This window comes from Actinophytocola sp., from assembly GCF_036378875.1.
GTDB lineage: Bacteria > Actinomycetota > Actinomycetes > Mycobacteriales > Pseudonocardiaceae > Actinophytocola.
On the sequence record NZ_DASUVO010000052.1, the window covers coordinates 1 to 55,590 of the forward strand.

At 69.2% G+C, this 55,590-nt stretch carries 61 protein-coding genes and 1 pseudogene (1 of these 62 only partly in view); 21 read left to right on the forward strand and 41 right to left on the reverse strand.

Features of this window, described 5'->3' with window-relative positions:
* A partial coding sequence (locus VF106_RS14955) for a glycine--tRNA ligase (RefSeq protein ID WP_330840296.1) occupies positions 1-914 on the reverse strand: 914 nt, incomplete at its 3' end.
* A gap of 136 nt (positions 915-1,050) precedes the next feature.
* On the opposite strand from VF106_RS14955, the gene VF106_RS14960 reads away from it, so the two are divergent.
* From VF106_RS14960 to VF106_RS14970, 3 genes are all read left to right on the forward strand, one after another.
* Positions 1,051-1,323 (forward strand): DUF6703 family protein, encoded by a 273-nt coding sequence (locus VF106_RS14960; protein ID WP_330840458.1) that lies wholly within the window; start codon positions 1,051-1,053, stop codon positions 1,321-1,323.
* A 67-nt stretch (positions 1,324-1,390) separates the two neighbouring features.
* On the forward strand, positions 1,391-1,774 hold the full coding sequence (locus VF106_RS14965; protein ID WP_414638968.1) for an ArsR/SmtB family transcription factor: 384 nt from the start codon (positions 1,391-1,393) through the stop codon (positions 1,772-1,774).
* Positions 1,771-2,187 (forward strand): Fur family transcriptional regulator, encoded by a 417-nt coding sequence (locus VF106_RS14970; RefSeq protein WP_330840297.1) that lies wholly within the window; start codon positions 1,771-1,773, stop codon positions 2,185-2,187. The genes VF106_RS14965 and VF106_RS14970 overlap by 4 nt, the downstream gene beginning before the upstream one ends.
* Positions 2,188-2,497: 310 nt before the next feature.
* Here VF106_RS14970 and VF106_RS14975 read toward each other — a convergent pair whose 3' ends face one another.
* The 4 genes from VF106_RS14975 to VF106_RS14990 are packed head-to-tail and all read right to left on the reverse strand — an operon-like array spanning position 2,498 to position 7,006.
* Positions 2,498-3,862, reverse strand: a complete 1,365-nt coding sequence (locus VF106_RS14975; RefSeq protein ID WP_330840298.1) for a GH1 family beta-glucosidase — start codon at positions 3,860-3,862, stop codon at positions 2,498-2,500.
* Between the two features lie 2 nt (positions 3,863-3,864).
* The gene (locus VF106_RS14980) at positions 3,865-4,728 is read right to left on the reverse strand and encodes a carbohydrate ABC transporter permease (protein WP_330840299.1); all 864 of its coding nucleotides are present in this window, start codon (positions 4,726-4,728) and stop codon (positions 3,865-3,867) included.
* A complete protein-coding gene (locus VF106_RS14985) occupies positions 4,725-5,717 on the reverse strand; it encodes a carbohydrate ABC transporter permease (RefSeq protein WP_330840300.1) in 993 nt (330 codons plus the stop codon). The genes VF106_RS14980 and VF106_RS14985 overlap by 4 nt, the downstream gene beginning before the upstream one ends.
* Positions 5,717-7,006, reverse strand: a complete 1,290-nt coding sequence (locus VF106_RS14990) for an extracellular solute-binding protein (protein ID WP_414638969.1) — start codon at positions 7,004-7,006, stop codon at positions 5,717-5,719. Before VF106_RS14990 ends, VF106_RS14985 begins: the two co-directional genes overlap by 1 nt.
* A 142-nt stretch (positions 7,007-7,148) precedes the next feature.
* Here VF106_RS14990 and VF106_RS14995 point away from each other — a divergent pair, with 142 nt between their 5' ends.
* The gene (locus VF106_RS14995) at positions 7,149-8,168 is read left to right on the forward strand and encodes a LacI family DNA-binding transcriptional regulator (protein WP_330840301.1); all 1,020 of its coding nucleotides are present in this window, start codon (positions 7,149-7,151) and stop codon (positions 8,166-8,168) included.
* A gap of 754 nt (positions 8,169-8,922) precedes the next feature.
* Here VF106_RS14995 and VF106_RS15000 read toward each other — a convergent pair.
* From VF106_RS15000 to recO, 5 genes are read right to left on the reverse strand one after another with little or no spacing between them, the layout of a single operon-like run.
* Positions 8,923-9,633 (reverse strand): TIGR03943 family putative permease subunit, encoded by a 711-nt coding sequence (locus VF106_RS15000; RefSeq protein ID WP_330840302.1) that lies wholly within the window; start codon positions 9,631-9,633, stop codon positions 8,923-8,925.
* Entirely contained in the window at positions 9,630-10,646 is a 1,017-nt protein-coding gene (locus tag VF106_RS15005) for a permease (RefSeq protein WP_330840303.1), read from the reverse strand. The genes VF106_RS15000 and VF106_RS15005 overlap by 4 nt, the downstream gene beginning before the upstream one ends.
* Complete coding sequence (locus VF106_RS15010; protein ID WP_330840304.1) at positions 10,643-11,068, reverse strand: hypothetical protein; 426 nt, start codon at positions 11,066-11,068, stop codon at positions 10,643-10,645. The genes VF106_RS15005 and VF106_RS15010 overlap by 4 nt, the downstream gene beginning before the upstream one ends.
* Positions 11,065-11,880, reverse strand: coding sequence for an isoprenyl transferase (locus tag VF106_RS15015; RefSeq protein WP_330840305.1), 816 nt, complete (start codon positions 11,878-11,880; stop codon positions 11,065-11,067). Before VF106_RS15015 ends, VF106_RS15010 begins: the two co-directional genes overlap by 4 nt.
* Positions 11,881-11,890: 10 nt before the next feature.
* Positions 11,891-12,700: a DNA repair protein RecO gene (gene recO / locus VF106_RS15020; RefSeq protein ID WP_330840306.1), complete on the reverse strand. Its 810-nt coding sequence runs from the start codon at positions 12,698-12,700 to the stop codon at positions 11,891-11,893.
* 96 nt (positions 12,701-12,796) lie between these two features.
* Here recO and sigJ point away from each other — a divergent pair, with 96 nt between their 5' ends.
* Positions 12,797-13,705, forward strand: coding sequence for an RNA polymerase sigma factor SigJ (gene sigJ, locus VF106_RS15025; protein WP_330840307.1), 909 nt, complete (start codon positions 12,797-12,799; stop codon positions 13,703-13,705).
* A gap of 9 nt (positions 13,706-13,714) precedes the next feature.
* Here the strand turns inward: sigJ and era are convergent, their stop codons facing one another.
* The 14 genes and pseudogenes from era to VF106_RS15095 all read right to left on the reverse strand — a co-directional run bounded on the left by era (position 13,715) and on the right by VF106_RS15095 (position 26,788).
* A complete protein-coding gene (gene era, locus VF106_RS15030; protein ID WP_330840308.1) occupies positions 13,715-14,611 on the reverse strand; it encodes a GTPase Era in 897 nt (298 codons plus the stop codon).
* A gap of 20 nt (positions 14,612-14,631) precedes the next feature.
* Positions 14,632-14,946 carry a cytidine deaminase-like protein gene (locus VF106_RS15035; RefSeq protein WP_330840309.1) on the reverse strand — a complete coding sequence of 105 codons (315 nt, stop codon included), beginning with the start codon at positions 14,944-14,946 and terminating at the stop codon, positions 14,632-14,634.
* Positions 14,939-16,255, reverse strand: coding sequence for a hemolysin family protein (locus tag VF106_RS15040; RefSeq protein WP_330840310.1), 1,317 nt, complete (start codon positions 16,253-16,255; stop codon positions 14,939-14,941). The genes VF106_RS15035 and VF106_RS15040 overlap by 8 nt, the downstream gene beginning before the upstream one ends.
* 431 nt (positions 16,256-16,686) lie before the next feature.
* The gene (ybeY, locus tag VF106_RS15045; RefSeq protein WP_330840311.1) at positions 16,687-17,241 is read right to left on the reverse strand and encodes an rRNA maturation RNase YbeY; all 555 of its coding nucleotides are present in this window, start codon (positions 17,239-17,241) and stop codon (positions 16,687-16,689) included.
* Between the two features lie 79 nt (positions 17,242-17,320).
* Positions 17,321-18,397, reverse strand: coding sequence for a PhoH family protein (locus VF106_RS15050; protein WP_414638970.1), 1,077 nt, complete (start codon positions 18,395-18,397; stop codon positions 17,321-17,323).
* 106 nt (positions 18,398-18,503) lie between these two features.
* On the reverse strand, positions 18,504-18,860 hold the full coding sequence (locus tag VF106_RS15055; RefSeq protein WP_330840312.1) for a histidine triad nucleotide-binding protein: 357 nt from the start codon (positions 18,858-18,860) through the stop codon (positions 18,504-18,506).
* A gap of 9 nt (positions 18,861-18,869) precedes the next feature.
* Positions 18,870-19,826: a non-homologous end-joining DNA ligase gene (gene ligD, locus VF106_RS15060; protein WP_330840313.1), complete on the reverse strand. Its 957-nt coding sequence runs from the start codon at positions 19,824-19,826 to the stop codon at positions 18,870-18,872.
* Between the two features lie 192 nt (positions 19,827-20,018).
* Positions 20,019-20,762: a 16S rRNA (uracil(1498)-N(3))-methyltransferase gene (locus tag VF106_RS15065; RefSeq protein ID WP_330840314.1), complete on the reverse strand. Its 744-nt coding sequence runs from the start codon at positions 20,760-20,762 to the stop codon at positions 20,019-20,021.
* A gap of 18 nt (positions 20,763-20,780) precedes the next feature.
* Positions 20,781-21,926: a molecular chaperone DnaJ gene (gene dnaJ / locus VF106_RS15070; RefSeq protein WP_330840315.1), complete on the reverse strand. Its 1,146-nt coding sequence runs from the start codon at positions 21,924-21,926 to the stop codon at positions 20,781-20,783.
* Between the two features lie 67 nt (positions 21,927-21,993).
* Positions 21,994-23,019: a heat-inducible transcriptional repressor HrcA gene (gene hrcA / locus VF106_RS15075; RefSeq protein ID WP_330840316.1), complete on the reverse strand. Its 1,026-nt coding sequence runs from the start codon at positions 23,017-23,019 to the stop codon at positions 21,994-21,996.
* Positions 23,020-23,255: 236 nt separating this feature from the next.
* Positions 23,256-23,480 carry an excisionase family DNA-binding protein gene (locus tag VF106_RS15080; protein ID WP_330840317.1) on the reverse strand — a complete coding sequence of 75 codons (225 nt, stop codon included), beginning with the start codon at positions 23,478-23,480 and terminating at the stop codon, positions 23,256-23,258.
* A 39-nt stretch (positions 23,481-23,519) separates the two neighbouring features.
* On the reverse strand, positions 23,520-23,990 hold the full coding sequence (locus VF106_RS15085; RefSeq protein WP_330840318.1) for a hypothetical protein: 471 nt from the start codon (positions 23,988-23,990) through the stop codon (positions 23,520-23,522).
* 441 nt (positions 23,991-24,431) lie between these two features.
* Positions 24,432-24,999, reverse strand: a pseudogene (locus VF106_RS15090) (transposase).
* Between the two features lie 241 nt (positions 25,000-25,240).
* Complete coding sequence (locus tag VF106_RS15095; RefSeq protein ID WP_330840319.1) at positions 25,241-26,788, reverse strand: FAD-dependent monooxygenase; 1,548 nt, start codon at positions 26,786-26,788, stop codon at positions 25,241-25,243.
* Positions 26,789-26,890: 102 nt separating this feature from the next.
* Between VF106_RS15095 and VF106_RS15100 the strand changes: the two genes are divergently transcribed.
* From VF106_RS15100 to VF106_RS15110, 3 genes are read left to right on the forward strand one after another with little or no spacing between them, the layout of a single operon-like run.
* The gene (locus VF106_RS15100; RefSeq protein ID WP_330840320.1) at positions 26,891-27,589 is read left to right on the forward strand and encodes a TetR/AcrR family transcriptional regulator; all 699 of its coding nucleotides are present in this window, start codon (positions 26,891-26,893) and stop codon (positions 27,587-27,589) included.
* Positions 27,586-28,032 (forward strand): permease-like cell division protein FtsX, encoded by a 447-nt coding sequence (locus tag VF106_RS15105; protein WP_330840321.1) that lies wholly within the window; start codon positions 27,586-27,588, stop codon positions 28,030-28,032. Before VF106_RS15100 ends, VF106_RS15105 begins: the two co-directional genes overlap by 4 nt.
* 31 nt (positions 28,033-28,063) lie before the next feature.
* The gene (locus VF106_RS15110; protein WP_330840322.1) at positions 28,064-28,747 is read left to right on the forward strand and encodes a class I SAM-dependent methyltransferase; all 684 of its coding nucleotides are present in this window, start codon (positions 28,064-28,066) and stop codon (positions 28,745-28,747) included.
* Positions 28,748-28,760: 13 nt separating this feature from the next.
* On the opposite strand, the gene VF106_RS15115 is transcribed toward VF106_RS15110, so the two are convergent.
* On the reverse strand, positions 28,761-29,966 hold the full coding sequence (locus VF106_RS15115; protein WP_330840323.1) for a cytochrome P450: 1,206 nt from the start codon (positions 29,964-29,966) through the stop codon (positions 28,761-28,763).
* Positions 29,967-30,116: 150 nt separating this feature from the next.
* Between VF106_RS15115 and VF106_RS15120 the strand changes: the two genes are divergently transcribed.
* The 4 genes from VF106_RS15120 (at position 30,117) to VF106_RS15135 (ending at position 31,925) form a co-directional block, all read left to right on the forward strand.
* On the forward strand, positions 30,117-30,779 hold the full coding sequence (locus tag VF106_RS15120; protein WP_330840324.1) for a TetR/AcrR family transcriptional regulator: 663 nt from the start codon (positions 30,117-30,119) through the stop codon (positions 30,777-30,779).
* A 160-nt stretch (positions 30,780-30,939) separates the two neighbouring features.
* A complete protein-coding gene (locus VF106_RS15125) occupies positions 30,940-31,218 on the forward strand; it encodes a helix-turn-helix domain-containing protein (protein WP_330840325.1) in 279 nt (92 codons plus the stop codon).
* On the forward strand, positions 31,215-31,697 hold the full coding sequence (locus VF106_RS15130; protein WP_330840326.1) for an IS630 family transposase: 483 nt from the start codon (positions 31,215-31,217) through the stop codon (positions 31,695-31,697). Before VF106_RS15125 ends, VF106_RS15130 begins: the two co-directional genes overlap by 4 nt.
* Positions 31,698-31,766: 69 nt before the next feature.
* Positions 31,767-31,925 (forward strand): hypothetical protein, encoded by a 159-nt coding sequence (locus VF106_RS15135; protein ID WP_330840327.1) that lies wholly within the window; start codon positions 31,767-31,769, stop codon positions 31,923-31,925.
* On the opposite strand, the gene VF106_RS15140 is transcribed toward VF106_RS15135, so the two are convergent.
* From VF106_RS15140 to VF106_RS15160, 5 genes are all read right to left on the reverse strand, one after another.
* Entirely contained in the window at positions 31,915-32,271 is a 357-nt protein-coding gene (locus VF106_RS15140; RefSeq protein WP_330840328.1) for a hypothetical protein, read from the reverse strand. The genes VF106_RS15135 and VF106_RS15140 overlap by 11 nt on opposite strands.
* Positions 32,272-32,373: 102 nt before the next feature.
* Positions 32,374-32,499 (reverse strand): hypothetical protein, encoded by a 126-nt coding sequence (locus VF106_RS15145; RefSeq protein WP_414638971.1) that lies wholly within the window; start codon positions 32,497-32,499, stop codon positions 32,374-32,376.
* Between the two features lie 135 nt (positions 32,500-32,634).
* Positions 32,635-33,867, reverse strand: a complete 1,233-nt coding sequence (gene hemW / locus VF106_RS15150) for a radical SAM family heme chaperone HemW (RefSeq protein ID WP_330840329.1) — start codon at positions 33,865-33,867, stop codon at positions 32,635-32,637.
* 15 nt (positions 33,868-33,882) lie between these two features.
* Positions 33,883-34,578: a DoxX family protein gene (locus VF106_RS15155; RefSeq protein WP_330840330.1), complete on the reverse strand. Its 696-nt coding sequence runs from the start codon at positions 34,576-34,578 to the stop codon at positions 33,883-33,885.
* Positions 34,579-34,628: 50 nt separating this feature from the next.
* Complete coding sequence (locus VF106_RS15160; protein ID WP_330840331.1) at positions 34,629-35,528, reverse strand: NAD(P)-dependent oxidoreductase; 900 nt, start codon at positions 35,526-35,528, stop codon at positions 34,629-34,631.
* 87 nt (positions 35,529-35,615) lie between these two features.
* On the opposite strand from VF106_RS15160, the gene VF106_RS15165 reads away from it, so the two are divergent.
* The gene (locus tag VF106_RS15165; protein ID WP_330840332.1) at positions 35,616-36,785 is read left to right on the forward strand and encodes a PQQ-dependent sugar dehydrogenase; all 1,170 of its coding nucleotides are present in this window, start codon (positions 35,616-35,618) and stop codon (positions 36,783-36,785) included.
* Positions 36,786-36,912: 127 nt separating this feature from the next.
* Complete coding sequence (locus VF106_RS15170) at positions 36,913-37,302, forward strand: Ig domain-containing protein (protein WP_330840333.1); 390 nt, start codon at positions 36,913-36,915, stop codon at positions 37,300-37,302.
* 7 nt (positions 37,303-37,309) lie between these two features.
* On the opposite strand, the gene VF106_RS15175 is transcribed toward VF106_RS15170, so the two are convergent.
* Positions 37,310-38,119 (reverse strand): NAD(P)H-binding protein, encoded by an 810-nt coding sequence (locus VF106_RS15175; protein WP_330840334.1) that lies wholly within the window; start codon positions 38,117-38,119, stop codon positions 37,310-37,312.
* An 86-nt stretch (positions 38,120-38,205) separates the two neighbouring features.
* Here VF106_RS15175 and VF106_RS15180 point away from each other — a divergent pair, with 86 nt between their 5' ends.
* Positions 38,206-39,039 carry an AraC family transcriptional regulator gene (locus tag VF106_RS15180; protein ID WP_330840335.1) on the forward strand — a complete coding sequence of 278 codons (834 nt, stop codon included), beginning with the start codon at positions 38,206-38,208 and terminating at the stop codon, positions 39,037-39,039.
* Here the strand turns inward: VF106_RS15180 and VF106_RS15185 are convergent.
* Positions 39,020-39,595: a TetR/AcrR family transcriptional regulator gene (locus VF106_RS15185; protein ID WP_330840336.1), complete on the reverse strand. Its 576-nt coding sequence runs from the start codon at positions 39,593-39,595 to the stop codon at positions 39,020-39,022. The genes VF106_RS15180 and VF106_RS15185 overlap by 20 nt on opposite strands.
* A gap of 56 nt (positions 39,596-39,651) precedes the next feature.
* Here VF106_RS15185 and VF106_RS15190 point away from each other — a divergent pair, with 56 nt between their 5' ends.
* A complete protein-coding gene (locus VF106_RS15190) occupies positions 39,652-40,113 on the forward strand; it encodes a GNAT family N-acetyltransferase (RefSeq protein ID WP_330840337.1) in 462 nt (153 codons plus the stop codon).
* On the opposite strand, the gene VF106_RS15195 is transcribed toward VF106_RS15190, so the two are convergent.
* The gene (locus tag VF106_RS15195; protein WP_330840338.1) at positions 40,097-41,296 is read right to left on the reverse strand and encodes a lipase family protein; all 1,200 of its coding nucleotides are present in this window, start codon (positions 41,294-41,296) and stop codon (positions 40,097-40,099) included. The genes VF106_RS15190 and VF106_RS15195 overlap by 17 nt on opposite strands.
* A gap of 225 nt (positions 41,297-41,521) precedes the next feature.
* Here VF106_RS15195 and VF106_RS15200 point away from each other — a divergent pair, with 225 nt between their 5' ends.
* Positions 41,522-42,037, forward strand: a complete 516-nt coding sequence (locus VF106_RS15200; RefSeq protein WP_330840339.1) for a hypothetical protein — start codon at positions 41,522-41,524, stop codon at positions 42,035-42,037.
* Positions 42,038-42,072: 35 nt separating this feature from the next.
* Here VF106_RS15200 and VF106_RS15205 read toward each other — a convergent pair whose 3' ends face one another.
* The 4 genes from VF106_RS15205 to gatC are packed head-to-tail and all read right to left on the reverse strand — an operon-like array spanning position 42,073 to position 48,370.
* On the reverse strand, positions 42,073-45,030 hold the full coding sequence (locus VF106_RS15205; RefSeq protein WP_330840340.1) for an AfsR/SARP family transcriptional regulator: 2,958 nt from the start codon (positions 45,028-45,030) through the stop codon (positions 42,073-42,075).
* Between the two features lie 33 nt (positions 45,031-45,063).
* Positions 45,064-46,563 carry an Asp-tRNA(Asn)/Glu-tRNA(Gln) amidotransferase subunit GatB gene (gene gatB / locus VF106_RS15210; protein WP_330840341.1) on the reverse strand — a complete coding sequence of 500 codons (1,500 nt, stop codon included), beginning with the start codon at positions 46,561-46,563 and terminating at the stop codon, positions 45,064-45,066.
* Positions 46,560-48,074, reverse strand: coding sequence for an Asp-tRNA(Asn)/Glu-tRNA(Gln) amidotransferase subunit GatA (gatA, locus tag VF106_RS15215; RefSeq protein WP_330840342.1), 1,515 nt, complete (start codon positions 48,072-48,074; stop codon positions 46,560-46,562). The genes gatB and gatA overlap by 4 nt, the downstream gene beginning before the upstream one ends.
* Positions 48,071-48,370, reverse strand: a complete 300-nt coding sequence (gene gatC, locus VF106_RS15220) for an Asp-tRNA(Asn)/Glu-tRNA(Gln) amidotransferase subunit GatC (RefSeq protein ID WP_330840343.1) — start codon at positions 48,368-48,370, stop codon at positions 48,071-48,073. Before gatC ends, gatA begins: the two co-directional genes overlap by 4 nt.
* Before the next feature lie 208 nt (positions 48,371-48,578).
* Here gatC and VF106_RS15225 point away from each other — a divergent pair, with 208 nt between their 5' ends.
* A complete protein-coding gene (locus tag VF106_RS15225; protein ID WP_330840344.1) occupies positions 48,579-49,232 on the forward strand; it encodes an ACT domain-containing protein in 654 nt (217 codons plus the stop codon).
* A 93-nt stretch (positions 49,233-49,325) separates the two neighbouring features.
* On the opposite strand, the gene VF106_RS15230 is transcribed toward VF106_RS15225, so the two are convergent.
* The gene (locus VF106_RS15230) at positions 49,326-49,889 is read right to left on the reverse strand and encodes a class I SAM-dependent methyltransferase (protein ID WP_330840345.1); all 564 of its coding nucleotides are present in this window, start codon (positions 49,887-49,889) and stop codon (positions 49,326-49,328) included.
* A 55-nt stretch (positions 49,890-49,944) separates the two neighbouring features.
* Between VF106_RS15230 and VF106_RS15235 the strand changes: the two genes are divergently transcribed.
* The 3 genes from VF106_RS15235 to VF106_RS15245 are packed head-to-tail and all read left to right on the forward strand — an operon-like array spanning position 49,945 to position 52,479.
* A complete protein-coding gene (locus tag VF106_RS15235; RefSeq protein WP_330840346.1) occupies positions 49,945-50,706 on the forward strand; it encodes an AraC family transcriptional regulator in 762 nt (253 codons plus the stop codon).
* A 33-nt stretch (positions 50,707-50,739) separates the two neighbouring features.
* Entirely contained in the window at positions 50,740-51,318 is a 579-nt protein-coding gene (locus tag VF106_RS15240) for a TetR/AcrR family transcriptional regulator (protein ID WP_330840347.1), read from the forward strand.
* Positions 51,319-51,357: 39 nt separating this feature from the next.
* Positions 51,358-52,479: an MFS transporter gene (locus VF106_RS15245; RefSeq protein WP_330840348.1), complete on the forward strand. Its 1,122-nt coding sequence runs from the start codon at positions 51,358-51,360 to the stop codon at positions 52,477-52,479.
* Positions 52,480-52,498: 19 nt separating this feature from the next.
* Here the strand turns inward: VF106_RS15245 and VF106_RS15250 are convergent, their stop codons facing one another.
* The 3 genes in view from VF106_RS15250 to ligA are tightly spaced (each overlapping or abutting the next) and all read right to left on the reverse strand, a layout consistent with a single transcriptional unit that may run on beyond the window.
* Positions 52,499-53,050 carry an AAA family ATPase gene (locus tag VF106_RS15250; protein WP_330840349.1) on the reverse strand — a complete coding sequence of 184 codons (552 nt, stop codon included), beginning with the start codon at positions 53,048-53,050 and terminating at the stop codon, positions 52,499-52,501.
* Positions 53,043-53,552, reverse strand: a complete 510-nt coding sequence (locus tag VF106_RS15255) for a GNAT family N-acetyltransferase (RefSeq protein ID WP_330840350.1) — start codon at positions 53,550-53,552, stop codon at positions 53,043-53,045. The genes VF106_RS15250 and VF106_RS15255 overlap by 8 nt, the downstream gene beginning before the upstream one ends.
* A protein-coding gene (ligA, locus tag VF106_RS15260) for an NAD-dependent DNA ligase LigA (RefSeq protein WP_330840462.1) crosses the window boundary here: on the reverse strand, positions 53,545-55,590 show its 3' portion. The gene runs 66 nt beyond the window's last position; only the last 2,046 of its 2,112 coding nucleotides appear in the window; the start codon falls outside the window, past its right edge — the gene reads right to left on this strand; the stop codon is at positions 53,545-53,547. The genes VF106_RS15255 and ligA overlap by 8 nt, the downstream gene beginning before the upstream one ends.

Genomic DNA, 55,590 nt, shown 5'->3' on the forward strand with positions numbered 1-55,590 from the left:
AGGTCCTTGCCCGAGTGCTCGCTGTGCGTGCCCAGATCGAAGTCGGTGCGGTTGGCGATGCCCTCAAGCTCACCCCATTCGGATCCGGCGAACTGGAAGCGGTACTCGATGTCGACCGTCCGCTTGGAGTAGTGCGACAGCTTTTCCTGCGGGTGCTCGTAGAGCCGCAGGTTGTCGGGGTCGATCCCGAGGCCGGTGTACCAAGCGAGGCGGTCGTCGATCCAGCGCTGATGCCATTCCTCGTCGGTGCCGGGCTGGACGAAGAACTCCATCTCCATCTTCTCGAACTCGCGGGTGCGGAAGATGAAGTTGCCCGGCGTGATCTCGTTGCGGAACGACTTGCCGATCTGGCCGATGCCGAACGGCGGCTTGCGCCGGGACGTGGTGAGCACGTTGAGGAAGTTCACGAAGATGCCCTGCGCGGTCTCCGGCCGCAGGTAGTGCATGCCCTCGTCGGACTCCACCGGGCCGAGCTGGGTCTTCACCATCATCGTGAACTCGCGCGGCTCGGTGTACTCGCCGCGGACGCCGCAGTGGGGGCACGGCACGACCTTCAGGTTGCCGTCGGTGACGTTCAGGCCGGTCCGGGCCGCGTACTCCTCCACGAGCTGGTCCGCGCGGAAACGCTTGTGGCAGGAAAGACACTCGACCAAGGGGTCGTGGAAGGTCGCCACATGCCCGGATGCCTCCCACACCTGTCGAGGCAGGATGACCGAGGAGTCGATGCCGACGACGTCCTCGCGGCTCCGCACCATCGTGCGCCACCACTCGCGCTTGATGTTGTCCTTGAGCTCGACGCCGAGTGGGCCGTAGTCCCAGGCCGAGCGGGTACCGCCGTAGATCTCCCCGCACGGGTAGACGAAGCCCCTGCGCTTGCACAGGCTGACGACGGTGTCGACGAGATCGGCTGGCATGGTGCACTCCAACTGTGGCGCGCTCACGGCCATGGCGTTCAATGACGGGCGCGGTCGACAAAGGGTAGCTGGATTGCGACCAACACGACCGAGTGATTTCCTGGGTTACTGAGTGTGAGGAGGCTCCGTGCGCGAGATGCGCTCGACCAAGGCGAAGCTCATCGCCGGCGACGGTCCGCTGTCCCGGGTGCCGCCGCTGGCCGCGTTCGTCGTGGTGGCCGCCGTGTTCGTGGTCGGGGTCGTCGTGCGCGGGGTGCCGGGGGCGCTGCTGCTCGGCCTGCTCGCGGCGGGTGTGGCGGTGCTGCTGGCGGCCACGTGGGGTGTGCTGACGTCGTCACAGCGGTTCGGCCGGCTGCTCATCCTCGGCCTGCTGATCGCCGTGGCCGCGTCCGTTGTTCTGGTGAAATAGCCGCGACGCATAGGATGTTGAACACGGTAACCACTATCTGTTCCGTTAGCCGATCCCCGAGAGGACGATGTTCGTCGTGACCCCGGATGCCGGCTCGTCCCCGGAACTGACACTCCCCCACTCCGCCGACCGGCCGGCCGTGCGCCCCGCGGAGACGCGTCCGGTCCAGACCCTGAGCGCCGCCGGGGACCTGCTGCGCGCGCTCGCGGCACCCGTGCGGATCGCGATCGTGCTGGAGCTGCGCGAGCACGACCGTTGCGTCCATGAACTGGTCGAGACCCTCGGGGTGGCACAGCCGCTGATCAGCCAACACCTGCGCGTACTGAAGGCGGCCGGCGTCGTGCGGGGGGAACGTCACGGCCGCGAGGTGATCTACCGTCTTGTCGACGAGCACCTCTCGCACATCGTCGTCGACGCGGTGGCACACGTGGAGGAAGGGGCAGGCAAGTGACCAACGGCGAGCGCCAAGCCCCGACGGTCCCCGGCCGGCGGTCGACGAAGCAACGCGCCGCCGTGGCGAGCCTGTTAGAGCAACTGGACGACTTCCGGTCGGCGCAGGACCTGCACGAGGAGCTGCGCACCAGAGGCGAGGGCATCGGCCTCACCACGGTCTACCGCACCCTCCAGTCCTTGGCGGACGCGGGCGAGGTCGACGTGCTCCGCATCGACAGCGGCGAGGCCGTGTACCGCCGCTGCTCCCGCCACCACCATCACCACCTGGTCTGCCGCGCCTGCGGCCGCACGGTCGAGGTCGAGGGCCCCACGGTGGAGAAGTGGGCGGAGAAGATCGCGGCGGAGAACGGCTTCTCCGAAGTCAGCCACACGGTGGAGGTCTTCGGCACCTGCGCCGCCTGCACCCACTGACCCCGCGCGAGTCCAACCACAACGACCCGCGAGTCCAACCGCGCAGACCGGTGAGTTCAACAAATCGGCATACCCCTGCCCGGTATCGCGACCGTCCGGATTTGTTGAACTCACCGGTCCAGATTGTTGGACACGCGAGTCCCCAGCGTTGAACTCGCGGGTCTCCTGTGTTGGACACGCGGGTCGCTGGTGTTGGACACGCGGGTTGTTCACAGGCTGCGCTCGTGTGAGCGGGATTGTCGGTGTTCCGTGGGACAATGGATACCGGGGGCCGGAGGCCATTGGCGGCACCCCGGTCCCCGGTACGTTTTCAGCTCTCCGACAGGCCGTTGCGTTCAACCACGCCCGCGTACCAGAGGGCGCTGTCCTTGAGCGTGCGCTTCTGGGTTTCGAAGTCCACGTGCACCAGGCCGAACCGCTTGGCGTAGCCCCACGCCCACTCCAGGTTGTCCAGCAGCGTCCAGCAGAAGTACCCGCGCAGGTCGGCGCCCTGCTCGAGCGCCGCGTGCGAGGCTCGCAGGTGGCCGTCGAGGAACGCGATCCGGTCGGTGTCGCGGACGGTGCCGTCCTCCAGGACGTCCGGGTACGCGGCGCCGTTCTCCGTGACGTACAGCGGCAGCCCCGGGTACTCCCGGCTCAGCGACACGAGCAACTCGGTCAGCCCTTCCGGCTGCACTTCCCAGTCCATCTCGGTCTTCGGGTGGCCGGACTGCAGGAACCGGACGTCCGACGAACCAGGCCATTCCGTCGGGCCGTCGACCGGGTCGCCAGCCGACACCAGGTAGGCGCGGTAGTAGTTCACGCCGAGGTGGTCGATCGGTGCGGAGATCACCTTCAGGTCGCCGTCGCGGATCAGGTCCGGCAGGCCGAACGGCGCCATGTCGGTCAGCACGTCCACCGCGTACTCGCCCCGCATCACCGGGTCGAGGAAGATCCTGTTCTGCAGGCCGTCGATCCGGCGGGCCGCGTCGGCGTCGGCGGCGGAGCCGGTGGCGGGGCTCACCGGGAACAGGTTCAGCGTGATCCCGGCCGGTATGTTCGGCGCCTTCGAGCGGATCTCCGACATCGCGAGGCCGTGCGCGAGCAGAAGATGGTGCACGGCGGCGACCGCGGCCTTCGGGTCCTGCACGCCCGGCGCGTGGACACCGTTGCCATAGCCGAGGAACGCCGAGCACCACGGCTCGTTCAGCGTCAGCCAGCCGTCCACCCGATCACCGAGTCGACTGACCACAGTGGACACATACTCGGCGAACCGGCACGCGGTGTCCCGGTTCGCCCAGCCGCCCTTCTCCTCGAGCTCCTGCGGCAGATCCCAGTGGTAGAGCGTCGCCCACGGGCTGATCCCGCGCTCCAGCAGGCAGTCCACCAACCGGTCGTAGAACCCGAGGTTTGCCAGGCGGGGCCAGGCGACCGAGAACCGATACGCGCCCAAACCCAGCGAGGACATCAGTTCCACGTCCTGCTCGTAGCGCCGGTAGTGGTCCGCACCCGGTTCGCCCGTGTCACCGTTCGCCACGGCGCCCGGCCGGCGGCAGAACTCGTCCCAGATCGACTCGACCCGACCGTCCACAGTGGTCGAGCCTTCGACCTGGAACGAAGCGGTCGCCGCACCCCACACGAAGTCCGTGGGGAAGCGGAGCGCTACCGACTCTGACGTTTGCGGCACAACTGACATGGTCACCCCTTCACTGCGCCCTGCATGATCCCGGCCACGATCTGGCGGCCGAGTACGACGAACACGATCAAAATCGGGATGGTGGCCAGCGTCGTGCCGGCGAGCACCAGCGAGTAGTCGATGTAGTAGCCGCTCTGCAGCCGCTCCAGCGCGATCTGCACGGTCGGGTTGTCGGCGTTGAGCACGACCAGTGGCCACAGGAAGTCGTTCCATGAGGTCATGAACGTGAACATGCCGAGGAACGCCGCCGCCGGCCGCACCGCCGGCAGGCACACGTGCCAGTACACCCGGATCATCGAGCAGCCGTCCACCCTGGCGGCCTCGATCAGCTCGTACGGCACCACCTGCGCGGTGTACTGCCGCATCCAGAACACGCCGATCGCGGTCACCAGGTTGGGCACGATCACCGCCTGCAGCTCGCCCGCCCAGCCGTACTCGGCCATCGCCATGTAGAGCGGAATGATGCCGAGCTGCGTGGGCACCGCGAGCGTGGCGACCACGAACAGGAACAGCGCGTTGCGGCCGCGGAACCGCAGCTTGGCGAACGCGAACCCGGCGAGTGTGGAGAACAGCACGGTCGTGAACGTGACCGTCGCACCGACGACCAGGCTGTTGCCGAGCGCCTTCCAGAACGGCACGGTGTCGAACACGCGCGCCGCGTTGGCGAAGAAGTTGCCGCCGGGGATCAGTGGCGGGATCCGCTCGGTCAGCATGGAGCTGTCGCGCGAGGCGACCAGGAACGACCAGAAGAACGGGAAGGCCGAGCCGATCAGGAACGCGATCAGCAGGCCGTAGACCCAGAACGAGGCCCGCTTGTCGCCGGTCTGGGCGCGGCGGCTGATCGTGCGCATCGACAGCGCGGTCATCGGTCGTCCTCCACACCGGTCGACGCGATCCGCCTGGTCAGCAGGAAGTTCGCCACCGCGATGACGATGATCACCAGGAACAGCGCCCACGCGATCGCGGACGCGTAGCCGAGCCGCTGGGTCTCGAACGCGGTTTGGTACATGTACAGCGTCACCGTCTGGAACTGGTTGGACGCGCCGCCGTTGTTGGAACCGGGCATCGCATCGAAGAGCTTGGGCTCGGTGAAGATCTGCAGACCGCCGATGGTCGACGTGATGACCACGAAGATCAGCGTCGGCCGGAGCAGCGGCAGGGTGACGCTGAAGAACCGCCGCATGGCGCCGGCGCCGTCGATCAGCGCGGCCTCTTGGACCTCTTTGGGGATGGCCTTCATCGCGGCCAGCACGATCAGCGCGTTGTAGCCGGTCCACCGCCAGTTGACCATTGTGGCGATGGCCAGATGGGAGGCGAACCAGTTGGACTGCCAGTCGACCCGGTCAAGACCGAGCAGCTCGAGCATGCTGTTGATCAGGCCGTAGTTGGGGCCGAACAGGTTGGCGAAGATGATCCCCACCGCGACGAGGCTGACGACGTACGGCAGCAGGATCCCGACCCGCCACGCCGTCGGCATCCGCAGCCGGGCGTTCAGCAGCGCCGCGAGCCCGACCGCCACCACGACCTGCGGGCCGGAGGACAGCACGAAGATGCTGATCGTGTTGAACAGCGCGTTCCAGAACTGGCTGTCCGCCAACAGTTCCGCGTAGTTCTCGAACCCGATGTAGGTGCCCTCGAAGTCGAGCAGCTCCCGGTCGAACAGCGACAGGTACGACGTGTACAGCAGCGGGAACAGGCCGACAACGCCGAAGATGACGAAGAACGGCGCGATGTAGAGGTAGGGCGACCACTTCACGTCCGCCAGGCTGAGGCGCTGGCGCCACGTGAGCTTCGGCTTGCGCGGTGGGGCGGGCGCCACCCCCTGGTGTGACGCCCGCCGTGTGACCGTAGTCATCACTTGACGATCTTCTCGGCCGCTTCGACCGCCTGCTGCCAGCCCTCCTCCGGCGTCTTGCCCTGTTCAACGGCTTGCAACGCCGGGCTCATGGCGTTCTCCTGGATCTTGCCGTCACCAGGGCCCTTGTACTGGGCCTTGCTCACCTTCTGCGCCATGGTGGCGAACAGCTGGCCGGCCTTGACACCGAAGTAGTCGTTGGTGGGCTCAAGCAGCTCCGGGGCGGTGAGCGCGTCGACCTGGCTGGGGAAGTTGCCGGTCTTCTCGAACGCCTTGATCTGCTGCTCCGGCGCGGTCAGCCACGCGGCGAGTTTCGCGGCCTCCTCCGGGTGCTGGGACTGCTTGGGCACCGCGAGGAACGAGCCACCCCAGTTGCCGCCACCGTTCGGGAATGCGTCGGTGACCGCCCACTTGCCGGCGTTCTCCGGCCCCGCCTGCTCCTTGACCACGCCGAGCATCCAGGACGGGCACGTCTTCGTGGCGAAGGCGCCCTCCTTGAACCCGGTGTTCCACTCCGGACTGAACGCGACGAGCTTCGCGGTCTGGCCGCGGGCGCCGGCCGCGGTGACCTGGTCGAAGTTCGTCTTGATGTCCTTGTTGGACTCGATGGCGAGCTCGTCGTCCTTGGTCAGGTAGCCCTCGTCGAGCTGGTTCTGCATGGCGTTGAAGACCTGCGAGTCCGAGTCGAACCACGCCTTCTGCGACGCCTGCACGTACTGGTCACCCGCCGCGAAGTACGAGTCCCAGGTCGCGAAGTAGCCCTTGACCGACGCGTCGTCGGTCGCCATGCCGGCCGCCTCGAGCAGGTCCTTGCGGTAGCACATGGCGAGCGGGCCGATGTCGGTGCCGTAGCCGATCCAGGTGCCGTCCTTGGCGACGCCCTGCTGGTACTTCCAGTCGAGCCAGCGTTCCGGGGTGGCGTCCTTCGGACCGATCTCGGCCAGGTTGTTGAACAGCTGTGGCTTGTCGATCACGTCGGGGAGGTGGCCCTCCTCGATCGCGACCACGTCCTCCAGGCCTTCCCGCGCCGCCAGCTTGGTCAGCAGCTGCTGGTGGTAGGGGCCGCCCTGGCCGGTCTTGTTGTGCTTGATCTTGATGTTCGGGTTGAGGCTCTCGTACTCCTTGAGCAGATCCTCGTAGCCGAACTCCGTGAACGTTCCGATGCTGAGCTCGATCTGCCCCGACCCAGATCCACCCGAGTCATCGGAGGAGCCGCCACATGCGGTCAGGCCCACCGCTGCGGCAAAGGCGATCGCGCCGGCGAACACCCGTCGTTGGTTGCTTCGCACGTCTGTTGTCCCTTGCGTCGTCCTCGAAAATTCTGGGAGCGCTCCCAGCTTGGGGGTTCCGAGTGTGGTCTGTATTACGGGGAAGTGTCAAGGACTTTCCGGGAGCGCTCCCAGAAGTCGCCACTCCGTTACACTTCGGCCCATGCCGATCGACGGACGTCCGACCTTGGAGGACGTGGCCGCTTACGCGGGAGTTTCCCGCTCGACAGCCTCACGCGCGCTGAACGACGACGCCTACGTGAGCATGCGAGCGAAAGAGAAGGTGCTTGGCGCGGCGCGCGAACTGGGCTACTCCCCCAACCAGGCGGCGAGATCACTCGTGACGCGCCGAACGGGTGCGGTCGCGGTCGTGCTGTCCGAACCGGAGGCCAACGTCCTGGACGACCCGTACTTCGCGTCGGTCATGCACGGCGCGTTCCGCGAACTGTCCACGGTCGGCGCCCAGATGCTGCTGATGTTCGTCGACACCCGCGACGACGTGCCCCGCACGATCAAGTTCCTGGAGGGCGGCCACGCCGACGGCGCGCTGGTGTTCGCCCCGCACAAGGGCGACCCACTGCCGACGGCCCTGCGGCTGGCCAGGATCCCGGTCGTGTACGGCGGCCGCCCGGGCAACGGCAAGCGCGGCGCGCACGCGGTGGACTTCGACAACAAGGACGGCGCCCGGCTGGCGGTCGAGCACCTGTACAACTCGGGCCGCCGCCGGATCGGCACGGTGACGGGCATGCTCGACCACCCGGCCGCCGCGGACCGCCTGGAAGGGTGGCGGCACGCGCTGGAGGCCGTCGGCCTGGATCCGACGGACCTGTCCGAGGACGGCGACTTCACCATGGCGAGCGGCGAGTCGGCGACGGCCAAACTGCTGGCACGCTGCCCGGACCTGGACGCGGTGTTCGCCATGAGTGACCTGATGGCCGCCGGCGCGATGAAGGCCCTACGCGCCGCGGGCCGCCGCGTCCCGGACGACGTGGCCGTGATCGGCTTCGACGACCACCCGACACTCGCACCGGCGATGGAGCCACCGCTGACGTCCATCCACCAGGACCCGCGCCAGCAGGTCCGCCAAATGGTCCGCAAGCTGATGTCCCTACTGGGCGGCGAGGACGTCCGCCCAGAAACGACGGTGCTTCCCGTAACCCTGATGGTGCGCGACTCAGCCTGACCTGCCTATCCACAGCCCTCTCGGTTGTCCACAGGCAAGATCGATCCCGGGGTCCTTGTCACCCCCTGCTAGTAGACTGGCTTGCGGGGTGCCCCCGGGATCGGGCAGGGGGTCGGTAAAGTCGTTTGTGGTGTCACGTCGGGATTCCGAGCAGGTGAAGGTCACCGTCCACTTGCTGGGTCAACCGCCGCACTGTGGACTCCCCCGGCGCCAATACCGATCCTGGCGAGTATCGAAACAGGCGCCCAAGACCGCCAACACCTGATGCGGAACCTCAGCGATCCATCCCCGATCGCGGCGAACGACCGCGCCCCGGCCAGCACCGCCGCCGCGGCCAACGCCAGCAGCGAACCCGCAGTGCCGCACCCCGCCGAGCCCGCGGATCCAGCACCCGCGACAGGTATCCACGCAGGTCAGCCACTTGCTCAAAACAGATCACCGACTCGCTGTCCTCACCACCCACCGAAGCCAGTCGATCAAACACAGCAAGGAACAGGCAGGATCCCAGCACGGGCACGGCTCTCCAACGATCATGCGACATCAGCAATCACATGATCAACGAAACCGTGCCCGCGACATGAACTGGATGATCGACTTTGCCGACCCCTGCCGGGATCGGGTGGGGGCCGCCGTTCTGCTCTTTACGGGCGTGTTTTCGCAGCTCACACGGGGGCTGACGGGCGCGTGGGAGGCTACCTCGGGGTGGCCGCGGGTGGTTCGGCTGGGTTCACGGCGTTCGGCCGAAGCTTCGAACCTAGTGTTCGTACGGGTCCTCTGGTGCGAGGATCTCGCGCACCGAATGTGTGGTGACGGACGGGACGTACTCGTTCGCCCTGGTCGCTGAGCCGGGGCGGAGTGTGGCGTCGACCTCGATCCAGCTGTCGTTCGGCAGGTTCGACAGTTCCTTGCCCAGCAGCTTGATCTTGATCGGGAACGCGTCCGCCGCGCAGCAGGCGATCGCCAGTCGCGCCACGTAGGTGTCCTTGCCCTCATGCACGACGAAACCGACGAGGCGCGCCTTGCGGTTGTCGAGCGAGTGGCCGCTGTCCCATGCTGCCCGTGCCGAGAAGTCGCTCAACGGCAACGCGATCGGGTCGCCGGCTGGCAGCTTGGGGAACAGCTCGGAGCCCGCCCCCTCGGTCGACGGCGTCGTGTTGCCCGACGCGCGGGCCACCGAGTCCGCGCCAAGCGGCGGCGGGCCGATCAGGAACACCGCCAGCACGGGCAACACCAGAAGCCACGCGCTGCGTGCCGAATGGGTGTGGCCGTGCCCGTCGTCGTCGCGTGCGCCACGCAGCTCGCGGACGATCGAGACGACCGCGAGCAGGATCATCACGAGCCCGCCGGTGATCAGCAGCCACTGGTGGCTCGGCTTGACATAACGCAGGTACGTGCCGGTGAGCGAGATCTTCAGCAGCGCGCCACCGAGCAGCACCAGCAAAATGTTCTGGGTTTCACGCCTCACGGCAGCACCACGACTCCCACGACGACGGCACACAGGATGGCGACCACGAACGTCAGCGGCGCGAACCGCACCGCGAAACGCCGGCCCAGTGTGCCTGCCTGCAACGCGAACAGCTTGATGTCCACCGCGGGCCCCACCACCAGGAACACCAGACGGGGCAGGAGCGGCATGGTCGACAGCGAGGCCACCACGAACGCGTCGGCCTCGCTGCACAGCGCGAGGATCACCGCGAGCAGGGCCATCACGATGACGCCGAGCACGAGCTGCTCGCCGAGCGTGTTGATCCACGCGCGCGGCACGACGACGTTCAGCACGGCCGCCGTGAGCCCGCCGATCACAAGGAAGCCACCCGCGTCGACCAGGTCCTGCCGCGCGGTCTCGAAGAACACGGCCCAGCGTGCACGTGCCCCGTCGTGCTCGGGCAGCCGCTGCAGCGCGCGTTCGGCGAACCACTCCATCTTGCCGAACCGCGCCCACAGCCAGCCCATGACGATCGCCGTGCTCAGCGAGCCGAGCAGCCTGGCGAGCACCATGCGTGGCTCGCCGGGGAACGCGACCGCGGTGGCGACCAGCACGATCGGGTTCACGGCCGGCGCGGCCAGCAGGAAGGTCAGGGCGACCGACGCCGGCACCTCCTGCCGGATCAGCCGGCGGGCGACAGGGACCGCCGCGCACTCACAGCTCGGCAGCGCCACCCCCGCGACGCCGGCGACGGGCACGGCGAGCGCGGCCCGCTTGGGCAGGACCTTGCGGAGCAGGTCGGCGGACACGAAAGCGGCGATCGCCCCGCTGATCAGCACACCGATGACGAGGAACGGCAGCGCCTGAACGCAGACGGCGACGAAGATGGTCGCGCCGGTCTGGATCGCGGGCGCGTCGAGCTTGTCAGTGAACCACTGCTGGCCGACGAGTGCGAGCACGAGTACACCGCACAGGACCTCGAGCGAGGTGACGTGCCGCCGCGGAGGCGCCTCTCCGGCTTCGCCGGGTGCCTCACTCGTCTCCGTGGTCACTCGTTCTTCGCCTCTCCGATCAGCTCGTTACGCAGCTGGGATGCCGTCGACACCACCAGCATGAGGAGCGTGCCGAGCGCTGCCTCCCCGATACCGTCAGCGGGGAAGGCGTAACGCAAGGTCACGTCCATGCCGCGTCCAGTGTGGACTACGCCAAGAGTGCCGAACAAGCCCTCCCCCGCACGTTCAGCCGCGGACGCCGCGAGCTTCGGGTCGTCGGGCAGGTCCCACGCGACGACGCAGGTGAGGCTCAGGACGGTGAGCCCGTCAGCGAGCTGCATGGCCTGTACCGCGCAGGGGACGTCCACGTGCCGGAAGCTGAGGGCACCGTCGTCGTCGACGTGCACGTCGTGGAAGGTCTCGAGCGCGACGCGAGCCTTGGTCAGCAGGTCCGCTGTGCTCAACGCTTCCTGTTCGGTCATTTCTCTCCTCGTAGTGCTTCGGCGACCTCGTCACTGTCCTTCGCGCCGCCGAACCGCCGGTCCCGTCGCGCGTACTGCTCGCAGGCGCGCCAGAGGTCGCGCCGGTCGAAGTCCGGCCACAGGATGTCCTGGAAGACCAGCTCAGCGTAGGCGGACTGCCACAGCATGAAGTTGGAGGTGCGCTGCTCGCCGGACGGGCGGATGAACAGGTCCACGTCCGGCATCTCCGGCTGGTAGAGGTACCGGGCGATCGTGCGCTCGGTGACCTTCTCCGGGTTGAGCTGGCCCGCGGCGGCGAGCCGGGCGATCTCGCGGGCAGCGTCCCCGAGCTCGGCGCGGCCGCCGTAGTTGATGCACATCGCCAGGTTGAGGACGTCGTTGTGCTTGGTTCGCTCGGCGGCGACCTCCAGCTCGTGGATGACGCTGCGCCACAGCTTCGGCCGTCGCCCGGCCCAGCGGACCCGCACGCCCATGGCGTCCAGCTCGTCGGTGCGGTTGCGGATGACGTCGCGGGAGAAGCCCATGAGGAAGCGGACCTCCTCGGGGCTGCGTCGCCAGTTCTCGGTGGAGAACGCGTACAGGGACAGCCACTTCACACCAAGCTCGATGCACCCCTTGGCGACCTCGACGACCTGGGCCTCGCCGCGCTTGTGGCCCTCGATGCGGGTGAGACCGCGCTGGTTGGCCCAGCGCCCGTTGCCGTCCATGACGATCGCGATGTGCTGCGGCACGAACTGTGCTGGGATCGCCGGTGGCGTCGCTCCGGACGGGTGAGGGTCGGGTGGTCGTGGTCGGGTTCGGCGACGCAGCATGGAGCCGACACTACTGAGCGGAGCTTGCGGAGCGAGTGTCGCCATTGGCGGAGCTTGCGGAGCGAGTGTCGCCACTGGCGGGACCGGGCGCCCGGCGCTCGACCAGCGGGAGTGAGCGGAGCTGCCGTTCGAGGTGCCACTGCAGGAGCGCCGCGATGAGGCCGGAGCCCTCCCGGCGCGCGTTTCCCTCTGATCGCTCCGCGACCGGCCAGTCACCCACTTGCAGGGCGCTCATCAGCTCGAAGGTCCCCGGCGCGGGCGCCGCCGAGCCGGGTGGCCGGCATCGCGGGCACACCGCACCGCCGGCCTGGATCGAGAAGCTCTGGTGCGGCCCCGGCTGGTTACAGCGCGCGCACTCGTTGATGGCCGGCGACCACCCGGCGAACGCCATCGCCCGGATGAGGAAGGCGTCCAGCACCAGCGAGGGGTCACGCTGCCCGTCCGCGAGCGCCCGTAAGGCGCCGGCGACCAGCAGGTACAGCCGCAGGACGGGCTCGCCCTCCTCGGCGGACAACCGGTCGGCGGTCTCGAGGATCGCGCACCCGGCCGTGTACCGCTGGTAGTCCTTGACGATCCCCGCGCCGAACGCGTCGATGGTCTGCACCTGGGTAATCACGTCGAGCGTGCGCCCGGTGTAGAACTGCACGTCCACGTGCGCGAAGGGCTCGACCCGGGCCCCCAGGCGCGAGGTCGTCCGCCGCACCCCTTTGGCGACGGCGCGCACCTTGCCGTGCTTCTGGGTGACGAACGTGATGATGCGGTCGGCCTCCCCGAGCTTCTGCACCCGGAGCACGACCCCGGTGTCCCGGTACAGGCTCACGGCCGCAGCTTACCGACCCCCACCGACAGTCCCAGCACCTCACACTCCGGCGCCCTGTCTCGTCGAGACTGGGGACACGACGAAAAGGAGCCCGCGATGACCACCCCACCCGAGCCGGGCCTGAGCGCGGTCATGAACGAGCGGCGCCAGCTGATCAACCTCGCCTACCGGCTGCTCGGCTCGCTGACCGAGGCCGAGGACGTCGTACAGGAGACCTACACCCGCTGGTACGCCATGTCCCGGCAGCGGCAGGACGCCATCGACTCCCCCGGCGCCTGGCTGACCACGGTCGCGAGCCGGATCTGCCTGGACCAGCTCCGCTCGGCCCGTGTCCGCCGCGAACGCTACGTCGGCGAGTGGATCCCGGAGCCGCTGCCCGAACGGACGGAGTGGATCACCGGACGGTCCGAGGCCACCGCCGATCCCGCCGACCGGGTCACGCTCGACGAATCGATCAACATGGCGTTCCTCGTCGTCCTCGAGTCGATGACCCCGGCCGAGCGCGTCGCGTTCGTGTTGCACGACGTCTACCGCTACGCCTTCACCGAGGTGGCCGAGATCGTCGGCCGCACCCCGGCGGCCTGCCGCCAACTGGCCACCTCGGCCCGCCGTCGTATCCGCGAGGCACAGACCCCCACGGCGCCGGTCGCCCAGCGCGCGGACATCGTGAAGAACTTCAAACAGGCGTGGGAAGCCCAGGACATCGACGCCCTCATCGCCGTCCTCGACCCCGACGCCACGGCGGTCGGCGACGGCGGCGGCCTCGTCAACGCCCTGCTACACCCGCTCGAAGGCAGCGAGCAGATAGCGCGCTACCTCATCGATCTCGCTGTCAGAGCGCCCGACCTGACACTTCTGGAACGCACCGTCAACGGCGAGCCCGGTCTCGTGGTCCAGCACGACGGCGTCACGGCGGCCGTGTTCGCGTTCGACATCACCGGCGAGCGGATCAGGTACCTCTGGGGAGTGCGAAACCCCGAGAAACTCCGCCCCTGGACGACCTGACCCGCGGGGTCAGAAGCCAAGGCGGCGGAGCTGTTTCGGGTCGCGCTGCCAGTCCTTCGCGACCTTTACGTGCAGGTGCAGGTACACCTTGCTGCCCAGCAGCGCCTCGATCTGGCGCCGGGCCGTGGCGCCGACCTCGCGCAGCCGCTCCCCCTTGTGCCCCAGCACGATCCCCTTCTGGCTGTCCCGCTCCACGAACAGGTTCGCGTACACGTCCAGCATGTCGTCGCGGCCCTCGCGGTCCAGGATCTCCTCCACGGTCACCGCGATGGAGTGCGGCAGCTCGTCCCGCACGCCTTCCAGCGCCGCCTCCCGGATCAGCTCCGCGATCAGAATGGCCTCGGGCTCGTCGGTCAGCTCGCCGTCCGGGTACAGCTGCGGGCCTTCCGGCAGGCGGGACACGAGCACGTCCGCGAGCCCGTCCACCTGGAAACCGTCCACAGCGGACACCGGGATCAGGTCGGCGAACCCCATCACGTCCTGCAGGGCCACGAGCTGGTCGGCGACCTGGGCCTTGCTCGCGGTGTCGGTCTTCGTCACGATGCCGACAACAGGCGTGTGCCGCGCGAGCTTCGCCAGCTCGGCGGCGATGAACCGGTCGCCGGGGCCGATCTTCTCGTTGGCCGGCACACAGAACCCGATGACGTCCACTTCGGACCACGTGGCGCGGACGACGTCGTTGAGCCGCTGCCCGAGCAGCGTGCGGGGCCGGTGCAGACCGGGAGTGTCCACAATGATCAGTTGCGCGTCGGGGCGCTGGACGATGCCGCGGATGGCGTGCCTGGTCGTCTGCGGCTTGCTCGACGTGATGGCCACCTTGCTGCCGACGAGCGCGTTCGTCAGCGTCGACTTGCCGGTGTTCGGCCGGCCGACGAAACAGGCGAAGCCGGAGCGGTGCGTGGTCATCCGGTCATTCTCCGCCCGCGTCAGCGCAGCTCACCCTTCGGGTCGGCGACCAGCAGCGGCGCGGCCGGCGTCAGGTCGTCCACCACCGCACGGTCGACGTCGAGCAGGTCCGTCACGACCGCCGCCGCCTCCAAGCCGGACACCCCGCTCGACACCGCGGCCGCGACGGCGCCCTGGAGCGCGGTGAGCTGCAGCGACGGCAGGTCCACGGTGGTCGCGACGTAGGTGCGGCCCGTGTCGTCCCGCACGGCGGCGCCCTCCGGCGCGCCGGTGCGCGCCCGTGCCGACCTCGCCAGCGTGATCAGCTTCGCGTCCTCCGGGTCGAGGTCAGTCACTTTCGTTCCCTTCGTTCTCGGCCGCCGGCATGCCGCGGACGACCACGGACGTGATCCTCATGCGGCCCCGGCCGTCCTTGCCGCCTTCCGCACGCATGTTGAGCCCCGCGATCTCGGCCTCGGTGCCGGGCAGCGGGACTCGGCCCAGCTGTTGCGCCAGCAGCCCGCCGACCGTCTCGACGTCGGTGTCGTCCAACTCGACCCCGAACAACTCACCGAGGTCCTCGACGGGCAGCCGCGAACTGACCCGCACCGTGCCGTCGTCCAGGTGCTCCACCGGTGGGCGGTCGTCGGTGTCGGACTCGTCGGTGATCTCGCCGACGATCTCCTCCAGAATGTCCTCAATGGTCAGCAGACCGGCGGTGCCGCCGTACTCGTCGACCGCGATCGCCATGTGGTTGCGGGAAAGCTGCATCTCCCGCAGCAGGTCGTCGAGCCGCTTGCTGTCCGGCACGAACGTCGCCTCGGTCATCACCTCGCCGACGGAGTGCGGCTCACGCTGCCCGTTCCTCGGACTGTCCATTGTGGCCTTGACGAGGTCCTTGAGGTTCACCACCCCGACGATCTCGTCCACGCTCTCGCCGATCACCGGCAGTCGCGTGTAGCCGGTCCGCAGCGACAGCGCGAGCGCCTGGCGCGCGGACTTCGCCTGCTCGATCCACACCATCTCGGTGCGCGGCACCATCACCTCGCGCGCGATCGTGCCGCGCAGCTCGAACACCGAGTGGATCATCTCGCGCTCGCCCGCGTCGACGACGCCGCTCTCCTGCGCCATGTCGACGAGCTCACGCAACTCGACCTCGGACGAGAAGGGCCCCTCGCGAAAGCCACGTCCAGGGGTGATGGCGTTACCGACGACGATCAGCAACCGGGACAACGGCCCGAGCACCGTACCGAGCGCACGGACGGGCCCTGCGGCGATGAGTCCCACGGAGTACGGGTGCTGCCGCCCCAGCGTCCGAGGCCCGACCCCGACCAGCACGTACGACACGACGATCATGCTGAGCGCGGCGACCAGCCCGGCGACCGCGTTCGAGTCGATGAGGCTCATGAACGCGACGGTGACGAGCACGGTCGCGGCCAGCTCACAGCCGAGCCGCAGCAGGAGCAGCAGGTTGATGTGCCGGGGCCGCTCGGACACCACCGCGAGAAGCTGCTTCGCACCGGTACGACCGCCACGCACGAGCCCGTCGACCCGCGCCCGGGAGACGGCCGAGATCGCGGCGTCCGCACACGCGAACACCCCAGCGGCGATGACCAACAGCACCGCGATCACCAGCAGTCCCGCGGAACCGGCCGCGCCGTTCACGGCTGCCCCGCAGCGCTGTGGCGCGCCCGGTACGGGCCGCCGCCACACCCCAGCGCCCGACGACCCGCCCCGCAAGCGTGGCTCAAAGCTCCTCGGGCCACCCACCGATGCCCACCGCCGGCGAGGCAGCGCCGTGAGCGTTGACGGATCGCTCCGCAAGGCCCGTTCACCACGCCACCCCACCCGGATCGACACCGCGCAACACTCGAAGACTCGCCCCGCAAGCTTCACTCACGGCTCCGCCAGCCTCCCACCGATGCACACCCCCGGCCCGGCAGCGACGTGAACCTTGGTGCTTCGCTCCGCAAGCCCCGCTCACCACGCCACCTCACGCGCCCGGCAGGCCCGGCTCAAGGCTCCCCAGGGCCGGTGGCACCGTGAGTGTTGGTGGTTCGCTCCGCAAGCTCCGCTCACGATCGTCCCCCGACGGTCTATTCCTCTTCGGGCTTGGGGTCCGGCTCCGCCAGACCGGCGGCGCCGAGCAGCTTGTCGTCCTCGCGGCGCTGTGCGGCGCGGCGCTGCGCGGCGACCCGTTCGGACTTGAAGTCGGCGAGAATCCGCTTCTGAAGCGTGAACATCTCGCGTTCCTCGGCCGGCTCGGCGTGGTCGTAGCCGAGCAGGTGCAGCACACCGTGCACGGTCAGCAGGTGCAGCTCGTCCATCAGCGAGTGCCCGGCCTTGCGTGCCTGGTCGCGGGCGAACCGCGGGCACAGCACCAGGTCGCCGAGCAGTGTGGGGCCCGGGTCCGGCGCGTCCGGCCGGCGCGCCGACTCGAGCTCGTCCATCGGGAACGCCATGACGTCCGTCGGGCCCGGCAGGTCGAGGTAGCGCTCGTGCAGGTCGGCCATCTCGTCGAGGCCCACCAGCAGGACGGACAGCTCGGCGAGCCGGCTGACCCGCATGCGGTCGAGCGCGAACCGGGCGGCGGCGACGATCGACGGTTCGTCGACCGCCACACCCGACTCGTTGGCGATCTCAATGCTCACGACCGTCCCCCGCAGGCTCGGTCCGGCCACTCGCGGTCGCCATGTGACATCGATTCGTTCGCAGGCTCACTCATGGAAACTAGCGGCCCCGCCGCGCCTGTCCACGCGGCCCCGTCCGGCGCGCGTCCTGATCGTTGTCCTGGGTGGCCGCCCAGCGGTCGTAGGCGTCCACGATGTCACCGACCAGCTTGTGCCGCACGACGTCGTTGCTGGACAGCGTGGAGAAGTGCACGTCGTCCACGCCGCCGAGGATGCCCTGCACGACACGCAGACCGCTCTGGGTGCCGCCCGGCAGGTCGACCTGCGTGATGTCACCAGTGACCACGATCTTCGAACCGAAACCCAGGCGGGTCAGGAACATCTTCATCTGCTCCGGCGAGGTGTTCTGCGCCTCGTCGAGGATGATGAACGCGTCGTTCAAGGTCCGGCCACGCATATAGGCAAGCGGCGCGACCTCGATCGTGCCCGCCTGCATCAGGCGCGGGATCGACTCCGGGTCGACCATGTCGTGCAGCGCGTCGTACAGCGGCCGCAGGTACGGGTCGATCTTCTCGTAGAGCGTGCCGGGCAGGAAGCCGAGCCGCTCCCCCGCCTCGACAGCCGGGCGGGTGAGGATGATGCGGTTGACCTGCTTGGCCTGTAACGCCTGCACCGCCTTGGCCATGGCCAGGTAGGTCTTGCCTGTGCCTGCCGGGCCGATGCAGAACACGACCGTGTGCTGGTCGATCGCGTCAACGTAACGCTTCTGGTTGAGCGTCTTCGGCCGGATGGTGCGGCCACGCCGGGACACGATGTCGAGGCTCAGCACCTCGGCGGGCGACTCGGCGGCACCGGCGGACAGCATGGCGACGGTGCGCCGGACGGCGTCGGGACCGAGTTGCTGTCCGCGACTCGCGAGCGTCACCAGCTCGGCGAACACGCGCTCGGCGAACGCGACCTCGCTCGGGGCGCCGGAGAGGGTGACCTCGTTGCCCCGGACGTGGATGTCGGCGTCGAGCAGTTCCTCGGCGACCTTCAGGTTCTCGTCGCGGGACCCCAGAAGTGCGAGCGCGGCCTGGTCGGGAATGGTGAACCGGGACTGGGCCGGGTCAGCTGGATTGGGAGCAGAAGCGGGGGCAGCGGCTTGTCCCGCGCCACCTCGTGCGGTACCGGTCAATGCTGTCGGTCCTGCCTTCTGCGCCTTGCCGCGCCAACTCGTTTCTCAACTGTCGAGGTCGATGTTAGTCGCCCCCACCGACAGTTCGCATCGACGTTACCGGCGCTCAGCCGCCGGGGCGGCCGAAGTGCCCCAGCTGCTCGCCGCCAAGGACGTGCAGGTGCGCGTGGAAGACGGTGCGACCGGCGTGCTCACCGGTGTTGAACACGAGCCGGAAACCGGACTGGTCGATTCCCTCCTGCTTGGCGATCTCGACCCCGGTGGCGATGACGTCGGCGAGTTCCTTCGGGGCTTTGGCGAGCTCTTCCGCGTCCTCGTAGTGGGTGCGTGGCACCACCAGCACATGCACGCCGGCCTGCGGATTGATGTCCCGGAAGGCGTAGGTGGTATCGCTTTCCAGCACCTTCGAGGACGGGATCTCGCCGGCGATGATCTTGCAGAACAGGCAGTCGCTTTCGGGCATGCGCAGAGGTTAATCGGTCTTGTCGAGGTCCGGGATGTCCTGGGAGTCCCGGTCGGCCCACTCGAGGAGTGGTCGGAGGTCGAAGACGTTGTCGTCGATCGTGGCGTGCAGGTCGCCCAGCTCCGCGAACCGTTTCGGGACCGTTGCTATCGTGAACTCACGCGGGTCCACGTCGGGTACCTCGTCCCAGCGAATCGGGGTGGAGACCCGCGCCTCGGGCACCCCGATCACGGAATAAGCACACCTGATCGTGTGATCGCGCGCGTTCTGGTTGTAGTCGACGAAGACCGTGTTCGGGTCCCGGTCCTTGCGCCACCAGGCGAGGTCGACCAGGCCGTCGGCGCGGCGTTCCACCTCACGTGCGAAAGCATGTGCGGCCCGCCGCACGTCGGCGAAGCCCCAGTCCGGCTGGATCCGGACGTAGATGTGGAGCCCTTTGCCGCCCGAGGTCTTGGGAAAACCGACGGCACCGAGCTCGTCGAGCACCTCCCGCACGACATGGGCGACCTTGCGGACGGTGTCGAACGTGGCCCCTGGCATGGGATCGAGGTCGATTCGCCACTCGTCGGGCTTCTCGGTGTCGGCCCGCCGGGAGTTCCACGGGTGGAACTCGACGCAGGACATCTGGACGGCCCAGACGACGCTCGCCAGCTCGGTCACACACAGCTCGTCGGCGTGCCGCCCGTAGCGGGGAAAGTGCACCCGCACGGTCTCGACCCACGGCGGCGCGCCGCGAGGAAGCCGCTTCTGGTGCACCTTCTCGCCGTCGACCCCGTCCGGGAAGCGGTGCATCATGCAGGGCCGCTCGCGCAAGGCGTTGACGATGCCATCGCCGACGGCGAGGTAGTAACGCGCCAGGTCGAGCTTGGTTTCTCCACGAGCGGAGAAATAGACCCGGCCCGGGTTGCTTATTCGGACGGTCCGGTGGCCGACGTCGAGCTCCTCATGCGGAGCATTCGTACCCACGGCTGAAAGGTACTGCGAATCACGCGGCACCGTAGAAGAAAGGGGATGTCGCGTCGCGGTGAAGCCTGGGGGTCGCTCCACCGCGACGCGACGCCGCCGGACCGAGGGGGGAGGTGTCCGGCGGTAGATCTCAATCATCTCACCAATGCGGCAAGACGTGTTGCTGTGCAAAGAGTAGACCGTTGTGCACTCTCAGCGCCAGCGTGGCGTCAGGACTCCCAGTGCCGTGATGGCTACAGCGGCGGCGGTGGACGTTCGCAACACGGTGGGACCGAGCCTTACTACCTGCGCTCCTGCGGTACGCAGGGTCTCCGACTCGCTTTCGGAAATTCCTCCTTCCGGTCCGACGACGAGCAGGATGTCGCCGGCGCGCGGAAGTTCTACGTCACGTATACCAACGCTCGAGGCCGCGTCCAGAACCAGCGTGGTTGCGCTTTTCCTTACCAGCTCAGCGAGTTGGCGGGTGGTGACGGGATCGGTGACCTCGGGAACCCATGCGCGGCGGGATTGTTTGGCGGCCTCGCGGGCAGTGCTGCGCCACCGGGCGAGGGCTTTGGCGCCACGCGGGCCCTCATCCCATTTGGCGATGCTGCGACTGGCCCGCCACGGTGTGACGACGTCGACACCGGTCTCGGTCGCGAGTTCGACGGCGAGTTCGCCGCGGTCGCCTTTCACGAGTGCCTGTGCGAGCACGATTCTCGGCTGCGGCTGGGGCTCGTGCCAGGCTCGCGCTACCCGCAGCGCGAGGGAATCCTTACCTTGAACCGTTTCAACGACGCAGGTGGCCGCCGCTCCCCTGCCGTCGGCGAGCACCAGCTCCTCGCCGGGCTGGAGCCGGCGGACGGTCGCGGCGTGGTGGCCTTCGGCTCCGTCGAGCACCGCGTGGGTGCCCGACGGGACGGCGTCGACAAGGAAGACGGGTGCGGTGTCACTCACGGCGCACGCAGGCTCCGCTCACCGGTGGCGGGCGCGGAGCCGCGAGAACAGTCCACCGCCGCGGCCGTTGGTGGCCGCCACGATCTGGTCCTCCTCGCCGCGGATGCTGGCGAGTTCGCGGAGCAGTTCGGTCTGCCGCGCGTCGAGCTTGCCCGGGATCTCGACCTCGACGTGCACGTGCAGGTCGCCACGGCCGTCGACGCGGCCGGACGAGCGCAGTCGCGGCAGACCGTGCCCGGTGAGCAGCAGCTCGGTGCCCGGCTGGATGCCCGGGTCGAGCTCGAGTTCGACGGTGTCGTCGAGCGTCTCGAGCGGGAGGACCGCACCGAGCGCGGCGGTGGTCATCGGGATACGGATCGTGCAGTGCAGGTCGGCGCCGTTGCGTTCGAACGTGGGGTGCGGCTGCTCGACGACCTCGACGTACAGGTCGCCGGCGGGACCGCCGCCTGGCCCGACCTCGCCCTGGCCCGAGAGCCGAACCCGCATGCCGTCCGCGACACCCGGCGGCACCTTGGCGGTGATGGTGCGGCGGGCGCGGACACGACCGTCACCACCGCACTGCCGGCACGGGTCGGGGATGACCTCGCCCACGCCACGGCAGACGGGGCACGGCCGCGCGGTGACGACCTGCCCGAGGAACGAGCGCTGGACGGACTGGACCTCACCGCGGCCGCCACACGTGTCACAGACCTGCGCGGAGGAGCCGTCGGCGGCACCCGCACCACGGCAGGCGTCACACAGGACGGCGGTGTCGACGGTCAGCTCGCGGGTGACACCGGTGTTGCACTCCTCGAGCGTCAGCTCGATCCGGATCAGGGCGTCGGAGCCGGGCTGAACACGGCTGCGTGGCCCACGGCCACCGCCCATGCCCCCGCCGAAGAACGCGTCCATGATATCGCCGAGCCCGAACCCGGCGAACGGGTCGCGAGCGCCGCCACCAGCGCCGTTGCCGAGCGGGTCGCCGCCCATGTCGACGATCTTGCGCTTCTGCGGGTCGGAGAGGACCTCGTAGGCCGCGGTGACCTCGCGGAAGCGCTCCTGGGCCGCCTCGTCGGGGTTGACGTCGGGGTGCAGTTCGCGTGCGAGCTTTCGGTAGGCACGCTTGATCTCGTCGGACGTCGCGTCCTGACGCACCCCGAGAGTGCCGTAGTAGTCCCTCGCCACCGTGTTCCCGTCCTCCTGCCCCGGACCACCGGGGGTTCTCCCATGCTTGCTCTGCTTGTCCGGGCTCTCAACGCCCGGCCAGAATGTCTCCCACGTAGGTCGCGACCGCGCGCACCGCGGCGATCGTGCCCGGATAGTCCATCCTGGTCGGCCCGACCACGCCCATACCGCCGAGCAGCGTCTGGTGCGCGCCGTAACCGATCGAGACGACTGAGGTGCTGCGCATCTCGGCCGCCTCGTTCTCCTCCCCGATCCGCACCGTAATGGTGCCAGGCTGACGGGCGGCGGCGAACAGCTTGAGCACCACCACCTGCTCCTCGAGGGCTTCGAGGACCTGGCGCAGCGACCCGGGGAAGTCGGCCGCGTTGCGGGTGAGGTTGGCGGTGCCGCCGAGGACCAGCCGCTCCTCCGGGTGCTCCACCAGTGACTCGACCAGCACCGTGGCAAGCCGGGTCATGGCGTCCCGCAGGTCGGTCGGCGCGTCCTCGAGCAGCTCGCTGACCTTGGCGGCAGCCTCCGTCAACGGATGGTCAACGAGCGTGGTGTTCAGCATGTTCCGCAGCCGCGACACTGTGTCGGCTGTGATGACGTCCCCGAGGTCGACGGTCCGCTGCTCGACGCGGCCGTTGTCGGTGATCAGGACCAGCATGACCCGCGCGGGCGTGAGCTGGACCAGCTCGATGTGCCGCACCGTCGAGTGCGTCAGCGTCGGGTACTGAATGATCGCCACCTGCCGCGTGAGCTGCGCCAACAGGCGGACACTGCGCCGCAGCACGTCGTCGAGGTCGATCGCCCCGTCCAGGAAGGAGCGAATCGCCCGCCGCTCGGCGCCCGACAGCGGCTTGACCTCGGTCAACCGGTCGACGAACAGCCGGTACCCCTTGTCTGTTGGGATGCGCCCCGCACTGGTGTGCGGCTGCGCGATGTATCCCTCTTCCTCCAGCGAGGCCATGTCGTTACGCACCGTGGCGCTGGACACACCGAGGTTGTGCCGCTCGACGATCGCCTTGGAGGCGACCGGCTCCTGGCTCGAGACGTAGTCCGCCACGATCGCCCGCAGCACGGCGAACCGCCGCTCGTCTGTGCTCGCCACCTGGTCACCTCCCGTCTTCACCACAAGTTTACGGAGGTGCGCACAAGTACCGGTCGATCCGGTGCCGAATGTGACCGTTTACGGCTGCTCGGTTGAGCCGAGCAGGCTGACTCAAGCTGCGTGAGACTGGCTCAGGACGGTCCGGAGCACGTGGACCGTCCAGGGTCATTGTCGCAACGCTCCGCGCGACTGATGCCACCACCCCCATCGGGCTCCGTTCACTCGATCAGGCGACGTCAAGCATGACGCGACTCACGCTCGTCCCCAGCACAAGGCCTCAAGCACATACCTGTCGTACGGCGGTGCCGGCTGGGCTGCCCGAACGGGAGCTTGCCGTCATCCAAGAGCTTGATCATCGTCGGACGGCTGATGTCCAGCAGGTCGGCGGCCTCCAGGGTGGTCAGGCGTTGCGCCAGTGGAGCCACTGTGATCGCTCGTCCGGCCCGTATCGCGGTGATCACCTGTCTCCAATCGCGACTGGGGATGACGTTGCCTCCTGTTCAACTCCCCGCGTACGTTCGGCAGCCGAGGGCCTTCCCTATTCGGCGAAGGCTGCCGCGTAAGCCCACCTTCAGTGCGCCTCCCAGCCAGAACTGGAAGCGGACAGCCGCACGGTCCTGGTGGTTGCCCAGTGCGACGTTGATTGCTCGGTAGATCAGCAGCGTGCCCTTCGGGTGTGCGGTGAACCTGTACTCGGCCCGGAACTTGTAGCCGCCCTGGAAGGCGAAGTACCCACGCTCCACCTCCACCTCGACCGTCCCGCCCGGACGAGGGCCGTAGCGGATGGTGAACTCCGTGGGACCGCCACGTAGGACGGCGCTCCCCAGCAATCTCCCCGCGCCCGGGACGACGTTCAGCAATGGGGCGTTGTCCTTGTTCACAGGACCTTCGGTCACCTTGAGGAACACTGCCGTCACCTCGTCGAGCGGTGCCTCGATAACGCCGGTCGCGGTCCAACCCTGCTGGCTCATGACTGGTCTGTCTCCCCGGAATTCAGAGTGTTGGTTGCGTTGGCGACGGAGGGTTCTGTTCGGTCACGTACACATCGGCTGTCGTGCAGGAGAAGTCGCCGGCGATCAGATCTTTCGGCACGGGTCGCTGTCGGGTCAGCCACCGTGGTGGTGCGCCACCGTTTCGGTGTCTGCCCGAACAGCCCGCCGCAGGCATCAGCCGACAACGCGCTTGCGGGAGCGCCGGCCACCGCCACTCGATCCACATCGCGGGGCGGGCGCCCTGTCGGAGCCGTGTGGCCTCGGTGGCCGGGGGTAACGTCCCTGCTGGCGTTCCCGGCGATCTTCGTGCCCAACTCAGCGGCCAGCACCAGCGACTCGGTAAGCAGGCCGGTCAACGCGTCCTGGTGGTTTTGACGGAACCGGGTCAACACCCTCGCCACCCCGGGAATCCTGCCCGCGCTAGGGAGTGTCCTCAAGCCAGAGGGTGAGGGTGGCCAGGTCGATCATGGCTTGGTAGGACAGGGCTGTCTTGTCGTAGCGGGTGGCGATCGCCCGGAATTGCTTGAGGCGTTGGAAGCAGCGTTCGACGATGTTGCGGCGTTTGTAGGCGGTCTTGTCGAAGACGGGTGGCCGGCCTCCCATGACGCCGCGGCGGGCGCGGTTGGCGCGTTGGTCGCGGCGTTCAGGGATGGTCACTCGGACGCGCCTGCGCGCGGGCGATGGTCGAGTCGACACTGACATCCCAGGTGATCAACCCGCCCGCGTCCGCGACCGCCTGCAACCGGGACAGGATCGCCGCCCAGACCCCGGCCCGTTGCCAGCGGCGAAACAACCCGTACACCGCCTGCCACGACCCATACACCGCCGGCACATCACGCCAGGGCGTGCCAGCGCGGGTACGCCAGCGAATCCCGTCAATGAGCTACCGCTTGGCCCATGCCCACGGGCGACCTGGCTTCTTCCCGACAGGCAGCAGCGGCTCGAGCACCGCCCACTGCGCGTCGGTCAGATCACATCGCCCCGCCACCGCTCGTCTATTTGATCAACGACACGCCGACACAGCCATCATCCACAAGAAACAGCTGGTCAGAACTTCAAAACAGGCCCTAACACACCACCGCCAAGATCATCCCGGCGTGTCAGCACAAGCATCAAAAAGCAACAGGCTCCGCAACGCCGCCAACTCAGCCTTCTCATCCGCGCGCATCCCATCCGAAACGGCCCCGGCGTCGGTTTCGGCCCCCGCCCCGCCCCGCACCGCCGAGACTTCACGTACGTGACAGGATCTTGTTCACCGCTTCCGCCAGGTCGCCTTGTTCTGCTTCTGCCCGCCATGCCACGAAGCCGTCCGGGCGGACGAGCACCGCGCCCCTGTCCGTGATGCCGTAGGTCTTCGTGAAACGTCCTTCCGCGTCCTCCACGTCCTCGCCGAGGCGGTAGATGTCGATGTGCAGGTCGAGATTTGTCGCGGCCGCCACCCACTTCTCGGCCGCGGAACCGGCCAGCAGCACGAAGTTGACGCCGAACAGGTCCCTTGTGGACAGAGAGGCGCCGTTCTTGCGCAACAGGACATGCGGGGCACGTGAGCCGGGCCTCGACGTTGGCTGCTCCGCGTTCTCCAGCGGCGCGCAATCGTCGTCCGGCTCCAGCCACACAGCCGGGGAAAGGTGACGATAACCGAAGAACAACGTGGACACCGGGTCAACGTCGGTGGCGATGGTCTCGTCGGCCAGATCGGGGCGCATGCGTCGCACGAATGCCGCGTACTGCTGCTCCATCAGGATTTCGGCATACGGACGGCGCTCCGGGTCATGACTGTCGAGCAGTTCCGGCCCCGCCTCGCCCGTGAGCACCATCGCAAGCTTCCACGCCAGGTAGTAGCCGTCCATGATGGCCGTGTTGCCACCGAACCCGCCCGTCGGAGGCATCACCCGCACGGCGTCGCCGATCATGTGCACGCGTCCACTCGAGAACCGGTCCGCCACGCGAGCCGACGTGTGGCCACTCGTCACGCCTTCGGACACCAGCACCGGCTCCAGGTCTGGTACCCCTGTCGCCACGCGGATCATCGAGAGCCACTCCGCGTCCGTGACATGCTCGCGGTAGCCCACCGACAACGCGTACCGGTTGGGCTCGTCGGTGCTCACCACCACGCCCGCACCGCCCGGCAGCTCACGGTTCCGCAGGTAATAGAGACCGAACCCACTCCGGCCCAGATCGGCTTCGAACACGATGCCGATCGACCGGTCCAGGTCGCCCCGGCCATGAGTGCCGATGCCCAGCGCGTGACGAATCGGGCTGCGGTGTCCGTCGGCCGCCACGAGGTAGTCGGCCCGCACCCGTCGCTCGCCCTCCTCGTCGCGCAACACCGCGTGGACGCCAAAGTCGTTCTGCGTAAACGAGGCCATTTCCGTACCGAACCGGACCTCGGCACCCAGCTCACGGGCGCGTGCCAGCAGGATCGGCTCCGCCCGTTCCTGGCTCGCGTTGGCCCAGCCTGCCGGGCTGAGCTGACTGAAGTCCGGCTGACCGTCGATCAGCATGTCCTGGAACACACGACCCGTCACGCTCTCGGCCACGACGATGCGGAAGCCCGAGTCGGGCGGACTCGCCTCGACCATGCGATCAGCCACCCCCGCCACCCGCAACGCCTCCATGGTGTGCGGGAATTGGCCGCGGGCCTTCGGATAGATCGACGTGGTCGGATGTCGCTCCACCACCAGCGCGGGCACGCCCTGCACGCCGAGGAACATCGCCACGGACAGGCCCGCCAGCCCCGCACCGACCACCAGAACCGGGTATTGCTCGTCAGTCATCACTACTCCTTACGAACGATGTTCGTTATGATGGAACACCGTTCTACGTCCGAACGGCATTCGTGTCAAGTACAGTGCTCACACCTACGAGAGGAGGTAGGAGTGGAGGCCGAATGGCCGAGGACGAAGCCGGCCACGCAGCGCCGGGTGCTCAGCCAGGACCTGATCGTCGACACGGCACTTGAGCTGCTCGGCAAGGGCAGCCTGGACACGGTGAGCATGCGCCAGGTCGCCCAGACGCTCGGGACGGGACCTGCCTCGCTGTACGCGCACGTCGGCAGCAAGGAGGAGCTGCACGAGCTGATGCTCGACCGGCTGCTGGGCCGGTTGCCCCGACCGAAGCCGGACCCGGACACCTGGACCGAGCAGATACTCGAGATGGCCAGGGCTCAGCTCAAGATGCTGACCGCGTATCCCGGCATCGCGCGGGTCGGCCTCGAGACGGTCGTGCCGGCAGGACCCAACGCGCTGGCATACGGAGAAGCGGTGTTGGCGGTCCTGCGCGCGGGCGGGGTGCCGGACCGGGAAGCGGTGTTCGCGTTCGACACCTTGTCGTTGTGGTGCTCGGCGTTCGCGTACGAGCTCGCCGCCGTCAAGACCGGGGAAACCGACGAGCAGACGATCGCGACGCGGAGCAGGGAAATCGCCGCGTACATGGCAGCACGGCCAACGCAGTTCCCGAATCTGCTCGGAGTTGGCAGGATTCTCGCCGAGGCCACCCCCGAGGAACGGTTCGAATTCGGTATGGACCTGTTCCTCGCCGGACTGGTGGGCGCCTTCGAGCCGAGGAGAACCCGTTGACCCGACAGATCAAGCTCGTGCTGTGGACCGCGGTCGGTCTGGTCATCGCCGCGGTGGCCACCGTGACGCTGCTCGTCGTGGCCGACTACGACGGCAGGAGTCGTGCCACGACGCCGGTTTTCACCTCGACCCCGGTCACGCCCGAGTGCGTTGACACGGTGACCATCTACTTCCCCACCGACGAGGAGATGACCGAAGCCGCGAAGACGTTGCGGGAGGACCGCGAGGTCGGGCTGGTGCGGACGGAGACGCAGGCGGAGGCGTACGAGCGCTTCCTGGAAATCTTCGAGGACGACCCGGAACTGGCTGACATCGCGAGCCCGGACTCCCTGCCCGCGACGACCGACATTCGTATTGCGGTGGGCGTCGACCTCGCAAACTTCGCCGACCGCCTACGGAAGGACTACGAAGACGTGTCGATCATTCCCTGCCGACTGATCTAGACACCGGCGGTCCAGCTGGCAGCCTTGGTGCATGAGTTGGGATGAGGCCTTCGCGGTCGGGTACGCGCAGTGGTCGGCTCACATGACCGAGGACGTCGCGTTCTACGTCGGGCTCGCGCGTGAGACCGACGGGCCGGTGGTCGAGCTGGCGGTGGGCAACGGCCGTGTCGCGATCCCGGTCGCGTGTGCGGTGGAGCGACCAGTGATCGGTTTTGACATTTCGCCGGCCATGCTCGAGCAGGCCCGTGCCGGCGCCGACAGCGCGGGCGTGGAGTTGGACCTGCGCGAGGCCGACATGCGCGATCTGCGCCTCGACGAGCCGGCAGGGCTGATCTACTGCCCGTTCCGTGCGCTGCTCCACCTGGCCACGTGGGCCGACCGCCGCCGGACGTTCGAGCGCGTGGCCGCGTCGTTGCGGCCGGGTGGGCGGTTCGCCTGGAACGCGTTCGCCTTCGACCACCACGTCGCCGCCCGGGTCGACGGTGTGTCCCGGGACGCACCGAATCCACACACGATCCGGTACTCGGTGGGTGACAACCGGATCGACATCGTCCGCGACGACGGCGCGACGAACTCGCTGTGGTGGGCGACGAAGAACGAATGGCTCGGGCTCGTCGACATCGCCGGCCTCGAACTGGAGGCACTGTATGGCGGGTTCGCCGGCGAACCGTTCACCGACGACAGCACGGAGTATGTCTTCGTCGTCCGCCGTTGACCGGTGAGCCGGTTCAGACGATGATCGGGAGCTTTGCCGCGCCTCGGAGGTTCAAGCGACCGTTCCATTCCACCGTTCCGTTGAGCGCCAGGTTCGGGAACCGGCTCACCAGGCGGCCGATGGCGACCCGGCCTTCCAGACGAGCCAGCGCGGCGCCCAGGCAGTGATGCGGGCCCGCGCCGAAGGACACCTGTGTTCGGGCGTCTTCGCGGTCGATGCGCAGTTCGTTCGCGGTGGGGCCGAAATGGCGGTCGTCGCGGTTGGCTGAGGCCAGGGCGGCCGCTACGAACGTGCCGGCCGGGATTTCACGGCCGCCGAGCGTGTACGGGGTCGTGGTGATGCGGCGGGACTGCTGTACCGGGCTGTCGTAGCGAAGGCACTCCTCCACCGCGTTGGCTGCCAGATCCGGCCTCGCGCGAAGGAGGGCCAACTGGTCTGGGTTGCGTAGCAGTGCGAGAACGCCGTTGCCGATGAGGTTCACCGTGGTCTCGTGGCCCGCGACGTACAGGAGCAGGACCTGCGCCACCAACTCGTCGTCGGTCAGTTGGTCGCCATCGTGTTCGGCGGCGATGAGGGCGGTGAGCAGGTCGTCGGCCGGGTTGTCGCGTTTCCACGCGATGATCTCGCGCATCGCGTTGGACAGCTCGATCTCGGCCGAGGCGATCGCCTGCACCAGATCCGCTTCGATGACCACTTCCAGTGAGCGGACGAGCATGCCGGTCAGCTCACGAAGCCGGACGTGGTCGGTCGGCGGCATGCCCAGCATCTCGGAGATCACCGCGAACGGTAACGGGAACGCCAGCGCGTCGATCAGGTCCACGGTCCGCTGCTCGGCGATCTCGTCGAGCGCCGCGTCGACCAGTGCGGTCACCTTCGGTTCCAGCGCTGCCACGGCCTTTGGCGTGAACACCTTCGTGACCAGTCGGCGCAGCCTGGTGTGGTCGGGCGGGTCTCGGTCCAACATGGACAGTGCGAACGCACTGCCCTCGCGGGTGATCTCCTCGTACTGCTCGACGACGGCGCCGCCGGCGAGGTTGCGGATCTCGACGGACAGGTTGGCGCGCAGGAGTGCGGCCACGTCGTCGTACCGGGTCACGAGCCAGAACCCCAGCGGATGTTCGTGCACGGGGTCGATGTCCCGCATGCGGTCGTAGTGCGGGTACGGATCGTCGGTGAAGCCGGGCGTCAGCGGGTTGAAGAGAACCTCGGCGTCGGTCACGACACCCTCCTTGTTACGAGTCAGCTGGAGGGTCGACGCCGGTCACACGAATGTTCGTACCGCCGGCGGGTCCCCTCCCAGGCCACTGATGTGGCACATTCACCTACTCAGCGTCGGTAACATACACAGCGTATGTCTTATACTCCGTGCATGTCAACGGGCAAGAGTCGGCGCGACCAGTTCTCGGAGGCCACGAGGGCCGCGTTGCTGGAAGCGGCGACCAAACGCTTCGCCACGCTGGGCTTCGCCGGGACGTCGCTGGAGGACGTCGCGGCGGACATCCGGGCGACGCGCGGTGCCGTGTACCACCACTTCTCGAGCAAGAAGGCGCTTTTCGAAGCGGTCTTCGAGAAGATGGAGACCGAGGCCGTGCAGCGGTCACGAGCTGCCGGCGCGCAGGGCGAAGACCCTTGGCAGGCGGCGATCCTGGCGCTCGACGCGTTCCTGGAAACCTGCACGGACCCGGTGTACGGCCGCGTCGTGTGGCAGGAGGCGCCGATCGCGTGTGGCTGGGCACGATGGGCCGAACTCGAGAACGAATTCGCCTTCGGCCTGATCGAGGAGCACGTGCGCACGCTCATGGAGAGCGGACACATCGAGCGGTTGCCGACGGACACGACCGCGCGCATCGCCTACGCCATGCTCGGAGCGGCCGGGCAGGCCCTCGCCGAGGCAAGCGAGGAGGACAAGCCCCGCGTACGTGAGGAGTACCGCCTCGTGATCGGGCATCTGCTCGCGGGGTTGGCGACCGAGTCTCCCGAGACGGCGAGCACCGCGCGACAGGTCTCTGGACGGAAGGCGAAAACGGCGTAGCCGCCAGCCCGAGCAGCGGAATTGAGGAGGCGCAGCGGCTGGTCTAGATCACGAGGTCGGCCCGGGATCGGGCGGCTGCGGCGGGCGGGGATCGTGTTGGCGTCGGTGCAGGGCCGATCCGCGGGTGAGATCGCGGTGATGTTCGCCGCCGGCGAGGGGTATGCGGGAGGTGATCCACGCGTTCAACAGCTCTGGTTTCGCGGCGTTGAACCCAAAATGGAGGGGCGGCCGACCAGCTAAGTTCGGTCCGGCCGCCCGTGATCAGATCTGCCGCATCGCCAGGTGCAAGCCCGCTGAGTTGGGGTTGTCGTTCACGACCTGGAGCCTGACCAAGCTGGTCGACTCCCTCGCCGAACACGCCTGGATCAGGGCGAGTACCGAGACCGTCCGTCAGATCCCGCGTAGGGCGGGCGTGTCCTGGCAGGCCGTGAAGACGTGAAGGCCAGCAAGGATCCGGCCTTCGTGGCCAAGAAGGACCGCATCCTCGACCTCTACGACCACCCGCCCGCCGACGGTCGGGTGATCTGTGTCGACGAGTTCGGGCCGCTGAACCTGCAACCCCGCCCCGGCCGCGGCTGGTTCCCCCGCGGCCGTCCTGCAGGCCAGCGCGCGACCTACACCCGTACCAAGGGAGTGCGGCACATGTTCGCCGCGCTCGACCTCGCCACCGGGCAGATGTTCTACCGGTTCCGGGACCGCAAACGCTGGCCACAATTCCTGGACTTTTGCAAGCAACTCCGCCGACGCTTCCCCACCGGAAAGCTCTACCTGGTCTGCGACAACTACGGCTCCCACGGCAAAGCCGAGGTCACCACTTGGTGCACCGATCACGACATCGAGCTGGTCTACACACCCACCAACGCGTCCTGGTTGAACTGGATCGAGTGCGGCCCGGACTACCTACCCGACGTTGCTTGATGCGGCACTAGGCCGGTTCTATCGACACCTTGTGCCGCATACGAACCCGCCATCGACGCGCTCGCGACCGTGCTCAGCGCAGAGGTCAGCCGCGTGGATAGCTACCGGGAACTGGCCGAGGCCATCACTTCCGGGGACGCAACGCGCGCGAAGCAGTCGGTCGCCAGGCTTCTGCGCCTGGCGACCGACGAAATGCTCGCGGTGATCGACCAGCTCGTTACCAGCTGACGCTGAGGCTGACCGGGCCCTGCGGGCCGTTGACGTAGGCGTAGACGTGCCCGGGGGGCAGGAACTTGCAGTTCCAGGTCTGCGGCCCGGCGTTGGCGTCGAACCAGTTCTCGCCGCACACAAGCTGCCCGTTGACCGAGACGCCCCACCTTCCGGTCCCCTGACCGTGCACGTCCGCGGTGACACGCAGATCATTGCCTGGGAACCCGGATGCGTTCAGGTCGCAGGCGATGCCCGCGTTCCAGCAAGAGTTCCCGCCAGCAGCCAGCGCGACCTGCGGTGACAGAGCGAGCATCGAACCGGCGACCGCGGTCGCGGCCATGCCGCGGATGAATGCTTTGCGCACGTTCCCCCCTCATAGTCTGGGATTTGCCGCGCCCAAGCATGGGGAAAGAGCGTCTTAGCGTGCAACGGTTTCAAGCACGGCTGAAATTATCATTGTAGACAATCAGGCGGCGAGCAGGCCGAACACAAGCGTCCCGGCCGCGTCCGCGTTGTCACCTGCCCAGAACTCCAGCCACAGCGTGCTGAACTCGGCGCGGGACAACCGGCCGTCGCCGTCCGAGTCGACCAAACTCGTACCCTTCTACGTGTTGCGGAGCGCGAGTGAAGTTCCCAGCCAACCGCCACTGCCACCCCAAACGCCACTACGCCATCGACTCCAAGATCCGCCGCCCGGACTACCTACCCAACGTTGCTTGACGCGGCACTAGGTAAGGCGGCGGACGACCGCGTCGGCCAGTAGACGGCCCGGCAAGGTGAGGACACAGCGACCGAAACGGCCGTTGACACCCGCCAGGGCGGCCTCGTCCAGTAGGCCTTCCGCCGCTGCCGCGCGAGCCTCCGACTGGGCCTGCGGGGTAAGGACATCCACGGGGAGACCGTCCACCAGTCGCAGTTCCAACATCACCCGCTCCAGGTGACGGTCCTGCGCGGTCAGGGTTTCTCTCGCGGCCGCAGGGGATTTCCCCTCCGCGAGCAGGGCGGCGTAGCGGGCCGGGTGTTTGACGTTCCACCACCGCACGCCGCCGACATGACTGTGCGCGCCTGGGCCCGCGCCCCACCAGTCGGCGCCGTGCCAGTAGCCCAGGTTGTGCTGGCACCACGCCTTTGGCTCCGTCGCCCAGTTGGACACCTCGTACCAGTGCAGGCCCACCGCGGCCAGGGCACTGTCCACTTGTTCGTAGCGGTCAGCCAGCACGTCGTCGTCCGGGTACGGGAGTTCGCCTCGCGCGATCCGGCGGGCGAGCGCGGTGCCGTCCTCCACGATCAGTGCGTAGGCCGAGACATGATCGACGCCGGCCTCCAGCACCGCGTCCAGTGAGCGGGCCAGATCGGCTGGCTGTTCACCCGGTGTGCCGTAGATCAGGTCCAGGTTCACGTGCTCGAAGCCCGCGCGGTGCGCCTCCCGGGCCGCCGCCGTCGCGCGGCCGGGGGTGTGGGTGCGGTCCAGCACGGCCAGCACGTGAGGGGCCGCCGACTGCATTCCGAGGGACACCCGGGTGTAGCCGGCCGCCCGGATGCCCTCGAAGAACTCCGGGGACGTTGACTCGGGATTGGACTCCGTGGTCACCTCGGCGTCGGCGGCCAGGCCCACGGTGTCGCGGACCACGTCCAGGACCTCGGCGAGCCCTGACGCGCCCAGCAGCGACGGCGTGCCGCCGCCCACGAAGACCGTGTTGGCCGGTGGCGGTGTGCCCAGGACGTCCGCCGCCATGGACAGCTCCTGGCGGACAGCGGCCAGCCACGAGGTCGGGGACGCCGGAGACGACGCGAGCTCGGCGGCCGTGTAGGTGTTGAAGTCGCAGTAGCCGCAGCGGGTGGCGCAGAACGGGACGTGCACGTACACGCCGAACGGCCGTCGCCCGAGCCCGCGCAGGGCAGGCTCGGGTAGGGCACCGTCGACCGGTGCTACGTCACCGTCGGGAAGCGCTGATGGCACGCCCGCCAGTATCTACTAGCGCCAGACCACCAGCGTGACCACCGACAGTCCAGCCGCGATGACCAGGAACACCAGGCCGAACACGGGCGCCTTGCGCCACCACGGGGTGTGCCGGTCGATCGCGACGCGGCCAGGCCCGGTGAAGAGCAGGGCGAACGCGGCGGCGCCGAACATCATCTCCATCTCGACGGTGCCCAGGAACTGGTTCCAGTTACCCCGGACGACGACGACGTTGGCCATCACGCCGAGCAGTGCCGCCGCACCGACCGGGAAGAACAGGCCGAGGATCACGAGCACGCCGCCCACGGTCTCGCTCACCGCGAGCACCCAGGCGAGGATGCCCGGCTCGGTGAACCCGAGTCCGGTGAGCATCTCTCTTGTGGCGTCCATGCCCTCGACGTCGCCGTTCCACCAGCCGAACATCTTGTCCGTGCCGTGGGCGACGAAGAAGCCACCAAGGACCAGCCGCAGCACCAGCAGGCCGAAGTCGAGGCCCCAGTGCCACTGGGGGCCACTGTCCGGCGTGGTTTCCTCCGCCGTGTCGGCGGGGGTGTCGACGTCACCGAAACCGGTGATCGTCGTGGTCTGAGCGTTCGAGAACGCGTTGTCTTCGTCGAAGAACCCCGACGATGTGCTGGGCGTTCCGTAACTCTGTGTCGTGGACGAGGAGTCACCGGTGGTGTAGTAGCCACGGTCGTCTTCAGTGCTCACCCGAGGGAGGGTAGGCCATAGACCGAACGGACGACCCAGAACCGCGCCGATTAGTAGTCGCCGTGTACCACATTGTGGAGCGGCTCCCCCGCCGCGAACCGGGCGATCTCCGCCGCGGCCACCGCGTACGCCCGAGCCTGGAAACCCGTCACGCTCGCCGCGACATGCGGGGTGAGCAGCAGGTTAGGAGCCGTCCACAGAGGATGGTCGGCAGGCGGCGGCTCCGGCTCGGTCACGTCGAGCGCCGCCCGCAACCGGCCACTGGTCAGCTCAGCGACCAGCGAATCGGTGTCGACGACCTTGCCGCGGGCGGCGTTCACGAGCACGGCGCCGTCCCGCATTCTGGACAGGAACGCCGCGTCCACCATGCCGGTGCTGGCCGGGGTGAGCGGCATCATGAGCACCACGGCGTCGTGCGCACCCAGTAACTGGGGCAGCTCGTCGACACCGTGCACGCCCTCCCGGGCGCGGACGCCGACGAGGGTGGTCACCGCGTCACACGCGTCGAGGCGGCGCTTGAGCTGCGTGCCGAGGTCACCGGCGCCGATGACCAGGACCTTCTTGTCGATCAACGTCTCGGTCGGCCGGCGGACCCACGTCCTCGTGGCACGGTCCCGCTCGAACGGGATGAGCTCGCGGTACACGGCAAGGAGCGTGGCCAGCGCCCACTCCGCCGTGCTGCCACCGTGCGCGCCCCGCGCGATCCCCAGCGTGACGTGGGGAGGAACACGGCCGACCCAGGTCTCCGCACCGGCCGTGAGCAGCTGGATCAGCCGCAGGTTCGGCAGGCCGGCGACGAACTCCGCCGGGTCCGTCTCGACGAGGAACGGTGGCATCAGCACCTCGGCGTGCTCGGACACCGGCCGGCCCGTGTACCGGACGACCTCGAGGCCGTCGTACCCGGCCAGCGCGGCCTCGCCCTGCTCGTCCGGCACCAGCACAGTGATCACGCCAGCACCCCACCCGCTCCGCACACTCCGCTCACGCCAGCACCCTACTTACCCGAGGTTCACGGCCGTGCCCCTAGCGTTTGGGGCATGTCCTCGAGGTCGCTGCTGGCTGGTGTGCTCGGCGCCGTCCTGTTGACGGCCGGATGCGCCACGTTCGTCGACCAGCCGTCGCCGGACAGCTGGCAGCCGCAGGAGCAGCTGACCCCACAGGGCGGCCCGGATCCGCAGGTGCCGGGCGAGGGGCAGCCCGAAGCGGGGCCGGGTGGTGGCGGCGAGCCGACGGAGATCCCGCCGCCGGACGGGTGCACGGACTACAACCCGTCGGTCATCGGCACCTGCCTGGACACGATCGCGGCGGTGGCGGCGCTGCCCGGCACCGGAACGGACCCGACCGCACTGGTCGGCGAGCGGCGCAGCGGGCGGATCATGCGGGTCAAGGCCGGGACGGAGCCGGAGCTCGTCGCGACCGTGCCGGTGGACGGGAGCACGGACGGCGGCCTGACCGGGCTCGCCCTGTCCCCCAGCTACGCAGAGGACCAACTGATCTTCGCGTACGTGACGACGGCGAGCGACAACCGCGTGGTGCGGATCGCGCCGGGCGACGTGCCGAAGCCGATCATCACCGGCATCCCGCGCGGAGCCACGAACAACCGCGGTGCCATGGCGCTGGACCGCAGCGGCGCGCTGCTGCTCGCGACCGGTGACGCCGGCAACGCGCAGACTTCCGGCGATCTGGCCTCCCTGGCCGGCAAGGTGTTGCGGTTCGACACGGCCGGCCAGCCCGCGCCGGGCAACCCGACCCCGAACTCGCTGGTGGTGGCGAGCGGACTGCGGGCACCGGGCGGCCTGTGCGCGACGGTGAACGGGCCCGGCGCGTGGGTGACGGACCGGGCCGCGACGCAGGACGTGCTGTACAAGCTGGAGGGCGGGCAGCTGTCGGCGCCGGCCTGGACGTGGCCGGACCGGCCGGGCGTGGCGGGCTGCGCGGCGACGGTCACCGGGGTGCTGGTGGTGATGTCGACAGCCGCCAACGCACAGCGCCTGCCACTCGCCTCGGACGGTTCGTTCTCCGGCAAGCCGGAGGTCACCATGGACAAGGACGAGGGTTTCGGCCTCCTCGGCGGCATGGACGTGGTGAACGACCAGATCGCCGTGGCCGGCACGGTCAACAAGGACGGCGGCAGTCCGGTCTCCAGCGACGACCGCGCGTTCGTGATCGCCGTGAGCGGCGGCGGTGGCGGCGGCGGGCCCGACTGACAGACATCACCGGGCGTGGCGGTCAGCCTGCCGTACTGGCTCTTCCAGCTCACCCTCGGTAGGCCGTCCTCCGCAAACCTGGCCCGAACCGTTTTGGCGCCGGGCCAAGCGGCCCAAGATAGCCGTCATGGACAGAACTCCCCTGCGCCGGCGACTGGCCGGACTCTGCCTTGCCATGGTCGCCGCATTCACCCTGGCCACGATCACCACGACCTCGGCCGCGGCCCAGACGACGCGCACAGCCAGTACGTTCACCGTTATCAATCCAGGAAACCAGCTGTTCTGGGAGGGCAGCCAGGTCTACGTCCAGATGACCGCCACCGGCGGCGTCACGCCGTACACGTGGTCGGCGACCGGGCTGCCCCCGTACGTGAGTATCAACGCGTCGACAGGCTTGATCTCCGGCCCCGCGACGCCCGGTATCCGCAACGTCACGGTCACCGCGGCAGACGCGGCCGGTTCGGTCAGCAGCGTCAACTTCGTCATCCGGGTTCCGCTGGAGTGCCGCACCTGCTGACGTCGCGCTAGGCCCAGGCGCCGGACACGTAGGTGTCGAAGTCGATCGGGGCGCGGCCGAGTACCTGTCGGACACCGTCGCGGGGCTCGCTGGAGAGACCGGCGCGCATCCCGGCGAACAACGCGTTCAGCTCCGCGGCGGTGTGCTCGTCCAGTCCTTCGGCGAGGAGCTCGTCCCGGAACTCGTCCGGGGTCAGTTCCTCGTAGTGGATGGTTCGTCCGGAGGCCGTGGCGATCTTCTCCACCGCCGCGGCGAACGTGAGTGCACGCGGGCCCGAGAGGTCGTACACCTTTTCGTGGTGGCCGTCCGTGGACAGGGCCGCCGCGGCGACGTCGGCGATGTCCCGGACGTCGATGAACGGTTCTGGCACGGCACCGATCGGCAGGGCGAGCCGGCCGGCCAGGAGCGGGGCGTGGAACACGTCCTCGTCGAAGTTCTGGCTGAAGTTGTTCGGGCGCAAGATTGTCCACTCGACACCGGAGGAGCGCACAGCCTGCTCCGCGGCGTGCATGCCCTGGAAGAACTCCGTCGAGAACTCGTCCAGTGCGCGGGCGGACAGTGCCACAAAACGGCGGACACCCGCCTCCGTCGCCTGCTTCACGAAGGCGTGCACCGGTTCCGGCTCGCCAGGGGCCACCAGGTAGACCGCCGACGCCCCGTCCAGGACGGCCGGCCACGTGTCCTGGTCGGTCCAGTCGAACCGTGCCTCGCTGGAGCGGGAGGCCGGCCGCACGGGTTCGCCCGCGTCCCGCAGTGTGCGCACCAGCCGGCGTCCGGTCTTGCCCGTCGCGCCCAGGACCACAATCGCGTTGTTCATGACACCCAGTGAACTGGTCACCAAGCGGACTGGACATGGGTCGTCGTACGCCGGGCATGTCCGATCGTGCCCGTATCGTGAGGATCATGGATCCGTTCGACGAACTGCTGAGGGGCGTCCGCACGGAGGGTGCCGGCGTCGACCGGACGGAGCTGACACCTCCGTGGGCACTGCGGGCCACCGACGAGACGCTGACGCTGTACACGCCCATGCGGGGCGAAGGGTGGCTCTCCCACGACGGTGGTGAGCCGCGGCTCGTGCGGGTCGGGGACACCGCCGTCGTGCGTGGCTCTGTCGTGTTCTCCGGCGACCAACCAGCGGTGCTGCTCGTCGGGACGTACCAGGCGCGCGGCGAGGTCGCCCGGCGGCTGCTGGACGTGCTGCCGCCGGTGCTCGTCGTGCCCGACACCGGCGAGGAGTGCGCCTCGCTCCGCGACTTCCTGGAGGCGCAGTTCGCCGCGTGCACGCCCGGACGGCAGGTCGTGCTGGACCGCCTGCTCGACTGGCTGCTGGTGTGCACGCTGCGGGACTGGTTCGGTCAGCCGGACACCGTCCCACCCGGCTGGTACCGCGCGTTGACCGACGACACGGTCGGCCCGGCGCTTCGGGCGATGCACGCCGCGCCAGACAAGTCGTGGACGCTCGCCGCCCTGGCCGGCGAGGCGCGGGTGTCCCGCACGACGCTGGCCCGGCGCTTCGCCACGCTGGTGGGCGAGCCGCCGCTGACGTACCTGACGAACTGGCGGATGGCCAAGGCCGCCGACCTGCTGACCAACTCAACCGCGACCGTCGCCAAGGTGGCGCACCAGGTCGGGTACGCGGACGCGTTCGGCTTCAGCGCGGCGTTCAAGCGCCGCTACGGCATGAGCCCCAGCGAGTGCCGCAAGTCGGAGTGCGCCGCTACAGGCCAAGCGCGGTGAGGGTGGTGTCGAGCATCGCCAACTGCGCGGCGGGCGGGTAGGCGGCCGGGTCGGTGGACGCGAGGGCCGCCGCGCCCTCCACCATCGCGATCAGTGCGAACGTGGTTGTCCGCACCCGGTTCGGCGGCCAGTCCGGGGCGACCGCCCCGACGAGCCGCCCGATCCGCTCCCGCCAGACCCGGTTGTTGGCCCGGTGCAGGTCGAGCAGCTCGTCGTCACCGACCGCCGCGGCCAGGAAACCCATCCACACAATGCTTTCGGCGGCGGTCTCCGCGTCCGTCGCCAGACCCTGCGCGAGAACGGCACGCAGGGCGGCTCGAGGGTCGGCCGCCGAGGCTTCCAGTGCCTCGACCCGTTCACGGGTCCGCTCGTGCAACAGCTGGCGGGCGTGCCGGAGCAGGGCATGGCGGTTCGGGAACCGGTGCATGACCAACCCCGTCGTGCAGCCAGCCGCGGCGGCCACCGCCCGGATCGTCAGCCGCTCGATGCCGTGGTTCGCGAGCACCTCCCACACCGCGCGGGACAGTTGAACCTGCCGGTCGGCGGTTCGTGACACGGATCGCACCCCCATCGGTCGTAACATCCGTTACGGTAACAGATGTTATGAACTGGATGATCGAAGCACGGACCTGGGACGACGCCGCGGGCGCCGAGCTGCGGCGACAGCAACGCGCCGAGCTGGACGCCCGCTACGGCACCGACGACCACGAGCCCGGCCCCCTGCCGTCGGCGGCCGACATCGACCTCTTCCTGGTCGCGGTCGACCGCGACAGCGGGGAGGCCGTCGGGTGCGGTGCGCTGCGCAGGCTGGACACCGCCAGCGCGGAGATCAAGCGGATGTACGTCGCGCCGGGGATGCGGGGTTCCGGTGTGGCGAAAGGCATCCTGCGTGCCCTGGAGGCGGCCGCCGCCGAACGTGGATGGCACACGCTGCGACTGGAGACCGGCACCGAACAGCCCGACGCGCAACGGTTCTACCGCCGTGAGGGCTACCGGGAGATCCCGCTCTTCGGCAACTACGTCGGGTCGGTGCTGTCGGTCTGCTTCGAACGGGAGCTCAGCGCAGGTCGTTGAACCAGGCAAGGACCTTCGGCAACGCCAGCCAGCCAGAGCCGAAGTGGTCGACGGCCCCCACGTTCACGACCCGGACGTCCCTGGTGCCACGGTCTCGCAGGGAATCCTCGCAGCTCTCCGAGTTGCTGTAGACGACGTCCGTGTCGGCGGTGCCCGCGAACAGCCGCACCGGCACGCGGGGCCGCCAGTCGCACGCGTCGTCGTTCTCCGCCAACACCTCGGCCAAGGCGCCGGTCGGGTGCGCGAGCCGGGCCAGGAACTCGTCGGTGAACAACTCCCTCGGCGTGCTTGGCAGGGAGGTCACGACGTCCATCTCGGCGTGGTTGGTGTCGAACAGCGACTCCACCACCTGGTCGTACGGCGCGCGGAACGCCTCGGACGGCGAGTCGTACAGCTTGTGGACGCGGTTCCACGTCGTGATGGCGTAGCCAAGGTACATGGTCGCGCTGATCCCGTTCAGCCGACCGTCCAGTGAGGCCGGTAGCTCCTCGCCGCGGATGTCGTACGGGCCCGCGATCCCGGCGATGGCGCCCAGCGAGAACTCACGCGACCGCTGCAGTTCCCGGCCCACTATCAGGGACGCCTGCCCACCTTGGGAGAACCCGCTCACGAGCACCCGCTCGTCCAGCCGCTTGCCGGAGCGGGCCGCCAGGGTGCGGGTCGCGCGCAGGGCGTCCAGCGTCGCGGAGATCGTCGGCTCGGAGGTCATGTACGGGTGATGGCCCGGTCCCACACCCAGCCCCAGGTAGTCGGGGGCGACCGTCGCGTAGCCCGACGCGGCGAACAGCACCGCCGCACCCCGGTCCAGGTTGTCGGACAGGGAACCCGTGTCGCCGCGGTAGACGCGGGTGCCGTGCAACCACGTGACCGTGCGGAGCGTGCTTTCCCTGGTGCGCGGTAGGACGACCAGTGCGCTCGCTGTCGTGGGCCGACCGTCCACACCGGGCGTCCGATAGATCACCAGGTAGAGGTCCACGCCGTGCCGGACGGCCGACGTGTCCAGTTCGTACCCGGCGAGATAGTCGACGACCTCCTGCCGGGACAGCTGCTTGATCACCGTGGCCGACACCAGCCGCGCCTCGTCCTGCCGCTCGGCACCGACCGGTTCCGGGGTGGCCACCGCGACACCCGGCACGAGCAGGCCGGCACAGAGGACCGCGGCGAGCACCTTCGTTCTGCGCATTTCGTTTCCTCCCAACGATCTTGGTGAGAAGAACCTTGCCGGGCCAGCGCGGGTGGCGGGATGGTGCGGACCACCGAACACAGGGTGGGGGTAGCCCCACCAGTTCTGTGTGCGCTCCGTGTGGCGGGCGTCCGTACGCTGCTCCGCCTGGGTGGCCACCTCGGCCCGAGGGGTGCCGCAAGTGTGGCCATCTTTCCATTATTTCGTTTACTAGCAAGGAGAAACGTGTCCACAACCACTGCTGCGCCGACCGCGCGGGCAGCTGTTCGCCGGCCCGGTCTGCTCACCGCGGCCATCGGCATCGTCGTGGTCACCGCGCTGGCGTCGATCGTCAACGGTGTCATGATCGCCACGGGGGGCAGGGAGCTGCTCGAGACCGTGTTCGAGGAGGCCGGACTCTCCGCGGCCGACCTCGAGTTCGCGGTCACGCTGTCCGGCTACGACTCGGTCGACAGCTACCTGAGCACCTTCCACATGCGTGGCTACCTCGTGCTCGCCGGTGGCGCCCTGCTGCTGCTGTTCGGCCTCTGCATGACGAAGGCCGCGACGTGGGCGCGTGTGCTCGTGACCATCTCGGCCGCGCTCACGCTGGTCTTCAGCCTCATGATCATCGGCACTGACAGCACGGCCACGATGGCCGCCCTCAGCATGCTCGCCATGCTGGGTGCCATCCTCGCGATCATCTTCACGTGGCTGCCGGCGAACGGCCGCTACAAGAACGCCCTGAAGGCCGGCCACTAGGTCCCCCGAGGCGTCGGGCGGGGGAGCCCGACGGCTCACGGTGCCGAGAGCGAGGGGCCCGGCACCGTCGTCAGGTTCAACAACAGCGTGGCCAGCGCATCCGCGTTGGCGTCGCGGGGGTCGGCGATCTCGTCGGCCTCCGCACGCGCTGTCTTCGCCTCGACCGCCTCACCGGCCGCGTCGAGCGCGGCGGCCAGCAGTCGCAACGTGATCGTCGCCGACGACGTGCTGCCCATCTCCCGGTACGCCGCCAGGCAGGCCCGCAGCTCGGTCACCGCGCGGGCGGCCTCACCGTCGCCGACCCAGCCCGCCGCGATCGCACGGCGGCAGGACAGCACACGCGGCGCCTCGTTGATCTGCTCCGCGATCGCACGGCACTCGGCGAACGCCGTCAGCGCGCGGGCCCGCTCGCCCCGCCCCGCGTGGATCGCGCCCAGCGTGCGCAACGACCGTGCGAGCGCCGAGCGTGCCGTGGTCTGCCGCAGCAGGGCCACCGCCTCCTCCGCGGCGGCCGCCGCCCGGTCCAGCTGACCGGTCAGCACCAGGCTCCACGACAGACTCTGCAACGCTCGCGCCACCGAGGGAGGTTCCGCCGACTCACGGGCGGCCGCCAGCGCGTCGGTGTCCACCCGCACCGACTCGTCGGGCCGCCCCAAGCGGTTCAGCGCCGCCGACCGGGCCGCCGCCACAGTGTCCGAAGTAGACAGTTCGGCCGCGCGATCGGTCAGTGCCAACGCTTCCTCCGGCACCCCGAGTCCGGTCAGGCACTCGGCCAGGTTGGTCAGCACCCACGCGAGCGCAGGCCCGTCGGCCAGCCGCGCCTCGCACCACCGGTACCGCTCGACGGCCTCCGCGTAGTGCCCGCGCACGTGCAGCACCCGCGCGTGCACCGCCGCCGCCCACACCTCCAGCCGTTCGTCACCCGCCGCGCGCGCGGCCTCGCCAAGCGCCACCGCACACACCCGCACGTCCGCGTAGGCGCCGCGTGGCCACAGGTACCTGGCGAGCCGTTCGAAGATCCGCGCCGCCACCCCGTGCCGGCCGATCCGCGCCAGCCGCCCGATACCGTCCACAAGGGACGTGCGCTCGACGGCGAACCAGGCGATCGGGTCGGCCGTGTACCGCGCGATCGTCTCGGCCGGCAGCGGCAGCTCGGGCACCGGCTCGTCCCCGTCGATCGAGGGGAACGGCAGCGGCAGGTCGCGTGCGAGCAGGTCGGCGACCGCGAGGATCGCGTCGAGCAGGCGGCCGGTCGCGTGACCGCTCACCTCTGGCCCCTCCTCGGCGAACAGCCGCTCCCGCGCGAACGCCAGCACGAGGTCGTGCATCTCGTATCTCGGCTCACCGCACGCGTCGACGCCCGCGGGCTGCAGCAGGCTCGACTCGATCAGCTCGTCGACGGCCGCCTCCCCCGCGAACCCGTCCTGCAGGACCGTGATCGTCCACGCCGGCAGGTTGTTCACGTTCGCGGCGCTGATCAACCGGAACGTCGCCTGGGCAGGCGAGGTCAGCGCGTCGTAGCTGAGGGCGAGGCTGGACCGGACCTGCTGGTCGCTGTGCGACAGCTCGTCGAGTCGTTGGCGCTGGTCGGCGAGCCGGTCCGCGAGCGTGGCGAGCCGCAGCTGCGGGCGCAGTGCGAGCCGGGTGCCGGCGATACGCAGTGCCAGCGGCAGGTTCCCGCAGGCGGCGGCGATGCGGCTGGCGCCGTCCGGATCGGCGGCGACCCGTGGGCCGGCGACCGCGCCGAGGAAGTCGACCGCCTCGTCGTCGGTCAGCGAGCCGACCGTGACGCGGTGGGCGTTGTCCAGTCCGGTGAGCCTGCGGCGGCTGGTCACCAGCACCGGGCTGCTCGGGGTGCCCGGCAGGAGCGGGCCGACCTGGCCGGGGTCGGCGGCGTCGTCGAGGATGACCAGCACGCGGCGACCGGCGAGCCTGCTGCGCAGCACCGCGGCTTTGGCGTGGGTGTCATCCGGGATGCCGGGGCCGGTGATGCCGAGGCTGCGGAGCAGGTCGGCGAGCACGTCGTCGACCGGACGCGGCGCGGTGGCGCCGGCCAGGTGGGCGTAGAGCTGGCCGTCCGGGAACACATCGGCCAGCCGGTGCCCGACTCGAATCGCCAGGGTGCTCTTGCCGACGCCGGGTTCCCCGGTCAGCACCACGGGCGGGCAGTCCTGTCCCGTGAGCAGCGCGGTCAGCTCGTCGACGACCGAGTCGCGGCCGGTGAACACGCGGATGTCGGCCGGCAGCTGACGAACGGGCCACTCGTCGCCACGCAGGATCTCCGCGTGCACGGCCCGCAGCTCGGCACCCGGTTCGAGGCCGGTCTCGTCGATCAGCGTGGCGCGGGCGTCCCGGTACACGGTCAGCGCGTCCGCCTGTCGACCGGCGCCCTGCAGTGCCCGCATGAGCTGGCCGACAAGCCGTTCCCGCAGCGGATGATCGGCGACGGCGGCCTGCAGCTCCCCCACCAGGTCGGCGTACCGGCCGGTGGCCAGCTCGGCCTCCACACAGTCCTCGAACACCGTGAGCCGCTCGGTCTCCAACCGCGCGACCTCCGCGTCGAGCGCCGGCACGACGAGGTCGGCGATCGGGCGGTCCCGCCACTGGGCCAGCGCCTGCCGCAGGTGGCGGACCGCGGTGTGCGGGTCGCCGTCACGCAACGCCTGCTGACCAAGCTGGCTCGCCGTGCGGAACGTGAGCAGGTCGAGGTCCCCGTCCGCAACGCACAGCCGGTAGCCGGGGCCGGCGTGGTCGATCAGCGTGGCGCCGAACCGCTCGCGCAGGCGTGAGACGTACGTGTGCAGGTTGGAGGCGTACGACTTCGGTGGCACGTCCGGCCACAGCGCGTCGACGAGCCGTTCCGTCGGCACCCGCTCGTTGGCGTTGAACAGAAGCATGGCCAGCAACGACCGCTGGCGGTCGCCACGAAGGCGCACCCAGCGGCCGTCGCGGCCAGTGATCTGCAGCGGGCCCAGTACCCCGAACTTAGTCATGGCGCGGGGCATCGTAGCGATGCCCACTGACAACTACTGGCAACGCTCCAGGATCAGCTCGCGGACACGCTTGGCGTCGGCCTGGCCCTTCGTGGCCTTCATGACCGCGCCCACGATCGCGCCGGCCGCGGCGACCTTGCCGCTGCGGATCTTGTCCGCCACGTCCGGCTGGGCGGCCAGTGCCTCGTCGATCGCCGCGTAGAGGGCGCTGTCGTCGGACACGACCGCCAGGTTCCTGGCCGCCACGACCTCGTCCGGCTCGCCCTCGCCGGCCAGGACGCCGTCGATGACCTCGCGGGCCAGCTTGTTGGTCAGCTTGCCATCGGCCACCAGCGCCGCCACCCGCGCGACCTGCGGCGGCGTGATCGGCAGCGCCGCCAGTTCCACACCGCGCGAGTTGGCCTCCTGCGACAGGTAGCTGACCCACCACGCGCGGGCCTCGGCCGGCGTGGCACCCGCGTCGACCGTCGCCGCGATCAGGTCGACGGCACCCGCGTTCACCAGGTCCCGCAGCTCCAGATCGGTCAGGTTCCACTCCGCCTGGATGCGCCTGCGCCGCTCCCACGGCATCTCCGGCAGCGTCGTGCGCAGCTTGTCCACCCACTCGGTGGACGGCGCGATCGGCACCAGGTCGGGCTCCGGGAAGTACCGGTAGTCCTCGGAGGTCTCCTTGCGACGGCCGGCGGACGTGGTGCCCGTCGACTCGTCGAAGTGCCTGGTCTCCTGCAGGATCGAGCCGCCGTCGACCAGCAGCGCGGCCTGGCGGGTCATCTCGTACCGCACCGCACGCTCGACACTGCGCAGCGAGTTGACGTTCTTCGTCTCCGTACGCGTGCCGAACTCGGTGGCGTCCTTGCGCATCAGCGACACGTTCGCGTCGCAGCGCAGCGAGCCCTGGTCCATGCGGACGTCCGAGACGTCCAGTGCGCGCAGCAGGTCCCGCAGCGCGGTCACGTACGCCCGCGCCACCTCCGGGGCCCGCGCACCGGTGCCGGTGATCGGCTTCGTGACGATCTCGATCAGCGGCACGCCCGCGCGGTTGTAGTCCAGCAGCGAGAAGTCGGCGCCGTGGATGCGACCGGTGGCACCGCCGACGTGCAGCGACTTGCCGGTGTCCTCCTCCATGTGCGCACGCTCGATGCCGACCTCGACCACCGTGCCGTCGTCCAGCGTCACCGCGAACGAACCGTTGAACGCGATCGGCTCGTCGTACTGCGACGTCTGGAAGTTCTTCGGCATGTCGGGGTAGTAGTAGTTCTTCCGCGCGAACCGGCACCACGGCGCGATCTCGCAGTTCAACGCGAGGCCGATGCGGATGGCCGACTCGACGGCCATCGCGTTCACCACCGGCAGCGAGCCGGGCAGGCCCAGGCAGGTCGGGCACACCTGCGTGTTGGGCTCCGCACCGAACGCGGTGGGACAGCCGCAGAACATCTTCGTGTGCGTGTTCAGCTCGACGTGCACCTCGAGCCCGAGCACGGGGTCGAAGCGCTCGAGAACCTCGTCGTAGTCGAGGACGGCAAAGGTGCTCATCGGACCTCCAGCTCCGGGACGCGGCTGATCAGGGTGCCACCGGACGCGGCGTCACGTGCGGCCTCGTAGGCGGCCGCGACCTTGTACATGCGCTGCTCCTGCAACGCGGGCGCCATGACCTGCAGGCCGACCGGCAGCCCGTCCTCGCCGGCGAGACCGGCCGGGACGCTGATGGCCGGCGTGCCCGCGAGGTTCGCCGGGATCGTGCACAGGTCCGCCAGGTACATGGCCATCGGGTCGTCGACGCGCTCGCCGATGCGGAACGCGGTGGTCGGGGTGGTCGGCGAGATCAGCACGTCCACCTGCTCGAACGCGGACTCGAAGTCCCGCGAGATGAGCGTGCGCACCTTCTGCGCCTGGCCGTAGTAGGCGTCGTAGTAGCCGGACGACAGCGCGTAGGTGCCGATCATGATGCGCCGCTTCACCTCGGCGCCGAAGCCGGCCTCGCGGGTGAGCGCCATGACCTGTTCCGCGCTGTTCGCGTTGTCGTCGCCGACCCGCAGGCCGTAGCGCATGGCGTCGAACCGGGCCAGGTTCGACGAGGCCTCGCTCGGCGCGATCAGGTAGTAGGCGGGCAGCGCGTAGTCGAAGTGCGGGCAGGACACCTCGACGACCTCGGCGCCGAGGTTCTTCAACACCTCGACGGCCTGCTCGAACGCGGCGGTGACGCCCGCCTGGTAGCCCTCGCCCTGGAACTCCCGGACCACGCCGATCCGCATGCCGGACAGGTCACCCCGCGCGCCCTCGCGGGCGGCGGCGACCACCGGCGGAACGGGCGCGTCGATCGAGGTCGAGTCGAGTGGGTCGTGGCCGCCGATCACCTCGTGCAACAGGGCCGCGTCGAGCACGGTCCGCGCGCACGGCCCGGCCTGGTCGAGCGACGAGGAGAAGGCGACGAGGCCGTAGCGGGACACGCCGCCGTAGGTGGGCTTGACGCCGACCGTGCCGGTCACCGAGGCGGGCTGGCGGATCGAACCGCCGGTGTCGGTGCCGATGGCCAGCGGCGACTCGAACGCGGCCAGCGAGGCGGACGAGCCGCCGCCGGAGCCGCCGGGGATGCGGTCGAGGTCCCACGGGTTGCGGGTGGGACCGAACGCCGAGTTCTCGGTGGACGAGCCCATGGCGAACTCGTCCATGTTCGTCTTGCCGAGGATGACGATCCCGGCCTCGAGGAGCTTGCGGGTGACCGTCGCGTCGTACGGCGGGACCCAGTTCTCCAGGATCTTCGAGCCACATGTCGTGGGGATGCCGGACAGGGTCAGCACGTCCTTGAGCGCCAGCGGCACGCCGGCGAGCGGCGAGGCGGGCTCCCGGCCGGCGGCCACGTCCTCGTCGACCGCCCGGGCCGCGGACAGCGCGCCGTCGGTGTCGACGTGGAGGAACGCGTTGACGGTCTTGTCGACGGCGGCGATCCGGTCCAGGTGCGCCTGGGCGACCTCGACGGCGGAGATCTCCTTGTTCTGGATCTTCTCCGCCAGTTCCGCGGCGGTAAGACGAGTGACGTCGCTCATGCTTCCTCTCCCAGAATCCGAGGCACCCGGAACCGACCGTCCTCGGTGGCCGGCGCACCGGCCAGTGCCTGCTGCTGTGTGAGGCCGGGACGAACAAGGTCGTCACGGAACACGTTGGTCAGCGGCACCGCGTGTGAGGTCGGCGGGATGTCGTCGGCCGCGACCTCACCGACTCGCGCCACCGACTGGAGGATCACGTCCAGCTGACCGGCGAACGTGTCCAGCTCGTCCTCGGTGACGGCTAGCCTGGCCAGGCGAGCGAGGTGTGCCACCTCGTCGCGGGAGATGTTGGGCACGGGACGAACTCCTGGTCTCGCCATGGGTGTGTGGGCCGAGTCTATTTGCGGCCTTGACCGACGCACGAACGGGTTATCGAGGTGGCAAGCTGTTCGTGCCGGGTCCGGCCGTCTCGGGGTGTGGACGGCGGGGCCGGCGGGATGCCCGTGTCTGCGACAATCGTCGGCCGGCACGAGATCGAGACCTACGTAGCAGGAGGCGTTCGCCTTGTCCTTCCTGATCCGGGTGCAGATACCGGACGTTCCGGGAGCGCTCGGGGCGGTCGCGACCGCTCTCGGCGACATCGGGGCCGACATCCTTTCGGTGGACGTCGTGGAGCGGAACGACGGCATCGCCATCGACGACCTGGTCGTCGAGCTCCCGAAGGGGCGCCTGCCGGACGTGCTCATCACCGCGGCGGAGTCGGTCAAGGACGTCGAGGTGGACGCCGTCCGGCCATACGCGGGCGTGTTGGACACCCACCGAGAGTTAGAGCTGGTCGAGGAGGTGGCCGCCCAACCGGACGACGGCCTCGCGATCTTCACCGAGGGCGTGCCGCGGATCATCCGCGCCGGCTGGGCCATGGTGGTCGGCCCGGAGGACGGGGCCGCCAAGACCATCTGCGCGTCCACCGCCGCACCCCAGCTCAAGACCCTCGAGGTGCCGTTCCTGCCGCTGGCCCGCGCCACCGTGCTCGACGGCGAGGACACCTGGGTGCCGGAGACCTGGCAGGAGCTCGGCACGGAGCTGGCCGCCACCCCGCTGGGCAAGCCGGAGCGCGTGCTCCTCGTCGGCCGCCCGGGCGGACCGCAGTTCCGCGCCGCCGAGGTGGCCAGGCTGGCCCACCTGGCAGGCATCGTCGCGGTGGTGTTATCGGGCTAACAGCCGGCCACGAACCCGCATGTCCTGAAAGACGCGCTCGTGTCGTTGAACGTCCCTATCGCGGCTTTCGGGACACCGGCCAGGGCCGCTGGTTCAGCTGGTGGCGCGGAAGCGGAGGGAGCGGCCGCCCACGCCTACCTTCGCGTGTTCGAAACCCGCGCTGAGCAGGCGGTCCGGCAGCGTCTCCGGCGGGACCGGGACCATCGTGTCCCCGATGTGGATGAGCCGGAACCGTAGGCTGACCTGGCTGTCCGAACCCGCGAACACCCCGCCCGGGCGCAGCACCCGCTGTGCCTCCGCGAAGAGCTGGTTCTGCTTCTCCGGCGACGGCACGTGGTGCAGCATCGTGAAGCAGACGACCGCGTCGAACGAGTTGTCGGGGAACGGGAGCGCTGCGCCGTCGGCCTCGTGGATGTCGACCTCGCCGTCGAACTTCGTGCGCAGGTCGGCCGCCAGTGCCGGGTCCACCTCGACGGCGGTGAGGCGGCCGCCGTGGTCGGCCAGCCAACGAGTGGTGATGCCGTAGCCGGGGCCCAGCTCGAGCACGTCGCCGTCCAACGGGACATCGCCGACCGCCCACGGCAGCACCTGTGCGCGCATCGCGGTGGCCCACTTGTCCGACTGGCAAATCTTGCGGTGGATCGCGTTCATCGGCATGCGATCGACGCTACGACGCCGTCCACGCGGCCGGAACCACGTATTCTGTCAAGCTGTGTCGCGTTACGGCCATCCCGTCGAATGGGTCGAGCCGCCGCTGGGAGCCGCACTCGTCGGACGTTTCCTGCTCGGGCGCGGCGCTCGCTACGGCACCCACACGCATCCCACTCACCAGCTGGCGTGGGCCCGCAGCGGAGTTCTCACCATCGGCGTCGGGGACACGACATGGGTGCTGCCGCCGAGCCGCGCGTTGTTCGTGCCGGCCGGTGTGCCGCACACGACCGCGGGCGCACCCGCCGCTGACATGCACAGTCTCTATCTGAGACCTGATCGGTGCCCGCCGCTGTGGTCCGCGCCGACCGTGCTGGCTGCCCCACCGATGTTCACCGCGCTCGTCGGCCATCTCGGCGGGAGTCTCTCGGATGACGCGCGCGGCCGCGCCGAGTCCGTGTTGTTCGACGTGCTGACTCCGGCGCCGGTCGCGTCCGCCGAGCTGACCTGGCCGCGGGACGACCGCCCTCGTCGGGTGGCCAACGGGCTCGCGGCGGACCCGTCCGACAACCGGGACGCCGCCGCGTGGGCACGGGCGGTCGGCACCAGCGAGCGCACGCTGTCCCGCCTGTTCGTGGCCGAGACCGGCGTCGGCTTCGGTCGGTGGCGCACTCGGCTCCGCGTCCGCGCGGCGCTGGAACTCCTTGCCGGCGGCACGCCGGTCGCGGTCGCGGGCCGGCAGGTCGGCTACGCGACCACGAGCGCGTTCATCGCCGCGTTCCGCCGGGAAACGGGGGTGACACCGTCCCGCTGCTTCAGTTCTTGACCAAGAAGTACAGAAGTCGCTAACGTCATCGACATGGGACGGCCACGGGAGTTCAGCGACACCGCCGTGGTCGACGCCGCCATGGATGTGTTCTGGGAGAAGGGTTACGAGGCGACCACGACCCAGGACCTCTGCGCGCGCACGGGTCTCGGTCGCGGCAGCCTCTACAACGCCTTCGGCAGCAAGCACCGCCTCTACGAGGAGTCCGTGCGCCGCTACGCCGAGACCTGGGCCGCACGACAGTTGGAACTGCTGGCGCAGCCGGGTGACACGCGGGAACGGTTGCGGCAGTTGATGATCGGCGTCATCGACACGGACCTCGCCGACCCCGGCCGCCGCGGTTGTCTGGCGCTCAACGCGGCCATCGATGTCAGCGGCCGCGACGGTGAGGTACCCGCGTTGGTACGCAAGCAGTTCCGCGACTTCGAGCAGGCCGTCACCGACGTGATCGCCGCCGGCCAGCGTGCCGGCGAACTCCGCACCGACCGACCCGCGAGGCAGGTCGCCCGCACGTTCCAGAGCACCTACTACGGCCTGCGCACGCTCGCGAAGGTCACCGACGACCGGGCGGCCCTGCTCGACGTCGTGGAGGGCGCCCTGGCGGCCCTCTGACGTTTTCTGTTGCCCCTATTTTGTACTGGATGGTAAAGAATGCTGCCCACGTTGATGCTCTGCGTCTTCGGCATCACGACCGGCGAGTTCGTGCTCGCCGGCATCCTCCCCGGCGTCGCCGCCGGGCTCGACATCTCGATCCCGGCGGCAGGTCTGCTGGTCACGGCCTACGCACTCGGGATGATCGCCGGCGGGCCGGCGTTGACCGCCCTGACCGCCCGCTACCCGCGCAAGCCGCTGATCATGGTGCTCCTCGCGGTCGCCGTGGCCGGCAACGTCGCCTCGGCCGTCGCGCCCACCTATGCCGTACTGTTCGCGACTCGCGTCGTGACGGCGCTGGTCACGGCGACGTTCTTCGCCAACGCGATCGTCATCGTGGCCACGGCCGCACCGGAAGACCGGAAGGCCTCGGCGGTCGCGCGACTCGCCCTCGGCATGAACCTGGCGATGATCCTCGGCGCCCCACTCGGCACGTTCGTCGGGACGCATTACGGCTGGCGCGCCACTTTCGTCGCGATCGCCGTGTGCTGCGCGGTGGGGTTGGCACTCCTTCCGCGGTTCGTGCCCGCGACGGCAGGTGCGGCTGGGTCGGCGACCGCCGAGTTGCGGGTGTTCCGGGCACCGGCCGTGTGGTTGGCGATCGCCGTGACGGCGGTGGGGAACGCCGGGGCGCTGGTCGTGTTCACCTACTTCGCCCCGCTGGCAACGGAAGTGGGCGGCTTCGCCGATGGCACGGTGCCGGTTCTGCTGCTCGTGTACGGGGTCGGCGCCGCGGTCGGAAACCTGCTCGGCGGAAAACTGGCCGACCGCTCGCCAGTGCGGTCACAACTCTGGTTGCTGACCGCGCTGGCGGCAGTCCTCGCGCTGATGTGGCTCGACACCAACGTCGTGCTCGTGTTCGTGCTGGGGGCGGCCGGGTTCGCGATCGTCCCGGGGATGCAGGCACGCGTGCTCACCGCGGCCGGTGACGCCCCGACCCTCGCCATCGCGGTGAACGCGTCGGCCTACCAGGTGGCGGCGGCGTTCGCGGGCTGGCTCGGCGGCGTCGCGCTGGGCCTGGGCACCCGGTCACTGTTCCTGGTCGCGGCGGCGATCACCGTCGTCGGGATCGCCGTCGCGGCCGTTCGACAGGTCAGGCCCGCGGTCGGCACGCGTGGATGATCGGGCAGCGCGAATTTCTTCAGACCCGGGCTTCCGTCCAGGCCCGGCGGAGGATCTCGTCGACGGTTTCTGTCGGGGTCTGGTCGGAGGTGTCGAGCCAGAGGCCGAGACGGGGTGTGTCGTTGCGCAGGCCGTGGTCGAGCTGGGCGACGGTCCACGCGTCGTAGGAGCTCTTCGCCCGGGCCGTCTCCCTGGCGGCGATCGCCTCGACGCGCGGGGCGAGGACGACGGTCAACAGCGGGCGTGCGCGGATCTGGTGGACCATCGCGGTCAGGTGCACGCCGAGCACGACGTCCTGGACGACGACCGTGAACCCCTCCTGGAAGTACTCGTCGGCCGCCGTCGCGGTCAGCCGGTGACGCAGGCGCAGTTGCCGCATCGCGTCCTCGGACGGGTTGGGTGTCATGTCCGCCCGGCCGCCGACCACCATGCGCCGGAACAGGTCGCCCCGCAGGTGCACCGAACGGGACAGCCGTTCGGCCAGCAGCTGGGCGACCGTCGACTTACCCGCCGCCTGGATGCCAGTGATCAACACGACGGCCTGTGCCGGGGCCGTTGTCGGCTCAGGCACTCGCCAGGTCCAGGCGGTAGGCGAGCAGCGGTACGTCGGGTTCCGGACGCCAGTCCAGCTCGGGGGTGCGGTAGAAGCCGAGTCGTTCGTACAGGCGGTGGGCCGCGTGCATCAGCTCCGAACTGCACAGCACCACCGCCGTGCAGCCCAGTTCCACCGCGCGGTCCAGCACCCGACGGGTCAGGGCCTCGCCGACGCCTCTGCCGCGGGCCGCCGGGGACACCGCCAGCATGCGGAACTCCAGCTGGTCCGGGCCGCCGATCTCCCGCCACGGTGTGCCGTGCCGCGCGATCGCGACCGTGCCGAGGATGGTGTCGTCCTCGTCCACCGCCACCAGGAGCTCCGCCTGCTCGTAGCGGGGGCGGGCGTTGCGCAGCTGTTGCGCGTAGAAGCCGTCCTCGCGGCCGGTCAGGTAGCCGTTGGCCTGGTAGGCCTCGAATGTCAGCTCGCCCACCGCGGGTAACTCGTCCTCACGGGCCGGGCGGATCGTCACTTCACTCATCCTCGGCGGCCTCTTCCTCCCCGATCTGCGCCATCTCGCGGGCGGCGTCCGGACCATCGGCCAGCAGGACACGGAAGCCGTCCTCGTCCAGCACCGGAACCTTCAGCTGCACGGCCTTGTCGTACTTGGTGCCGGGTGCGTCGCCCACCACCACGAACGCGGTCTTCTTCGACACCGAACCGGCCGCCTTGCCGCCACGGGCCAGGATCGCCTCCTTGGCCTCGTCGCGCGAGAAGGTCCCCAGACTGCCCGTGACCACAATAGACAGACCGTCGAGGTTGCGCGGGATCGAGGAGTCCCGCTCCTCCTCCATCCGCACGCCGGCGCGTCGCCACTTCTCGACGATCTCCCGGCGCCAGTCGGTCGCGAACCACTCGCGCAACGCCGCGACGATGGTCGGCCCCACGCCTTCGGCCCCCACCAACTCCTCGTCGGACGCGTCCATGATGCGTGGCAGGGAACCGAACTCCAGCGCCAGCGCGCGTGCCGCGGTGGGGCCGACGTGCCGAATCGACAGCGACACCAGGATGCGCCACAGTGGACGGTCCTTGACGAGCGCCAGGTTCTGCAAGAGGCGCTGCCCGTTGGCCGACAGCGCGCCGGCCTTGGTGCGGAACAACTCCACGTCGAGCAGTCGCGGTTCGTCCAGATCGAACAGGTCGCCCTCGTCGTGGAGCACTCGTGAGTCGATGAGCGCGGCCGCCGCCTCGTAGCCCAGCACCTCGATGTCCAGCGCCGACCGACCCGCGATGTAGGTCAGCCGCTCCTTGCGCTGGCCGGGGCAGTTCCTGGCGTTGGGGCAGCGGATGTCGGCGTCGCCCTCCTTCTCGTACGCCAGTGTCGTGCCGCAGGAGGGGCACTCGGTCGGCATGGTCCACTCGCGAGCGTCGGCCGGGCGGGCGTCCATCACCGGGCCGAGCACCTCGGGGATCACGTCGCCCGCCTTGCGGATCACCACGCGGTCGCCGATCAGCACGCCCTTGCGCCTGACCTCGCTCGCGTTGTGCAGCGTGGCCATGGCGACCGTCGAGCCGGCCACCTTGACCGGCTCCATCACCGCGAACGGCGTCACCCGGCCGGTGCGGCCCACGTTGACCTGGATGTCCAGCAACGTCGTGGTGGCCTCCTCCGGCGGGTACTTGTACGCGATCGCCCACCGCGGCGCCCGGGACGTGGTGCCGAGCCTGCGCTGCTTGGCCACCTCGTCCACTTTGACCACGATGCCGTCGATCTCGTGCTCGACGTCGTGGCGGTGCTGGCCCCAGTACTCGATGTGCGCGCCGAGCTCCTCGCGGGTGTCGATCACCTTGGTGTGCGCCGACACCGGCAGACCCCACGCCGCGAGCGCCTGGTACGCCTCGGACTGCCGAGCCGGCTCGAAGCCGTCGCGCTTGCCTAGACCGTGGCAGATCAGCCGCAGCTTGCGACTCGCGGTGACCTTGGGATCCTTCTGCCGCAACGAACCCGCGGCGGTGTTGCGGGGGTTGGCGTACGGCTCCTTGCCGGCCTCGACGATCTTCGCGTTCAGCTCGGCGAAGTCCTCCAGGCGGAAGTACACCTCGCCGCGCACCTCGACCAGCTTCGGCACGGGGAACTCGTCGGTGCCGGTGAGCCGCAACGGCACGTCCGCCAGCGTGCGGACGTTCAGCGTCACGTCCTCGCCCGTGCGCCCGTCACCTCTGGTCAACCCCCTGACCAGGCGACCGTTCTCGTAGAGCAGGTTGATCGCGAGACCGTCGATCTTCAGCTCGCACACGTAGCTGGTCGGCCCCAGCTCCTTCTCGACGCGGTCCACCCAGGCGCCGAGCTCGTCGGCGTCGAACGTGTTGTCGAGGCTGAGCATCCGCTCCAGATGGTCGACCGCCGTGAACTCCGTGGAGAACGTGCCGCCGACCTGCTGGCTCGGCGAGTCCGGCGAGACCAGGGCCGGGTGGGCCTCCTCGATGGCCAGCAGCTCGTGCCACAACGTGTCGAACTCACCGTCCGAGATCGTCGGCGAGTCGAGCACGTAGTAGCGGAACCGGTGGCCGTTGATCTC

What these genes read in the sequence shown, in the direction of transcription:
- VF106_RS15110 (WP_330840322.1), top strand. Translation starts at nt 28,064, where the DNA reads ATGAGTTGGGATGAGGCCTTCGCGGTCGGGTACGCGCAGTGGTCGGCT.
- VF106_RS15175 (WP_330840334.1), bottom strand. Translation starts at nt 38,119, where the DNA reads ATGAACAACGCGATTGTGGTCCTGGGCGCGACGGGCAAGACCGGACGC.
- VF106_RS15120 (WP_330840324.1), top strand. Translation starts at nt 30,117, where the DNA reads ATGTCAACGGGCAAGAGTCGGCGCGACCAGTTCTCGGAGGCCACGAGG.
- VF106_RS14975 (WP_330840298.1), bottom strand. Translation starts at nt 3,862, where the DNA reads ATGTCAGTTGTGCCGCAAACGTCAGAGTCGGTAGCGCTCCGCTTCCCC.
- VF106_RS15015 (WP_330840305.1), bottom strand. Translation starts at nt 11,880, where the DNA reads ATGCTGCGTCGCCGAACCCGACCACGACCACCCGACCCTCACCCGTCC.
- VF106_RS15125 (WP_330840325.1), top strand. Translation starts at nt 30,940, where the DNA reads ATGCGGGAGGTGATCCACGCGTTCAACAGCTCTGGTTTCGCGGCGTTG.
- VF106_RS15055 (WP_330840312.1), bottom strand. Translation starts at nt 18,860, where the DNA reads ATGCCCGAAAGCGACTGCCTGTTCTGCAAGATCATCGCCGGCGAGATC.
- VF106_RS15190 (WP_330840337.1), top strand. Translation starts at nt 39,652, where the DNA reads ATGATCGAAGCACGGACCTGGGACGACGCCGCGGGCGCCGAGCTGCGG.
- VF106_RS15255 (WP_330840350.1), bottom strand. Translation starts at nt 53,552, where the DNA reads ATGAGTGAAGTGACGATCCGCCCGGCCCGTGAGGACGAGTTACCCGCG.
- VF106_RS15010 (WP_330840304.1), bottom strand. Translation starts at nt 11,068, where the DNA reads ATGACCGAACAGGAAGCGTTGAGCACAGCGGACCTGCTGACCAAGGCT.
- sigJ (WP_330840307.1), top strand. Translation starts at nt 12,797, where the DNA reads ATGACCACCCCACCCGAGCCGGGCCTGAGCGCGGTCATGAACGAGCGG.
- VF106_RS15095 (WP_330840319.1), bottom strand. Translation starts at nt 26,788, where the DNA reads ATGACTGACGAGCAATACCCGGTTCTGGTGGTCGGTGCGGGGCTGGCG.
- VF106_RS15205 (WP_330840340.1), bottom strand. Translation starts at nt 45,030, where the DNA reads ATGACTAAGTTCGGGGTACTGGGCCCGCTGCAGATCACTGGCCGCGAC.
- VF106_RS15245 (WP_330840348.1), top strand. Translation starts at nt 51,358, where the DNA reads ATGCTGCCCACGTTGATGCTCTGCGTCTTCGGCATCACGACCGGCGAG.
- VF106_RS15180 (WP_330840335.1), top strand. Translation starts at nt 38,206, where the DNA reads ATGGATCCGTTCGACGAACTGCTGAGGGGCGTCCGCACGGAGGGTGCC.
- VF106_RS15195 (WP_330840338.1), bottom strand. Translation starts at nt 41,296, where the DNA reads ATGCGCAGAACGAAGGTGCTCGCCGCGGTCCTCTGTGCCGGCCTGCTC.
- VF106_RS15165 (WP_330840332.1), top strand. Translation starts at nt 35,616, where the DNA reads ATGTCCTCGAGGTCGCTGCTGGCTGGTGTGCTCGGCGCCGTCCTGTTG.
- VF106_RS15240 (WP_330840347.1), top strand. Translation starts at nt 50,740, where the DNA reads ATGGGACGGCCACGGGAGTTCAGCGACACCGCCGTGGTCGACGCCGCC.
- VF106_RS15230 (WP_330840345.1), bottom strand. Translation starts at nt 49,889, where the DNA reads ATGCCGATGAACGCGATCCACCGCAAGATTTGCCAGTCGGACAAGTGG.
- VF106_RS14965 (WP_414638968.1), top strand. Translation starts at nt 1,391, where the DNA reads ATGTTCGTCGTGACCCCGGATGCCGGCTCGTCCCCGGAACTGACACTC.
- gatB (WP_330840341.1), bottom strand. Translation starts at nt 46,563, where the DNA reads ATGAGCACCTTTGCCGTCCTCGACTACGACGAGGTTCTCGAGCGCTTC.
- VF106_RS14980 (WP_330840299.1), bottom strand. Translation starts at nt 4,728, where the DNA reads ATGACCGCGCTGTCGATGCGCACGATCAGCCGCCGCGCCCAGACCGGC.
- VF106_RS15170 (WP_330840333.1), top strand. Translation starts at nt 36,913, where the DNA reads ATGGACAGAACTCCCCTGCGCCGGCGACTGGCCGGACTCTGCCTTGCC.
- VF106_RS14960 (WP_330840458.1), top strand. Translation starts at nt 1,051, where the DNA reads ATGCGCTCGACCAAGGCGAAGCTCATCGCCGGCGACGGTCCGCTGTCC.
- gatA (WP_330840342.1), bottom strand. Translation starts at nt 48,074, where the DNA reads ATGAGCGACGTCACTCGTCTTACCGCCGCGGAACTGGCGGAGAAGATC.
- VF106_RS14985 (WP_330840300.1), bottom strand. Translation starts at nt 5,717, where the DNA reads ATGACTACGGTCACACGGCGGGCGTCACACCAGGGGGTGGCGCCCGCC.
- VF106_RS15085 (WP_330840318.1), bottom strand. Translation starts at nt 23,990, where the DNA reads ATGAGCCAGCAGGGTTGGACCGCGACCGGCGTTATCGAGGCACCGCTC.
- VF106_RS14995 (WP_330840301.1), top strand. Translation starts at nt 7,149, where the DNA reads ATGCCGATCGACGGACGTCCGACCTTGGAGGACGTGGCCGCTTACGCG.
- era (WP_330840308.1), bottom strand. Translation starts at nt 14,611, where the DNA reads ATGACCACGCACCGCTCCGGCTTCGCCTGTTTCGTCGGCCGGCCGAAC.